Source organism: Massilia sp. CCM 8734, from assembly GCF_011682155.1.
Lineage (GTDB): Bacteria > Pseudomonadota > Gammaproteobacteria > Burkholderiales > Burkholderiaceae_D > Telluria_A > Telluria_A rubra.
The window spans coordinates 1-57,671 of sequence record NZ_WHJI01000007.1 but is presented as its reverse complement, the minus strand read 5'-3'; the positions used below and the strand labels follow the sequence as shown (position 1 = coordinate 57,671).

At 65.3% G+C, this 57,671-nt stretch carries 38 protein-coding genes, 1 tRNA gene and 1 other RNA gene (1 of these 40 running past the window's edge); 26 read left to right on the top strand and 14 right to left on the bottom strand.

All coding sequences use genetic code 11. The features are described 5' to 3' along the window. The 5 genes from F2P46_RS08840 to F2P46_RS08820 all read right to left on the bottom strand — a co-directional run. Positions 1-180: the start of a DUF2169 domain-containing protein gene (locus F2P46_RS08840; RefSeq protein WP_166887703.1), read on the bottom strand. It extends 936 nt beyond the left edge of the window; only the first 180 of its 1,116 coding nucleotides appear in the window; it begins with the start codon at positions 178-180; its stop codon lies beyond the left edge, outside the window. 11 nt (positions 181-191) lie between these two features. Further along, entirely contained in the window at positions 192-680 is a 489-nt protein-coding gene (locus F2P46_RS08835) for a DUF6484 domain-containing protein (protein WP_166887701.1), read from the bottom strand. Continuing rightward, positions 667-1,920: a hypothetical protein gene (locus tag F2P46_RS08830; RefSeq protein WP_166887699.1), complete on the bottom strand. Its 1,254-nt coding sequence runs from the start codon at positions 1,918-1,920 to the stop codon at positions 667-669. The genes F2P46_RS08835 and F2P46_RS08830 overlap by 14 nt, the downstream gene beginning before the upstream one ends. A gap of 277 nt (positions 1,921-2,197) precedes the next feature. After that, positions 2,198-5,023, bottom strand: coding sequence for a M16 family metallopeptidase (locus F2P46_RS08825; RefSeq protein WP_166887698.1), 2,826 nt, complete (start codon positions 5,021-5,023; stop codon positions 2,198-2,200). Positions 5,024-5,060: 37 nt separating this feature from the next. Next, positions 5,061-7,916: an EAL domain-containing protein gene (locus F2P46_RS08820; protein ID WP_229509176.1), complete on the bottom strand. Its 2,856-nt coding sequence runs from the start codon at positions 7,914-7,916 to the stop codon at positions 5,061-5,063. Between the two features lie 350 nt (positions 7,917-8,266). On the opposite strand from F2P46_RS08820, the gene ribBA reads away from it, so the two are divergent. The 3 genes from ribBA (at position 8,267) to nusB (ending at position 10,511) form a co-directional block, all read left to right on the top strand. After that, positions 8,267-9,436 (top strand): bifunctional 3,4-dihydroxy-2-butanone-4-phosphate synthase/GTP cyclohydrolase II, encoded by a 1,170-nt coding sequence (gene ribBA, locus F2P46_RS08815; RefSeq protein WP_166887696.1) that lies wholly within the window; start codon positions 8,267-8,269, stop codon positions 9,434-9,436. A gap of 51 nt (positions 9,437-9,487) precedes the next feature. Next, the gene (ribH, locus tag F2P46_RS08810) at positions 9,488-9,967 is read left to right on the top strand and encodes a 6,7-dimethyl-8-ribityllumazine synthase (RefSeq protein ID WP_166887694.1); all 480 of its coding nucleotides are present in this window, start codon (positions 9,488-9,490) and stop codon (positions 9,965-9,967) included. Positions 9,968-10,040: 73 nt separating this feature from the next. Further along, on the top strand, positions 10,041-10,511 hold the full coding sequence (nusB, locus tag F2P46_RS08805) for a transcription antitermination factor NusB (RefSeq protein WP_166887692.1): 471 nt from the start codon (positions 10,041-10,043) through the stop codon (positions 10,509-10,511). Between the two features lie 217 nt (positions 10,512-10,728). Here the strand turns inward: nusB and F2P46_RS08800 are convergent, their stop codons facing one another. Then, positions 10,729-11,505 (bottom strand): lytic transglycosylase domain-containing protein, encoded by a 777-nt coding sequence (locus F2P46_RS08800; protein WP_229477281.1) that lies wholly within the window; start codon positions 11,503-11,505, stop codon positions 10,729-10,731. A 578-nt stretch (positions 11,506-12,083) separates the two neighbouring features. Between F2P46_RS08800 and ubiD the strand changes: the two genes are divergently transcribed. From ubiD to F2P46_RS37565, 9 genes are all read left to right on the top strand, one after another. Continuing rightward, positions 12,084-13,568 carry a 4-hydroxy-3-polyprenylbenzoate decarboxylase gene (gene ubiD, locus F2P46_RS08795; RefSeq protein ID WP_166887688.1) on the top strand — a complete coding sequence of 495 codons (1,485 nt, stop codon included), beginning with the start codon at positions 12,084-12,086 and terminating at the stop codon, positions 13,566-13,568. 10 nt (positions 13,569-13,578) lie between these two features. Beyond that, on the top strand, positions 13,579-14,097 hold the full coding sequence (locus tag F2P46_RS08790) for a hypothetical protein (RefSeq protein WP_166887686.1): 519 nt from the start codon (positions 13,579-13,581) through the stop codon (positions 14,095-14,097). A 52-nt stretch (positions 14,098-14,149) separates the two neighbouring features. Further along, positions 14,150-14,248, top strand: an RNA gene (gene ffs, locus F2P46_RS08785) — signal recognition particle sRNA small type. Between the two features lie 161 nt (positions 14,249-14,409). Continuing rightward, complete coding sequence (locus tag F2P46_RS08780) at positions 14,410-16,563, top strand: DNA polymerase III subunit gamma/tau (RefSeq protein WP_166887683.1); 2,154 nt, start codon at positions 14,410-14,412, stop codon at positions 16,561-16,563. A 46-nt stretch (positions 16,564-16,609) separates the two neighbouring features. Beyond that, complete coding sequence (locus F2P46_RS08775) at positions 16,610-16,936, top strand: YbaB/EbfC family nucleoid-associated protein (RefSeq protein ID WP_166887680.1); 327 nt, start codon at positions 16,610-16,612, stop codon at positions 16,934-16,936. A gap of 16 nt (positions 16,937-16,952) precedes the next feature. After that, the gene (gene recR / locus F2P46_RS08770) at positions 16,953-17,543 is read left to right on the top strand and encodes a recombination mediator RecR (RefSeq protein ID WP_166887677.1); all 591 of its coding nucleotides are present in this window, start codon (positions 16,953-16,955) and stop codon (positions 17,541-17,543) included. Next, entirely contained in the window at positions 17,543-18,763 is a 1,221-nt protein-coding gene (locus tag F2P46_RS08765) for a CaiB/BaiF CoA-transferase family protein (RefSeq protein ID WP_166887675.1), read from the top strand. The genes recR and F2P46_RS08765 overlap by 1 nt, the downstream gene beginning before the upstream one ends. 109 nt (positions 18,764-18,872) lie before the next feature. Next, the gene (locus tag F2P46_RS08760) at positions 18,873-20,009 is read left to right on the top strand and encodes a glycosyltransferase (RefSeq protein ID WP_166887672.1); all 1,137 of its coding nucleotides are present in this window, start codon (positions 18,873-18,875) and stop codon (positions 20,007-20,009) included. Continuing rightward, positions 19,990-21,099 carry a DUF2334 domain-containing protein gene (locus F2P46_RS37565; protein WP_368737899.1) on the top strand — a complete coding sequence of 370 codons (1,110 nt, stop codon included), beginning with the start codon at positions 19,990-19,992 and terminating at the stop codon, positions 21,097-21,099. The genes F2P46_RS08760 and F2P46_RS37565 overlap by 20 nt, the downstream gene beginning before the upstream one ends. Here F2P46_RS37565 and F2P46_RS08745 read toward each other — a convergent pair. Further along, entirely contained in the window at positions 21,039-21,323 is a 285-nt protein-coding gene (locus F2P46_RS08745) for a hypothetical protein (RefSeq protein ID WP_166887669.1), read from the bottom strand. The two genes, F2P46_RS37565 and F2P46_RS08745, sit on opposite strands and share 61 nt — an antisense overlap. Before the next feature lie 215 nt (positions 21,324-21,538). On the opposite strand from F2P46_RS08745, the gene F2P46_RS08740 reads away from it, so the two are divergent. Then, positions 21,539-23,938, top strand: a complete 2,400-nt coding sequence (locus tag F2P46_RS08740) for a penicillin acylase family protein (RefSeq protein WP_166887666.1) — start codon at positions 21,539-21,541, stop codon at positions 23,936-23,938. Here F2P46_RS08740 and F2P46_RS08735 read toward each other — a convergent pair. Then, complete coding sequence (locus F2P46_RS08735) at positions 23,931-26,039, bottom strand: bifunctional diguanylate cyclase/phosphodiesterase (RefSeq protein ID WP_166887664.1); 2,109 nt, start codon at positions 26,037-26,039, stop codon at positions 23,931-23,933. The genes F2P46_RS08740 and F2P46_RS08735 overlap by 8 nt on opposite strands. Positions 26,040-26,041: 2 nt before the next feature. After that, positions 26,042-28,927 (bottom strand): response regulator, encoded by a 2,886-nt coding sequence (locus tag F2P46_RS08730; RefSeq protein WP_166887662.1) that lies wholly within the window; start codon positions 28,925-28,927, stop codon positions 26,042-26,044. A 328-nt stretch (positions 28,928-29,255) separates the two neighbouring features. On the opposite strand from F2P46_RS08730, the gene F2P46_RS08725 reads away from it, so the two are divergent. Genes F2P46_RS08725 through F2P46_RS08715 form a run of 3 tightly spaced genes read left to right on the top strand, consistent with a single transcriptional unit; the run spans position 29,256 to position 34,353 of the window. Further along, on the top strand, positions 29,256-31,451 hold the full coding sequence (locus F2P46_RS08725) for a PAS domain S-box protein (protein ID WP_208296553.1): 2,196 nt from the start codon (positions 29,256-29,258) through the stop codon (positions 31,449-31,451). Positions 31,452-31,453: 2 nt separating this feature from the next. After that, positions 31,454-31,831: a response regulator gene (locus F2P46_RS08720; RefSeq protein ID WP_166887660.1), complete on the top strand. Its 378-nt coding sequence runs from the start codon at positions 31,454-31,456 to the stop codon at positions 31,829-31,831. Continuing rightward, a complete protein-coding gene (locus F2P46_RS08715) occupies positions 31,828-34,353 on the top strand; it encodes an EAL domain-containing protein (protein WP_166887657.1) in 2,526 nt (841 codons plus the stop codon). Before F2P46_RS08720 ends, F2P46_RS08715 begins: the two co-directional genes overlap by 4 nt. 9 nt (positions 34,354-34,362) lie before the next feature. Here F2P46_RS08715 and F2P46_RS08710 read toward each other — a convergent pair whose 3' ends face one another. The 4 genes from F2P46_RS08710 to F2P46_RS08695 form a co-directional block, all read right to left on the bottom strand. After that, on the bottom strand, positions 34,363-35,115 hold the full coding sequence (locus F2P46_RS08710) for a hypothetical protein (protein WP_166887654.1): 753 nt from the start codon (positions 35,113-35,115) through the stop codon (positions 34,363-34,365). A gap of 146 nt (positions 35,116-35,261) precedes the next feature. Beyond that, positions 35,262-35,678 (bottom strand): hypothetical protein, encoded by a 417-nt coding sequence (locus F2P46_RS08705; RefSeq protein WP_166887651.1) that lies wholly within the window; start codon positions 35,676-35,678, stop codon positions 35,262-35,264. A gap of 126 nt (positions 35,679-35,804) precedes the next feature. Next, a complete protein-coding gene (locus tag F2P46_RS08700) occupies positions 35,805-36,032 on the bottom strand; it encodes a YbdD/YjiX family protein (protein ID WP_229509174.1) in 228 nt (75 codons plus the stop codon). Further along, complete coding sequence (locus tag F2P46_RS08695) at positions 36,029-38,092, bottom strand: carbon starvation CstA family protein (RefSeq protein WP_166887648.1); 2,064 nt, start codon at positions 38,090-38,092, stop codon at positions 36,029-36,031. Before F2P46_RS08695 ends, F2P46_RS08700 begins: the two co-directional genes overlap by 4 nt. A 216-nt stretch (positions 38,093-38,308) precedes the next feature. Here F2P46_RS08695 and F2P46_RS08690 point away from each other — a divergent pair, with 216 nt between their 5' ends. From F2P46_RS08690 to F2P46_RS08645, 10 genes are all read left to right on the top strand, one after another. Further along, positions 38,309-39,691 (top strand): cache domain-containing protein, encoded by a 1,383-nt coding sequence (locus F2P46_RS08690; protein WP_166887645.1) that lies wholly within the window; start codon positions 38,309-38,311, stop codon positions 39,689-39,691. Beyond that, a complete protein-coding gene (locus tag F2P46_RS08685) occupies positions 39,688-40,320 on the top strand; it encodes a response regulator transcription factor (RefSeq protein WP_166887643.1) in 633 nt (210 codons plus the stop codon). The genes F2P46_RS08690 and F2P46_RS08685 overlap by 4 nt, the downstream gene beginning before the upstream one ends. Positions 40,321-40,439: 119 nt before the next feature. Then, on the top strand, positions 40,440-41,630 hold the full coding sequence (locus F2P46_RS08680) for an HDOD domain-containing protein (protein ID WP_166887640.1): 1,191 nt from the start codon (positions 40,440-40,442) through the stop codon (positions 41,628-41,630). A 1-nt stretch (position 41,631) separates the two neighbouring features. Then, positions 41,632-43,665: a bifunctional diguanylate cyclase/phosphodiesterase gene (locus F2P46_RS08675; RefSeq protein WP_166887637.1), complete on the top strand. Its 2,034-nt coding sequence runs from the start codon at positions 41,632-41,634 to the stop codon at positions 43,663-43,665. A 126-nt stretch (positions 43,666-43,791) separates the two neighbouring features. Next, on the top strand, positions 43,792-45,399 hold the full coding sequence (locus tag F2P46_RS38545) for a calcium-binding protein (RefSeq protein ID WP_306667680.1): 1,608 nt from the start codon (positions 43,792-43,794) through the stop codon (positions 45,397-45,399). A gap of 164 nt (positions 45,400-45,563) precedes the next feature. Beyond that, the gene (locus F2P46_RS08665) at positions 45,564-48,317 is read left to right on the top strand and encodes a calcium-binding protein (RefSeq protein ID WP_166887632.1); all 2,754 of its coding nucleotides are present in this window, start codon (positions 45,564-45,566) and stop codon (positions 48,315-48,317) included. A 201-nt stretch (positions 48,318-48,518) separates the two neighbouring features. Then, positions 48,519-52,376, top strand: coding sequence for a calcium-binding protein (locus F2P46_RS08660; protein WP_166887630.1), 3,858 nt, complete (start codon positions 48,519-48,521; stop codon positions 52,374-52,376). A 154-nt stretch (positions 52,377-52,530) separates the two neighbouring features. After that, on the top strand, positions 52,531-54,468 hold the full coding sequence (locus tag F2P46_RS38210; RefSeq protein ID WP_166887627.1) for a calcium-binding protein: 1,938 nt from the start codon (positions 52,531-52,533) through the stop codon (positions 54,466-54,468). 85 nt (positions 54,469-54,553) lie between these two features. Continuing rightward, positions 54,554-56,548, top strand: a complete 1,995-nt coding sequence (locus F2P46_RS08650; RefSeq protein ID WP_166887624.1) for a calcium-binding protein — start codon at positions 54,554-54,556, stop codon at positions 56,546-56,548. A gap of 48 nt (positions 56,549-56,596) precedes the next feature. Further along, a tRNA-Ser gene (locus tag F2P46_RS08645) sits at positions 56,597-56,686 on the top strand. Positions 56,687-57,172: 486 nt separating this feature from the next. Here the strand turns inward: F2P46_RS08645 and F2P46_RS08640 are convergent. Next, positions 57,173-57,671: transposase (locus F2P46_RS08640; RefSeq protein ID WP_166887621.1), on the bottom strand; the 499-nt coding region annotated here is incomplete at its 5' end.

Sequence of the window (57,671 nt, the reverse complement as noted above, 5' to 3'; positions counted from 1 at the left end):
TTCGCCGGTCGCGGTATCGGCCAGGGTGATCGGAACCTGTTCTTCCATCGGCTCGGGCGACTCTCCAGCGCAGGGCAAGCGAAACGTCGCCTTGATCACCACCACCAGGCACTCGCTTCCCGCCTGATTGTGCATCGTCGTGTAGCCCGCGGCGAAACGGGTGTGATTGGTGAGATTCATGCCCGCGCCGTTCAGTTGAGAGAAACAGAGCCGCCCTTGATCCTGTTCTGGCCCGCTGCACGGGAGAGAATATGCTTGCCCCTGATTTCGATATTGCCCTGGGCATCGAGCGTGATGGAGGCGGCGCCGCACATCAGCGTAATTCGGCGCTGGGCGACCAGCACGAGTTCCTCGCCGTCGGCCACTGCCTGTAGCGGCAACGGCGCTACGCCGCCGTTCCGGCCTCCATCCGCACGGGGCGCGCGGACGATGCCCATGATGACAGGGGCTGCAGGGTCGCCGCCATCGAACTGCAGGGCGACTCGTGCGCCGATATGTTCGTGCCCCAGGTCGACCACGGTGAGGGCGGCCAGGGCGTCCCTGGTGCCGGCTTGGACCAGCGGGGCGCCATCGGCGTCGAATCCCGCCAGCACGCCCAGGACCATGCCGGACGCTTTGATGTCGTCCGGGCGTCTGGTGGTCGCGGCAGCGCTTGTTCTCGGTGGATTAGCTACGGTCATGGTCATCTCCTCGAAGTCGTTCCAGGCGCTGTTGTTGAATCCGCGCGGCGGCGTGCACGGGAAAGGTCGGCTCGCCCGGGTGCATCAGCGCCCGGTGAAGCGCAGCCAGTTCACGATGCGCTTGTTCGCCGGCAGACAAAACATGCAGAAGCCAGGGATCGGATACCGGCCTGCCCAACAGATAGCGCATATCGCCCGGATAACACTGTGCGTTAGCGTCCCACCATGTTTGCAGGCGGGCGCGATCCGGTAGCGGATACGCGGGCGCGTCCTTTGTCCGCAAGCGCGGCTCCGCGCGCACCATCCGGTTCGCATCCAGATCGAGGCCGGTGATCAGGCGCACCGATTCGCCGGCCAGCCGGGCTGCATTGCTGTCGTCGATCTGGGCAAGCAGCCAGGGAACATGCTGCCGGTCGCCGCTCCATCCGGCCGCCTGGATCGCCAGCGCGCGCTGTTGCGCGCACTGCATCAATGTCGCGATGTAGTTGTGTAGTTCGCTGCCCGACAGTGCCACGCAAAGCAGCTTCGCAACATCAGGAGTCGGCCTGGTTTGCGCGGCCGCATACGCATGCAGGGCTGGAATGGCCGCGTCGCGCCCGCCGAGAAGCAGCGCGCAGCGAGCAGCATTGAAAAGCGCCGGATGCCCGGGCGTGGCCTGGTCGAGAAAACCCGCTACACGTGGCAGGAGGGCGACTCTCCCACACTGTGCAATCGCATCGAATTCGGGCGCATCCGCTGAAGTGGCATGCGCCAGCAGGGCATCGTCGAGCCGACCGTCCGCAAGTGCGCGGTGAAGGTGGCAGTGGGCGAGGGCGGCAAGTCGGCAGGCGCCATCGCCGGACCTGATTTGTGCGTCAACCAGGCCGCTGACAGCGTGCGAATCGAACCATGCCAGCACGCCGTGCAGGGCATCGGCAAATCCGGGCTGGCCGGACAGGCGGGCAAGGGCATCATCCATCGCCTCGCGCGCCTCGCCCAGGAATGCGAGCGCCAACACGACAAAAGCATCGGCCCCGACGTCATGACAGCGGCGGCCGGCGGCCTTGTCGTACGCCGCCTCGGCCAGTTCCGTGGCGATCTCGCCCGCTTCATGCAGGCCGTCGAGATGCGCATCGATCGCGCCATCGATGTCGGCCAGCCGATCGAAGCGCAGGCGGACGTCGACGATCTCGCGGCGTCGGCGCCACCACGTGGTCGCCACATCGGTTACATGCTGCGCTACGATCGTTGGATTGGTCACTTGGGCACCGTGAAAGCATGTCCTAAGATAAGCTTTTCACAGTGTGGCGTAACTAACAGTAATACGAGTAAAGGCCGGTGTCAAAAGGCCGGTGTCAGGCCGGTGTCAGGTCTGACATTCGGACACGTCCTCGTCTGTAATTCCGCCTGCCGCGCGCCTAAGGATGAGCTCGTGTCCGAATGTCAGACCTGACACCCGGTGGTGGCCGTAATTCCGCCTGCCGCGCGCCTAAGGATGAGCTAGTGTCCGAATGTCAGACCTGACACCGGCTGGTGGCCTATTTGTTTTCCGGGTACAGCACCACCTGCACGTAATTGTTCATGTCGAAGTAGCGCTGGGCGGCCTGTTTCAGTTGCTCCGGCGTGATGGCATTGACCTTTTGCGGGTACGCCAGGATCTCGGCCGGATCGCTCCCCTGCAGGTGCGCCGTCTGCAGGCGGTTAAGCCAGTAGCCGTTCTCGCGCAGCGCCTTCTGGTGGTTCTGCAGCCAGTTTTGCTTGACCTTGTTCAGGTCAGCCAGGTCCGGTCCTTGCTCCTTCATGCGCGCCATCTCGGCCATTGCGGCGGCGATGACCTTGTCCACATTTTCCGGCCCGGTCGGCAGCGATGCGGTCACGGTGTAGTTCTCGTACGGGTATTTGCTCAAGCCCCCGCTCATGCCGCCGCCGTATATGAGCGCCAGCTTCTCGCGCAGGATGTCGGTGATGCGGATGTTGATCACTTCCAGCATCGCCTGCAAGCGCATCGCCTCGTCATCCGAATACGGCGCTTCGCCGCTGAAATTGATCGACACGTTGCTTTTCGCTTCGGTCCCGCTGCGCACTTCCTTCTTCACCACGCCGCGCACCGGACGCACGCCCACATCCTTGTAGCCCACCTCGATCTCGCCCACCGGCAGCGCGCCGAGGTAGGTCGCCAGCAGCGGTTTGACCTTGGCCAGGTCAAAACTGCCAACCAGGATGAACGTCATGTCCCGGGCGCTGAAAAAGCGCGCGCGGTACACCGCCAGCGCGCGCTCCAGATCGAGCTTGTCGAAGTCGGCGGGGCGCGCGGTGCGTGCCACGCGCGGATTGTCCTGGTACATGGTGCTGATCAGCGTATCGCGAAACACCGATTCCGGCTGCGCCATTGCGTTGCGCGCCGCTTCGACCTGCTTGCCCACGAAGGACTTGTACAGGTCCGCGTCGCGCCGCACGCCGGTCATGCGCAGGTACACCAGTTGCAGCATGGTCTCGATGTCGTCGTTGGCGGCGCTGCCGCTGATGCCGTCCACGTGGTTCCCCAGCGTCAGGCTGACCGTGGCCGCTTTCCCCGCCAGGATTTTTTGCAGGTCGAGCGGCGAGTAGTCTTTCAGTCCCATCGTGCCCACCACCGCATTCGCATAGCGCGCGTTGACGATGTCGGCGTCGCCGAACAGGCTCTGGCCGCCGAAGCGCACGGCGCTCATCATCACCTGGTCGTTGCGGAAGTCGGTCGGCTTGAGGATCACTTTCACGCCGTTCGACAAGGTCAGACGGGTCAGCCCCAGTGCCTTGTCTTCGCTCTGCGCGACGATGCCCCCGCCCGCCGGCGGCTTGTACATCAGCTCCGTGGCCAGCGTCTTTTGCTCCTGCGCGCGCACCGTCACTTTTTCGGCCTGCGCCACCGCCGCCAGCAACTGGGCGCTGGTTGGCGCCGGGCTGTCTTCCCTGGCGCTGCCCATGTACACGACCAGCTTGGCCGACGCGGATGCTGCGGGAATGGTGGCGCGCGCGTAGCGGTTCATGTCGTCGAGCGTTATCGCCGGCAGCAGTTCGCGCACGTAAGCGAATTCGTTGGCGATGCCGGGAATGCTTTCCTGCTCGAGGAAGTTGCGCACGTATTCGCCGACATAGCTGCCCGAGTCGGTCTTGTCACGTTCGTTGTAGGCCAGTTCGTACTGGCGCATCATGTTCTTGCGCGCCCGTTCGAATTCCTGGGCGCTGAAGCCGAACTGGCGGGTGCGCGCATTTTCCTGCACCAGCGCGTCGATGGCCGGCGTGGCGCCGCCTTTGCCCAGCGCCGCCGAGGCGTTGAACGAGGTGTAGCGCGGCGTCAGTTTACCGACCGAGCTGGCGCCGGCCATGAACGGCGGATTGGCCTGCTGCGCCAGTTCCTGCATGCGCTGGCCCAGCATGCCGGTAAACAGCGCCTCGACCAGTTTTTCGCGATAGGCGCCGAAGGTGCCCTTGTCGATCGATTCCTTCACCGGGTAGCGGATCAGCAGCGCGTTGGACGACGCTTCCTTGTCGGTCACCACAAGCGCCTCCGTGTGGGCGCGCGTGGGAATGGCGGCGTAGGTGCGCGCGCGTGGCTTGGCCGGGTTTTTCAACTGCCCGAAGTGCTGCTTGATGAGGCGCTCGGCGTCAAGCGGGTCGATGTCGCCCACCGCCACCACCGCCATCAGGTCGGGCCGGTACCAGTCCTTGTAGAAGCGCCGGATCGCTTCGTGCTTGAAACCCTTGATGATGTGTTCCTGCCCGATCGGCATGCGCTGCGCGTAGCGCGAACCGTTGTACAGCTTGGGCATGATCACCTTGTTCATGCGGTCGGCCGCGCCTTTGCCAAGCCGCAGTTCTTCCAGGATGATGCCGCGTTCCTTGTCGATGTCGGCCGCGTTCATGGTCAGCCCGCCCGCCCAGTCTTCCAGCACCAGGAAGCCCTTGTCGATGTTGTCGCGGTTATCGGTGGGGATCGGCAGGATGTACACCGTCTCGTCGAAGCTGGTGTAGGCATTCAGGTCGGCCCCGAACTTCACGCCGATCGACTGCAGGTACGACACCAGTTCGTGCTTCTTGAAGTTGGTCGAGCCGTTGAAGGCCATGTGTTCGGTGAAGTGGGCCAGGCCCTGCTGGTCGTCGTCTTCCAGGATCGAGCCGGCCTTGACGACCAGGCGCAGTTCGAGCTTTTTCTCGGGTTTGCCGTTTTTCTGGATGTAGTAAGTCAGTCCGTTGGCTAGCTTGCCCACCTTGACCTGCGGTCCTGCCGGTATCGCGTCGTCCAGCTTGATGGCGGCCTGGGCGCTTAGTGCGAACGCCATCAGGAGGGTGGCCGCACAAGCGGATCGAACGGAATACTTGGTCATTAGCGTCTCTGCAATGTTTTCTGGTAGAGCGCGGATTCTACTCCTTCGCCCGGTCTCCTACCGGAAGGGGCTGTGGCACGGGCAGCGCCAGGCGCGCGGCCGACGCGATCAGCGCCGCCATCGCGTCGGCCGCCAGCGGGCGGCTGAACAGGTAGCCCTGCACTTCGTCGCAGCCGATGCGCTGCAAGAAGGCCAACTGCTCCTGCGTCTCCACGCCCTCGGCCACCACCGACAGCGACAGCCCGTGCGCCAGGGCGATGGTGGCCTGGGCGATGGCGGCGCTGCGCGGGTCGGTGATGATATTGCGTACAAAACTCTGGTCGATCTTGAGCTTGTCGAGCATGAAACGCGACAGGTAGCCGAGCGACGAATAGCCGGTGCCGAAGTCGTCGAGCGAGATCGATACGCCCATGCCGGTCAGTTCGGCCAGCTGCACTTCGGCCGCTTCGCTGTCGCGCATCATGACGCTTTCGGTCAGTTCGATCTCCAGGTACTGCGGCGCCAGGCCGGACTCGCGCAGCGCCTCGCGCACCACGGCCGGCACGGTGCCGGCGGTGAACTGGTGCGCCGAGACATTCACCGCCACGCGCAGCGGCGCCAGGCCCGCGTCCTGCCAGGCCTTGTTCTGCATGCAGGCCTGGCGGATCACCCAGTTCCCGATCGGCAGGATCAGGCCCGTATCCTCGGCCAGCGCGATGAAGTCGCCCGGGCCGACCTGGCCCAGTTCCGGACTGCTCCAGCGCAGCAGCGCTTCCATGCTGCAGATGCGGCCATCGCCCAGCGAAACCTGCGGCTGGTAGTGCAGCGACAGTTCGTTGCGTTCGATGGCGCGGCGCAGGTGCGTTTCGAGCGCCATCCAGCGCAGCGCATGCGCGTTCATCTCGCCCTTGAAGAAGCGAAAACCATTGCGCCCCGCATCCTTCATGTGCGACAGCGCCACGTCGGCCGCTTTCAGCAATTCGCTCGGATTGGCGCCGTCGCGCGGGTAGATGCTGATGCCCACGCTGGTGGTGACGATCAGTTCATGGCCGTCGGCGTGGAACGGCTGGGCGATTTCGTCGATCAGGCGGCGCACCGCGACGATGATGGCGTCTGAGTCCAGGCATTCGGTCAGCAGCAGCACGAATTCGTCGCTGCCCAGGTGCGCCAGCGAGTCGGCCGGACCGGCCAGCAGGCCCGCGCGGCGCGCCACTTCGCGCAGCAGGGCGTCGCCGGCTTCGTGTCCCAGGCTGTCGTTGATGCGTTGCAGGCGGTCGATGTTAAACAGCAGCAGGGCGATCTGGCGGTCGCCGTGGCGCGCCGAGGCGATCGCCTGCTGCATCCGTTCGGTCAGCACCGAACGGTTCGGCAGCAGGGTCAATGGATCGTGGTTGCTCAGGAAGTCGACCTGGTGGTGCGCCGCCTTGAGCGCGCTGATGTCGCTCGACACCGACACGTAGGCGTCGATCTCGCCGCCGGCGCCGCGCACCGCGTTGATGCTGATCCGCTCCGGGTACACCTGGCCGTTCTTGCGGCGGTTCCATATCTCGCCGCGCCATTGGCCGGTGCTGGTCAGGCTGACCCAGATCGCGCGGTAGAAGGCCGTGTCGTGCCGCCCCGAGCGCAGCAGGCGCGGATTGCGGCCCAGGACGTCCGCTTCGCTGTAGCCGGTAATGTGTTCGAAGGCCGGATTGACGGCGATGATGTCGGCATGCGCGTCCGTCATCATGATGCTCTCTTGCGTGCTCTCGAGGATGCGGGCCGACAGGCGCAGCCGCTGTTCGCTCTCGCGCAGGGCGCGGTCGGCCTGCTGGCGCGCGGCCGCCTCCAGCTGCAATTGGGCGGCGTGGCGCTGCACCACTTCGTACAGGCACAGGTTTTCGTAGGCCACCGCCAGCTGCGCGCCGAGCGTGACGCCGATGCGTTCATCTTCGTGGCTGAACGGTTGCGCACCGGCCCCGCGCGTGCAGTACATCCAGCCATACAGCTGGTTGCGGTCGCGGATCGCCAGTCCCAAAAAGCCGTCCGCCGCCGGATGGCCGGCGGGCAGGGCGGCCTGGCCCTGCACGCGCAGCGCCAGCGGTTGTTCGAGCAGGGCGCCGGGCAGGCGCTGTGGGTCGAGCGCGGCGGCCATCAAGAGCTCGCGCCCGACGCCGAGGGTGCCCAGGTGGCGCACGCGCTGTTCGCCGCTGTCGAGCAGGCACACGGCCACGCAGTCGGCGTCCAGGATCGCGCTGGCCGCCTGCAAAAACACGCCGAGCATGGCGTCGGCATTACGTTCGCCGGTCAGGCGCAGGCTCATTTCTTCCAGCGCGGCCAGGCGCGCGGCCACGCTGCGCAAGCCGCTCATGCGCTCGCCGAGCAGGCTGGCCAGCTCGGACCCGAGTGCGGGATTGGCGACCGCGTGGCGATCGAGCAGGGCGCCGAGCGCATGGCGTGCCGACACCAGGGCGTCGTCGATGCTGCTGCCCAGGTTCGTGCCCACGGCCGCTGCCGCTGTCATTGCAGCGGCGCCGATGGTGCCGGCGCGCTCGCCCGCCTGATGCGCCAGTCCCAGCTCGCCGTGCACGGCGGCCAGGATGTCTTCCGGGTCGGCCGGCTTGGCCAGCACCCGCGAGACGCCGCAGCTGCGCGCCAGCGCCATCGTTTCGCTGACCGCGTAGATGGCCGAGTAAAAAATCACGCGGGTGGCGGCCAGTTCCGGGTCGGCGCGCAGCTGCTGCACGAATTCGTAGCCGTCCATGGCCGGCATCAGGATGTCGGTGATGATCAGGTCCGGACGCTCGGCGCGCACCTGGGCCAGCGCGTGCGCGCCATCGTAGGCTTCGAGCAGGCGGTGGCCGGTGTGGCCGAGCAGGGCGCTCAGGTAGCGCCGGTTCGACGGCCGGTCGTCGACAATCAGGATCGTGGACATAGACCATGCTCCGGTTGCCAGGATCGTGCGCGGGGGTGGTCGTGAAAGCGTGCTGGCATAGTGGCTCCGGGCCACGCTCCGGCAGGCGAAAGACGGAAGGCGAGGCCTGCAGTGATAATAATGCAGGTCGGCGCGCGCTCCGGAAATTTGTTTCGGATCGTTTTAAAAAGGGTAACATTCCCTTATCATTTCAAGCATATTGTTGTCCCAGTGCAACGAATTAGCAGGCCGACAAGTGCCGGCGGGATGGGGCGCCAATATCTTCCCAAGCTTAGGTCAGTTGAAGTCGGGTAAATCCTTTAAAATAGCGGATTACGCTCCAGCAGCTTTCCGTCTCCGAGGAACATGTCATGTCAATCTCCAGTACCCCCGAAATCGTCGAAGAATTGCGCGCAGGGCGCATGGTCATCCTGGTCGACGAAGAAGACCGCGAAAATGAGGGGGACCTGGTGCTGGCGGCCGATTTCGTGACGCCTGAAGCGATCAATTTCATGGTCAAGCACGCGCGCGGCCTGGTTTGCCTGACCCTGACCGAAGAACGCTGCAAGCAGCTGAATCTGTCGATGATGACGTCGAGCAACGGTACCTTTTACGGCACCAACTTCACGGTCTCGATCGAAGCGGCCGAAGGCGTCACCACCGGCATCTCGGCGGCCGACCGCGCCAAGACCATCCAGGTGGCGGTGGCCAAGAACGCCAGCCCGGCCGATATCGTCCAGCCGGGCCACATTTTCCCGCTCAAGGCCCAGCGCGGCGGCGTGCTGATGCGCGCCGGCCACACCGAAGCCGGCTGCGACCTGACCGAGATGGCCGGCCTGACCCCGGCGTCGGTCATCTGCGAAATCCTCAAGGATGACGGCACCATGGCGCGCCTGCCGGACTTGCTGGAATTTGCCAAAGAACACAATCTGAAAATCGGCACCATCGCCGACCTGATCCACTATCGCGGGCAGAACGAGTGCCTGGTCGAGCGCATCGCCGAGCGCACCATGCAGACCGCCTACGGTCAATTCCGCCTGATCGCCTTCCGCGACAAGCCGAGCGGCTCGGCCCACCTGGCCATGGTGCATGGCGATCTGGCGCCGAACCTCGATGCGCTGGTGCGCGTGCATCAGCCGGTCTCGATCCTCGACCTGCTCGACAGTGAAGCAACCACCCACTCGTGGACCATGGCGTCGTCGATGCAGGCGATCAAGCAAGCCGACCGTGGCGTGATGGTGCTGCTCAACTGCGGCGAGACGGCCGAGCAACTGTTTGCCCAGTTCGCCGCCCTCGACGCCAACAGCAAGCCGACCGGGCGCGCCGCCAGCATGGACTTGCGCACCTACGGTATCGGCGCCCAGATCCTCAAGGACCTGGGTGTGGGCAAGATGGAATTGCTGGCCAGCCCGCGCAAAATGCCTTCCATGACCGGTTTCGACCTGGAAGTGACCGGCTATCGCGCCAGGCCCGATGGCGCGTCGCATAGCGCGTCGCCTGGCGCGTCGCACGGCGAGCCGTCCGCCAAGGCAGCCGCCTGAAGCGGTACACTCCATATTCAATCACACACATATATATAGAAGGGGTCTGCCATGACCGTAGGAACTTATGAAAGCAATCTGACCGGTGCAGGCCTGCGCGTTGGGATTGTCCAGGCGCGTTTTAACGCCGATGTGGGCCACGGCCTGCTGTCGGCCTGCCTGGCCGAACTCAAGCACCTGGGCGTGACCGACGAAGACGTGCTGCACGTCACCGTGCCGGGCGCGCTCGAAATCCCGCTGGCGCTGCAGAAAATGGCTGAAACCCAGCAGTTCGACGCGCTGGTCGCGCTCGGCGCGGTCATTCGCGGCGAAACGTATCACTTCGAGCTGGTGTCGAACGAATCGGGCGCCGGCATCACCCGCATCGGCCTCGACTATGGCATCGCCATCGCGAATGCCGTGCTCACCACCGAAAACGACGAGCAGGCTGAAGTGCGCATGGCGGAAAAAGGCGCGGAAGCGGCGCGTTGTGCCGTCGAAATGGCCAACCTGCTGATCGCACTCGAAGAGCTGCAAGCCGACGAAGACTGATTCCGGGCTGTCAGCAACACATCGTCCAGAACACGTTTTAAGAACAAACGGTAATAAAGAAGGTAAGAAGACCATGACAGAGAAAATCTTGCACGCCAATCCCAGCAAGAACCGCACGCCGCGCCACCGGGCGCGCGAGTTCGCCTTGCAGGGCTTGTATCAATGGCTGCTGAACAATGAAGACGCCACCACGGTCGTGAACAACATCCGCGCGGCGCACGGCTTCGAAAAAGCCGACGCCGACCACTTTGCGGTGCTGTTGTATGGCGCGATCAAGGATTCGGTGGCCTTGCGCGAGGCGTTCGCGCCGCTGATCGACCGCGGCGTGGCCGAGTTGTCCCCGATCGAGCACGCGGTGCTGCTGATCGGCGCGTTCGAGCTGAAAAACAACCTGGATATTCCTTACCGCGTTGTCATCAACGAAGCGGTCGAGCTGACCAAGTCGTTCGGCGGTATCGACGGCCACAAGTACGTCAACGGCGTGCTCGACAAACTGGCGCCGAAGCTGCGCGCCGACGAAGTGGCGGGCGACACCCGCCGCTAAGGGGTCAGACCCCGGTTTTTCAGTTAGGGGTCTGACCCCGGTGTGAGCTCCCAGGGATCAGACCCCGGTGTCAGCTCCCAGGGGTCAGACCCCGGTTTTTCGGTTGGGGGTCTGACCCTGGTGTGAGCTCCGCCGCAGAACCCCGGTGCCCGCCCACAAAAAAGCCCGATGCAAGCATCGGGCTTTTTCACATCCCACTATATATATAGTGCAGCAATCACAAACCGGCGATCTGTTCCTGCGATGCCTTCTCCGCCATCACCGGTTTCGGTGCGGCCGGCGCGGTAAACGTCGGCACTTTCTTGCCGCTCGCCACCAGCTTGAGCTTCTGATACTCGTTCATCACGCGCGAGCCGTAGCCCTGGTCGGTTTCGAACGCCGCGGCGCCCACGTACGTCTTCAGGCCGGCTTCCACCGAACCGCCGCGTTTCACGTATTCCTTCAGGATCAGCGAACCGACGCGGATATTGGCCACGGGATTGAGCGCAGCCCGGGTCCCGCCCATGTCCTGGAACTTTTCGTGGTGAATCTTCGACATCACCTGCATCAGCCCCTGCGCGCCCACCGGGCTCTCGGCAAAGGGATTCAAGCCCGATTCGATCGCCATCACCGCCAGGATCAGCAGCGGATCGAGCTTGATTTCGCGCGCCGTCGAATAAGCGGTCGAGACCAGCATGTCGGCGGCGTCGCCGGCGACGCGGTAGCGCTTGGACAGCCAGGTTGTCACAAACTCCTGCTGCTTGCGGTTGGCCTTGATGGCCTTGTCGTCGAGCGCCAGGATAGCCGGCTGGTTGGCAATGAGCACGGCCGGAGCGGGTGCGGTCATCAAGGCCGACAGGCCGGGCGCCTGCACGGGCGCGCGCGCGACGACGGGCGCCGGCTTGACCGGCTGGGCCAGCATCTGCGAGGCTTCATGGGCCAGTTCGGGACGCAGGTACAGCAAAGCCATCATGGCCAGTGCGGAAACACCAAAGAACGTCAGTGTGTGTTGCATCGTGGTCAGGAGACCACGCGCCGTTTTGCTCACGGAAGACCACGTGACTGGCTGGCATGCCATTGTTTGGGCGAGCTTTGCTGTCGCCCCGTTGAAACGATGTATCATCGAATTCCCCTTTGTCGCGGAAAAAGCCGTCCCTACACCGCGCGTTGGCGCAGCGGGCTGACAAATGCCGTGCATCAGAAATATCGTCCATCGCCGCCGCTCGGGCACGCGATTAACGCCGTCATTGCTCGCTTGGGCTGGTCGTTCCCTGTGGTATTGGACCAGTAGCTAAACAACTTTTTCGGGGGAGAAGGCAGACGCCTATTGAAAACACTCCTTAAAATGTCATTGGGGCCCCGACCCCGTGAAGTTATGAGACAGGCTAGAATCGTGTCCGTGGACAGTGCCTGCTCATCAAGTAGGGCGAATTGTAGAAGCGGGTATATACTAAGTCAATACTAACACAAACCTTCTATATTACTTTTAGATCTAGCTTTTTCTGCTGCATTGCAGCAAAGCCCTATGAAATCAATAACTTGGCATGGCTAATTGAACAACCATGCTTACATGAAAAAAAGAATTAAAAACCGATGAACTATGTAGACTTGCGCGATTTCATGTCGAAAATGCAAGAAATGGGCGAATTGAAGCGCATTTCCTTGCCTGTTTCGCCCTATTTGGAGATGACGGAGGTGTGCGACCGCGCTTTGCGGGCCGCCGGACCAGCCATTTTGTTCGAAAAACCGACCGGTCATACGATTCCGGTGCTCGGCAATCTGTTCGGCACGCCGCGCCGGGTCGCGCTGGGCATGGGCGCCGACGACGTGAGCGAGCTGCGCAAGATTGGCCATGTATTGGCGCGCCTCAAGGAGCCGGAACCGCCCAAAGGCTTCAAGGACCTGATGGGCCTGGGGTCCCTGGTCAAGGCCGTGTGGGACATGTCGCCCAAGGAAGTGCGCGGCGCCGCCTGCCACGATATCGTCTGGGAAGGAGCCGACGTCGACCTGGCGCGCCTGCCGATCCAGCATTGCTGGCCGGGCGACATCGCCCCGCTGATTACCTGGGGCCTGGTCATTACCAAGGGCCCTAACAAGAAGCGCCAGAACCTGGGCATCTACCGCCAGCAGGTCATCGGCCCGAACAAGGTCATCATGCGCTGGCTTGCGCACCGTGGCGGTGCGCTCGACTTCCGCGAGCATGGCATTGCCACCAAGGGACAGCCGTATCCGGTGGCCGTCGCCCTCGGCGCCGATCCGGCCACCATTCTCGGGGCGGTCACCCCGGTGCCGGACAGCTTGTCCGAATACCAGTTCGCCGGCTTGCTGCGCGGCAGCCGCACAGTGTTGACCCGTGCCATCGGCAGCGACCTGCGCGTGCCGGCCTCGGCCGAGATTGTGCTCGAAGGCCATATTTACGCCGATCCGAGCCATCCGACCGGCTACGAACATGCGCTCGAAGGGCCGTTCGGCGACCATACTGGTTACTATAATGAGCAGGATAGTTTTCCGGTGTTTACCATCGACCGCATCACCATGCGGCGCGACCCGATTTATCACTCTACGTATACAGGCAAGCCGCCCGACGAGCCGGCCGTGCTCGGCGTGGCGCTGAATGAAGTGTTTATTCCGCTGCTGCAAAAGCAGTTCAGCGAAATCACCGACTTCTACCTGCCGCCCGAAGGCTGCAGCTACCGCATGGCGGTGGTGCAGATGAAAAAGCAGTACGCCGGCCACGCCAAGCGCGTCATGTTCGGCGTGTGGAGCTTCCTGCGCCAGTTCATGTATACCAAGTTCATCGTGGTGGTCGACGAGGACGTCAATATCCGCGACTGGAAAGAGGTCATCTGGGCCATCACCACGCGGGTCGATCCGATGCGCGACACCCTGATGGTCGACAGCACGCCGATCGACTACCTCGACTTTGCCTCGCCGGTCAGTGGGCTGGGCAGCAAGATGGGCATCGACGCCACCAACAAGTGGCCGGGCGAGACCAACCGCGAGTGGGGCACCACGATCAGCATGACGCCCGAGGTGAAGGCGAAGATCGATTCGATCTGGCAGGAACTCGGTATTTAAGGAGCGCCGCATGCAGGAGTTGGACGTGGTGGTCGACTTTGGCGGCATGGTCCTGTTCGACTGTGCCGGGCTGGCGGCGTTTTACGGCGGCGTCAAGGAAGGCGCGAACCTGTATGCGCGCTTGACCGGCACCGACGAGGGCGAGCGGGTGGTGGAGCAGGGCATCGTGCTGCCCATCATCGGCATTAACGACAGCAGCTACCGCGTGATCGTGCGCCTGGCCGGGGAAGCGTCCGCCATTCCTGATCAACTGATCGTTGTAAGAAACGCGTCGTTCCCGCTGCGCGTGACGGAGCGGCTCATCATTGCAGACCTGGCCGTGTTCCTGGAGTGGTATCCCGAGCAAGGGTGGCAGCGGGTCGATGTTGCGCCGGGATGCTACGCGGTGGCGGTCAACGGCTTTCGCAAGGTGGACAATAACGTGGTGGTCGACTTCGGCTTTGAAATCGTCCTCACCTCCGCCGCCACGCTCCCTGCCATGAGCGCTTCGTTGCAGCAAGACATGCAGGTGCTCGGGCTGCCAGCGTAGGGGCGTGCAAGCTGTTTCCCACAAATCGTTCCGGTCGGTTATAATTGTCGCTGGCGGGCCCCTGCGCATTGTGGCATGGCTAACCTGGTCAGGTCGGGAACGAAGCAGCCACGGCCGTTAACCATAAGTGCCGCAGATCAGGCTCGCCTCTTTCGATCTTCCAGACCGCCGTACCTCGGTTGCCACTCCCCAATTCCTTTGTAAATCAGCGCTTGCACAAGCGGCGGTTTCGCATTCGCGCGCGCTCTTGCTACAATTGCCTTTTCGGGCAGCGGGAAGCCCCCGCGTTCGCTATCTACGGTAAAATTCAGCATGTCCTATCAAGTCCTCGCCCGCAAATACCGTCCCAAGAATTTCGACACGCTCGTCGGCCAGGAGCACGTGGTGCGCGCCTTGACGCACGCGCTGCAAACCGGCCGCCTGCACCACGCTTATCTGTTCACCGGCACGCGCGGTGTCGGCAAGACGACCCTGTCGCGCATCCTGGCCAAGTCGCTCAACTGCATCGGCCCTGACGGCAACGGCGGCATCACCGCCAACCCCTGCGGCGTGTGCGATGCGTGCACCGCGATCGACGCCGGCCGCTTCGTCGACTATATAGAGATGGACGCCGCTTCCAACCGCGGCGTCGACGAAATGGCCCAGCTGTTGGAGCAGGCCGTCTACGCCCCGTCGAACGCGCGCTTCAAGGTCTACATGATCGACGAGGTGCACATGCTGACCAACCACGCCTTCAACTCCATGTTGAAGACGCTCGAAGAGCCGCCCGAGCACGTCAAGTTCATCCTGGCGACCACCGATCCGCAAAAAATTCCCGTCACCGTGCTCTCGCGCTGCCTGCAGTTCAACCTCAAGCAGATGCCGCCGGGGCATATCATCAGCCACCTCGATAACATCCTTGGCCAGGAAGGCATCAGCTTCGAGCAGCCCGCATTGCGCCTCCTGGCCCAGGGCGCGCACGGCTCGATGCGCGACGCGCTCTCGCTGACCGACCAGGCCATTGCCTACGCGGCCGGCGAAGTCACGCTCGACGCGGTGCAAGGCATGCTCGGCGCGCTCGACCAGACTTACCTGGTGCGCCTGCTCGACGCGCTGCTCGCGCAGGACGGCGCCGACCTGATGGCGGTGGCCGATGAAATGGCCAGCCGCAGCCTGTCGTACAACGGCGCCTTGCAGGACCTGGGCACCTTGCTGCACCGGATCGCGCTGGCGCAAAGCGTGCCGTCCGCCGTGCCCGAAGACCTGCCCGAACTGGCCGACATCCTGCGCCTGGCACAAGCCTTCGACGCCCAGGAAGTGCAGCTGTATTACCAGATCGTGGTCCACGGCCGCAACGAGATTGGCCTGGCGCCCGACGAATACGCGGGCTTTACCATGACCTTGCTGCGCATGCTCGCTTTCCGCCCCGGTAACGGTGGCGGCGAGGGCGCGCCGCCGGGCGGTTCGTCCGCCGCCCGTTCGCCGGCGCCCGCGCGGGCAGCTGCAGCAGCGGCTGCCGCCGCGCCTGCGCGAGCCGCGTCGGCTCCGGTCGCCAGCCATGCCGCCGTGAGCGCGCCGCCGCCGCGCATGCCGCCAGCGCCCGTACAACAAGCCGCGCCGCCCGCGCCTGTACAACAAGCGGCGCCGCCGGCCAGCGTACCGGCCATGAATTCGGCGCGCGCGGCGATTAATGCCGCCCTCGAAGCGGCGCGTTCGGCCAGCCGTGGGCAAAACTCGCCGCCGCGCCGTCCGACGGCGATGTCGAACCAGGCCGCCGCCAGCGCCGCCGCCTCCGCGCCGCCGGCTCCCGCAGCGGAGCCCGAGCCCGCACCCGCACCGAAGCCGCCGCCGTGGGAGCAGGGCGAACCCCAAGCCGCCGCGCCGCAGCCCATGCCGGCGCCACCGCCCGCGCCGCCGCTGCCCGAAGCGCACTATCCCGACATGCAGGATGACGGCGAGCCGCCGTCGTGGGTCACCGAATTTTCCGACGACACCGCCGTCGCGCAAGAAGCGCCGCCGGCAGCGGCCGCACGCGCTCCCGCGCGGCCGCGCCCCGCCTACGTCATCACCCCGGTTCCCGACCTCGACTGGGACGGCAACTGGCCCGCCCTGGCCGCCGGCCTGGTGCTGCGCGGCGTGTCGCAGCAACTGGCGCTGCAAACGGAACTGGTGTCGTGCGTGGTCGACGCTAAGGTCACCACCTTCAGCCTGCGCGTGCCGATCGACACCCTGCGCGCCAGCGGCAATACCGAAAAACTGTGCACGGCGCTGCAGGAGCGCTTTGCCAATACCAAGATCCACCTCGAGATCGACATCGGGCCGGTGTGGTACACCGCCAGCGCCGAAGCGATCGCGTACCGCGAAGAGTGCCAGCGCGTGGCCGAGGAAACCGTGGCCAACGATCCTTTCGTCAAGGACGTGATGCGCGACCTTGGCGCGTTCATCGTGCCCGGCTCGGTGCGTCCCGCCCCAAGCGCGCCGGCGTGAACCGAACCCCCTATTTTCTAATTCCTCAAATTTTCGGAGAACCACCATGATGAAGAACCAGCTCGCAGGCTTGATGAAACAGGCGCAAGCCATGCAGGACAACATGAAGAAGGCGCAGGAGCAGTTGGCGACCGTCGAAGTCGAAGGCCAGTCCGGCGCCGGCCTCGTGAAGATCGTCATGACGTGCAAGAATGACGTCAAGCGCGTCACCATCGACCCGTCGCTGCTGGCCGACGACAAGGACATGCTGGAAGACCTGGTCGCCGCCGCCTTCAACGACGCCGTGCGCAAGGCGGAAGCAACGTCCGCCGAAAAACTCGGTGGCCTGTCGGCCGGCATGCAGCTGCCGCCCGGCTTCAAGATGCCTTTCTGAGGCATAGTCCACCCACATGTCCAAATCGCTCGACTTCCTGACCGAAGCGCTGCGCCGCTTGCCCGGCGTCGGCCCGAAGTCGGCGCAACGCATGGCTTTCCACCTGCTGCAGCACGACCGCGAGGGCGCAGCCATGCTCTCGCGCGCGCTGTACCAGGCAGTCGACGCGGTGCATCACTGCGCGCTCTGTAACACCTTCTCCGAAACCGAGGTGTGCGACCTGTGCCTCGACGAGCAACGCGACAGCGCCTTGCTGTGCGTGGTCGAAACCCCGGCCGACCAGATGATGATCGAGCAGACCCTGACCTACAAGGGCCGCTACTTCATCCTCATGGGCCGCCTGTCGCCGCTCGACGGCATCGGCCCCAAGGACATCCATCTCGAAAAACTGCTGGTGCGCGCGGCCGACGGCGTGGTTGGCGAAGTGGTCCTGGCGACCAACTTCACCAACGAGGGCGAAGCGACCGCGCACTACATCAGCGAGATGCTCAAGGCGCGCGGCCTGAAGGTCAGCCGCCTCGCGCGCGGCGTGCCGGTCGGCGGCGAACTCGAATACGTCGATCCCGGCACCATCGCGCGCGCGATGCTGGACCGGCGCAGTACCTGATGACGGCGGCGGCTTCCAAAACCGGCGCGCTGGCCGGCGTCAAGGTGCTCGAACTGGGCACCTTGATCGCCGGTCCGTTCTGCGCGCGCATGCTGGCCGAATTCGGCGCCGACGTGATCAAGGTCGAAGCGCCCGACGGCGGCGACCCGATCCGCCAGTGGCGCATCCTCAAGGACGGCACCTCGCTGTGGTGGTCGGTCCAGTCGCGCAACAAGAAAAGCATCACCCTCAACATGAAAGATGAACGCGGCCGCGCCATCGCCCGCCAACTGGCGCTGGAAGCGGACATCATCATCGAAAACTACCGCCCCGGCGTGCTCGAAAAATGGGGCATCGGGTATGAAGCGATCAAGGCCCTCAACCCGGCCGCGATCATGGTGCGCCTGTCCGGCTTCGGCCAGACCGGGCCGATGAAAGACCAGCCGGGCTTCGGCGCCATCGGCGAGTCGATGGGCGGGCTGCGTTACGTGTCGGGCCACGCCGACCGCCCGCCGGTGCGGGTGGGCGTGTCGATCGGCGACTCGGTGGCCGCTTTGCACGGCGTGATCGGCGCCATGATGGCGCTGCGCCACCGCGACGCCACCGGCGGGCGCGTGGCCGGCGAAGGGCAGATGGTCGATGTGGCCCTGTACGAAGCCGTGTTCAACCTGATGGAGTCGCTGGTGCCCGAGTTCGACCACGCCGGCGTGGTGCGCGAGCGCACCGGCGGCGCGCTGCCGGGCATCGTGCCATCGAATACCTACACCACCGGCGACGGCGAGAACATCGTCATCGCCGGCAATGGCGACGCCATTTTCAAGCGCCTGATGCTGGCCATGGGCCGCATCGACATGGCGGGCGACGCGCAACTGGCGCGCAACGACGGGCGCGTGCCGCGCAGCGCCGAGATCGACGAGGCCATTCAAGCCTGGTGCGCCACGCAAAGCATCGACAGCGCGCTGGCGACCCTGAAGGCGGCCGATGTCCCGGCCGGCAAGATCTACTCGGTGCGCGACATGATGAGCGACCCGCAATTTCTCGCGCGCGAGATGTTCGAGCAGCACCATTTCAGCGATGGCACGCCGGTCAAGCTGCCGGCCATCACGCCCAAGCTGTCGGCCACGCCCGGCCAGACCCGCTGGCTCGGGCCGACGCTGGGCCAGCACACCGATGAAGTTCTTGCCAGCCTCGGCTACGATGCGGACGCGATTGCCGCCTTGAGGCAAGCTCAGGTGCTGTAAGGGCGCGTCCGCAAGCGCATCCCTACCTTGCGCACCGTCCGTTTGCGTGCGCTCAAACTTCCCGTCTTTTTCACTGCTATGGTGGGCTCTCCCAACTGAGCCCACCAGCATGCACCTCGTCGATATCACCATGTTTTATGCCGCGGAAGGCGGCGGCGTGAGCACCTATCTCAACGCCAAGGCCGCCTGGCTGGCGCGGCGCAGCCGCGTGCGCCACACCATCCTCAGCACCAACGTCGACAACCGCGCCGGCCCGCCCGCCTTGCGGCGCGTGCCGGCCCTGGCTGTTCCGGGCATGCACGGCTTTCGCGTGCCGCGCACGGTCGGGGCGCCTGCGCGCCTGATGCTCGGCCTGCAGCCCGACCTGATCGAAGCGGGCGACGCCTTCCACGCCGCATGGGCGGCCTTGCGCGTGCGGCGCCGGCTGGGCGTGCCGGCGGTGGCCTTTTATCACTCCGACCTGCAGCGCCTGGTGCTCGAACGCTTCGGCCCGGGCGCGCGGCGCGCCGCCGGCGCCTACCTGGCGCACCTGTACCGCCAGTTCGACCTGGTGCTCGCGCCAAGCCGGCTGATGGTGCACCAGCTGGCCGCCATCGGCGTGCAGGGCGCGGTGCACCAGCCGCTCGGGATCGACATCAACACGTTCACGCCGCAGCGTCGCACCGAATCGCTGCGCCAGGAACTGGGCGTCTCGCCCGACACCCGCCTGCTGGTCTACGCCGGCCGTTTCACCGCCGAGAAAAAGCTGGCGGTGCTGAGCGATGCGGTGGCCAGGCTCGGGCCGCCATACCACCTGCTGCTGATCGGCGGCGGAGGCGAGGCGCCGCGTTGCGCCCGCACCAGCGTGATCAGATTCCAGCGCGACCAGTGCGTGCTGGCGCGCCTGCTGGCCAGTTGCGATGTGCTGGTCCATCCGGGCGACTGCGAAACCTTCGGCCTGATCGTGCCCGAGGCGATGGCTTGCGGCTTGCCGGTGGTGGGAACGCGCGGCGGCAGCGTGGCCGAACTGATCGACGAGCGCACCGGCATCGTGGTTGAGCCGAACAGCGTCGATGGCCTGGCGGCCGGCATCGAAGCGATCTACGGCCAGGACCTGGCCGGCATGGCGCGCGCGGCGGCGCGCAAGGCGCGCGAGCAGTACGACTGGAACCGCATCATGCCGCAGCTGATGAACCGCTATGCCGGCTTGCTGGCGTCGCGCGCGCGCGCCGACCTGGAGGCCGAACGTGTCTGCGCCACCGAATGAGCATGATCGCGTGTGGACTGGCCCGGAGACGGTGCGCCGACCCGCGCCACCGGATCAGCGGGCCGCGCTGTGCGTCGTCATCCACGACGTGGCGCCGGCCACCTGGCCCGACTGCCTGCGCCTGTCGCAGGCTGTGCGCGAGGTCGCGGACGTGGCGTTGACGTGGCTGGTGGTGCCGCGCTGGCACGGCAGCGAGGCGCGTTCGCCGGTGTTCGAAGCGGCGCTCGACGGCTTGCTGGCCGACGGACACGAACTGGCCCTGCATGGCTACAGCCACCTCGATACCGCCGCGCGCTCAAGCGGCTGGCGTAGCCGTTTCCTGCGCGGGGTCTACACCGAAGGGGAGGGCGAGTTCGCCGCGCTGGACGTGGGCGAGGCGCGCCGCCGCATCGCGCTGGGGCGGGCGTGGTTCGACGCGCGCGGCTGGCCCGTGAGCGGCTTCGTCGCGCCCGCGTGGCTGCTTGGCGATGGCGCCTGGGAGGCGCTGCGCGCTTATCCGTTCATTTACACGACCACGTGGCGTCATTTTCATTGCTTGATGCCGAGGGAGGCGCAGTCAGGCCAGCCGCCATCGAGCCCGCAGCCCGCGCAGCCACAGCCACAGCCGTGCCCGGAGCCCGCGCAGCCGCAGTCCGTACCGCAGCAACGCGAACCGCAAGAGTCCGGTCTGCATCAATCCGCGCAGCTGCAACGCCAGCTTATGCCGCAGTCCTCAAAACCGTCGTTCCCGCGCAGGCGGGAACCCAAGTTCGCCGCGCCGATACCGCCTCGTCCCGAGGCCTTACTCTCCCCCTCCCTCGTGTACGCCGCGCGCAACCGCACCGGCCGCATCGTCTCCCCGCCCGCCGCTTGGATGCTCGCCTGGCTGCTGCGCGACGCGCCGCTGGTGCGCCTGGCCCTGCACCCGCGCGACGCCCGCCATCCCGCACTACTGCGCCACGCGCAAGCACTCATCGCGCACCTGCTGCAAACGCGCGTGGCGCTGACCAAGGCCGGCTTCGCCAGTCAATGGCCCAGCGTGGCCTGGCGTTACCAGTACGGCCCCCAATACCCGCCCAGCGACCAGTGCGAGCGCCCCAGCGCCCCATAGTAGTGCGGATAGCCATAGCGCTGCAGATCGTCGCGCGCGCTAAGCTGCAACACGCAATTGCGCCAGGTATCGGAGTTGGACGGATAGCCCAGCTTCGAGCACGCCGGCCCGTACACCACCATGGTGCGTTCCATCTCCGCCTGCGCCGCGGCGGCCCTTTGCTGTGGCGTGGCGCAGCCCGCCAGCAGCAGCGCGCCCATGCACACCGACATCAACTTATGCATCGAAATCTCCTTTGTGCGCGACCGTTTTGCGCGCGGTCGTGAATCTCCTTGATCTAGCTTAAGAGGGCGGCAGGGCAGGGGTGTGATCCATATCAAACCGCTCCGGGGAACCTCTTAGTTGTTCTAGTCTCGTATCGACGACGGGCGTCAACAATGTTTGCGCCGATCATGATTTTTCTGGCAAGATGCTTTGCGAAATCAATTCGGGGAGAGTTATGCGTACGCATGGAATCAAAGTCTGGTCGTTGCGGCTGCTGGTCGGCCCTCTTGTCCTGCTGGTGCTGGCCGCGCTCGCCGTGTGGCTGTACCTGCGCGCCAGCCTGGCCCGGCTCGATGGCGACGTCCAGGCGCCCGGGCTGTCGGCCCCGGTAACGGTCGCGCGCGACCAGCATGGCGTGCCGCTGATCAGCGGCGAGCGCCGCGCCGACGTGGCCTACGCCACCGGCTTCGTGCATGCGCAGGAACGCTTCTTCCAGATGGACCTGCTGCGCCGCGTGGGCGCCGGCGAGCTGGCCGAACTGTTCGGCGCGCGCGCCTTGCCGCGCGACCGCGCCAACCGCCTGCACCGCTTCCGCGCGCGCGTGGCCGCCTCGCTCAAGCTGCTCAATCCGGCCGACCGCCTGCTGCTCGATCGCTACGTGGCGGGCGTCAACGCCGGGCTCCATTCGCTCGGCGCCAACCCCTTCGAATACGCCCTGCTCGGGGTCAAGCCGCGTCCCTGGAGCGCCGACGACTCGCTGCTGGTGGTATGCGCCATGTACTTCGACCTGCAAGGCACGGTCGAACCGCGCGAACTGACGCGCGGCTGGCTGCGCGAGCACAGCGACGCCGCGCAACTGGCCTTCCTGCTGCCCGACGCCAGCAAATGGGACGCCCCGCTCGACGCCGCCGGCGTCGACTTCACGCCGGCGCCGATCCCGCCCACGCCGCCGGCATGGTGGGGCAGGGCGCGCAAGAACGATGCGCAGAAAATAGCCTCGGCCGACTTCATCGATTCGGTCGGCAGCAACAACTGGGCCGTGGCCGGCAGCCGCAGCAACGATGGCGCGGCCATTGTCTCCGACGACATGCACCTGGGCCTGTCGCTGCCCAACACCTGGTACCGCATGGCGATCCAGTACCCGGACGCCAAAGGCGCGCCAAGGCGCATCGTCGGCGTGACCCTGCCGGGCGCGCCGCCGGTCATCATCGCCGGCAGCAACGGGCGCGTGGCCTGGGGCTACACCAACAGCTACGCCGACCTGCTCGACCTGGTGATGCTGGGCCAGGACGCGCAGCGCCCGGGCCAGGTGCGCACCCCGGCCGGCTGGGAAAAACCGGCGGCCGTGGTCGAAACCATCCTGGTCAAGGGCGCGCCCGCCGAGCGCATGACGGTGCACGAAACCTCGCTCGGGCCGGTGCGCGAGACCGACGGCAAGCCGTACGCCATCCACTGGCTGGCGCATGCGCCGGCCTCGCTCAACCTCAATCCGATCCGGCTCGAGACGGCTGATACGCTCGATGAAGCGCTGGCGATTGCGGCCACCATCGGCATCCCGTCGCAGAATTTCGTGGGCGGCGACGACAAGGGCAATATCGGCTGGACCATCTCCGGCGCGCTGCCGCGCCGCAGCCAGGGCGGCAGCGGCGCCACCTTTCCGCTGCTGGTCGATGGCGGCCAGGCCAGCTTCGACGGCGCGCTGGCGCCGAGCGATTATCCGCGCGTGGTCAATCCGCCCGGCGGCCAGCTCTCGACCGCGAATGCGCGCCAGTTAAATGGCGTCGGTGCGCAGATCCTTGGCGACGGCGGCTTCGATATCGGCGCGCGCAACCGCCAGATCCGCGATGCGCTGGCCGCGCTCGGGCCAAAGACCGACGTGGCGGGCGTGTACGGCGTGGCGCTCGACGACCGCGCGCTGTTCGTGGCATCGTGGCGCGCGCGCGCCATCAAGGCGCTCGATGCGCCAGCGTTGCAGGGCAAGCCGCAGCGCGCGCAGTTCCTCGACCTGTTGAACAAGGGCTGGAGCGGGCGCGCCAGCGTGGAGTCGAGCGGCTACCGGCTGGCGCGCCATTTCATGTGGGCGCTGGGCGACGTGCTGTTCGACGGTGTCAATGGCGACCTGGCGGAGCTCCATCCCAAGTCGACCATGGCGCTGGCCACCTCGCGCTGGCCGGAGGTGCTCGCGCGCCTGTTGGACGAGCAGCCGGCGGCCTGGCTGCCGCCGGGGCATGCGAGCTGGCAGTCGGTGCAGCTGGCGGCGATCGACCGGGTGATTGCGGACCTGGCGGCCGATGGCGTGCCGTTGGAAAAAGCGACCTGGGGCGAGCGCAATACGGCCGCGATTGCGCATCCGATTGCCGCGGCGGCGCCGTTGCTGGCGCGCTGGCTGAGCGCACCGGCCGATATGCTGCCGGGCGACGCCAACATGCCGCGCGTGTCGGGGAAAAATTTCGGGCAGTCGCAGCGCCTGACGGTGTCGCCGGGGAAGGAAGAGCAGGGGGTGTTCAATATGCCGGGTGGGCAGAGCGGGCATCCGCTGTCGCCGTATTTCATGGATGGACACGCCGAGTGGGTGGCCGGGACACCGACGCCGTTGCTGCCGGGAGCGGCCAGGCACACGCTGACGTTCAAATGAGCCCCGCCGTCGTCCCCGCCCCCGCCTTGTTGAGCATCAGCGTAATCGATTCATGCGGCGACGGGTGCCCCAGGTAAAACCCCTGCACCAGGTCGCACCCGTATTCTTCGAGCAGCACCAGCTGTTCATCGGTCTCCACCCCCTCGGCCACCACCACCATCTTCAAGCCATGCGCCATGGCGATGATGGCGCGCGTGATGGCGGCGTTTTCCGAATCCTGCGGCAACCCGCAGATAAAACTCTTGTCGATCTTGAGCGCCCGCACATCGAAGCGCTTGAGGTAATTCATCGACGAGTATCCGGTCCCGAAATCGTCGATCGACAGATACACGCCAATGCCGCGCAGTTGTTCGAGCGTCGCCATGGTCGCCTTGGCGTCGTCCATCAGCGTGCCTTCGGTCAGTTCGAGTTCGAGCATCTTCGGATCGAGCCCCGAGTCGTGCAATGCCGACAGCACGATCTGGGTCAGGTTTTCATCCTTGAACTGCTTGGCCGATAAATTGACCGCCATCCGGATCGACTGCCCGGTCGCTTTTTGCCATGCCTTGGCCTGGTTGCAGGCGGTGCGCAGCACCCATTCGCCGATCGGCACGATCAAACCGGTTTCCTCGGCCAGCGGAATGAATTCGGTCGGCGAGATGATGCCGCGTTCCGGATGGCGCCAGCGCACCAGCGCTTCGACGCCCACGATCTCCGACGAACGCACGTCGATCTGCGGCTGGTACAGCAAGTACAGTTCTTCGTTGCGCAGCGCCTTGCGCAGGCCCACTTCCAGCTTCACGTGGCTCATGATCTGCATCGTCAGCGAGGAACTGTACAACTTGGCGTTGTTCTTGCCGCAGTTCTTGGCGTGGTACATGGCGGTGTCGGCGAACTTGAGCAGCGAATCGCAATCGTCGCCGTCTTCCGGGAACAGCGAAATGCCGATGCTGGCCGTGACAAATATCTCGTGCCCTTCGATCAGGAAGGGCCGCCGCATCGCCTCCTTGACCCGGTGCGCCACATTGAGCGCGTTCTCGACCCGTTCCAGGTCGGGAATGAGGATCGTGAATTCGTCGCCGCCCAGGCGCGCCAGGTTATGCGACTGGTCCCCGCGCGAGACCAGGTCGCTCGGGCGGATGGTTTCGCGCAGCCGCTCCGAGACGATCTTGAGCAGATGGTCGCCCACGTTGTGGCCCAGGGTGTCGTTGATGCGCTTGAAGGCGTCCAGGTCCATGAACAGCACCGCGAACTTCTTCTTGCCGACCTTGGAGCGGTGCAGTTCGCGCTCCAGCGTTTCGAGGAAAGCCTGGCGGTTCGGAATGCCGGTCAGGCTGTCGCAGTAGGCCAGGCGGCGGATCTGTTCTTCGGTGCGGCGCCGTTCGCTGATGTCGCGCACCAGGCCAAGCACTTCGTCCGGACCGGTGGCGACCAGGCGCGCTTCGAAGTGCTGCACCATGCCGAAGCTGACCAGTTCATATTCGACCGAGCGCACGTGCTGGGTATCGAGCACGCAGTGCATCTGTTCGAGCAGGCGCTCGGCGATGTCGCGCGGGAGCACTTCGGTGATGTGCTTGCCCACGCACAGCTCCGCCGGAATCGCCGCCGAGGCGTCGTGGCCTTGTTCGTAGTCGAGATAGACGCCGTCCTTGCCAAGCCGGAAAAAGGTATCCGGAATGGCCGCCAGCACCGCGCGGTTGTGGGCGTCGGCGATGCGCAGGCGCACGATGGCGTCGCTGGCGCGCAGCACGTACAGCACGCGGTGCCCGAGGATCGGCCAGTTGATCGGCTTCGATACGAAATCTGTGGCGCCGGCCTCGTAGGCGTTGGTCACCGCTTCGATGTCGTCGCCGCCGGTGACCATGATGATCGGCACCGGCGCGCCGGTCTCGATGCGGCGGATCTCGCGGCAGGCCGAAAAGCCGTCCATGTTCGGCATGTCGACGTCGAGCAGGATCAGGTCCGGCGCCATGCTCTGGTAGAGGGCCAGCGCTTGCAGGCCGTCCTCCGCTTCGATCGCGTCCAGCCCGACCTGGCCGAGCATTTCGAGCATCAGCAGGCGCATGACCGGATCGTCGTCCGCCACCAGGACGACGCCGCGTTTGATTGGGGTAGCAGCCATTTTCAGTGTTCCTTCTCTAGGAGGGCATGCAGCGAGTGGCACACGGCCTTGAATTCCCGCTCCATGTCGGTAAGAATGCCGGACGCGCCTTCGGTGGTATCGGTGCGGCCCAGCGTTTCCATGTCTTTGCACATCTGCGCCAGCGTCTCGGCGCCGACGTTGGCGCTGCTCGACTTGAGACTGTGCGCGATCTTGCGCAGGTTGCCGGGATCGACTCCGGCAATGGCCTGGCGCAGCGTGTTGAGGTGCTGCGGCGTGTCGCCGACGTAAGCGGCGATGACGCGCTGCACCAGCGCGTCGCCGCGCTCCTTGCTCAGCGCCCGGATGTTTTCGAGCGCGTGACGGTTGATGACGTCGCGCTGCACCGCGCCTTCGCGCAGCACGGCGCCGTGCGCGGGCGCCACCAGCGCCGCCGGCGCCGTCCGGGCCGGTGCGACCGGTGCGGCCGGTGGCGGCGCGGGACGCTCGTCGTGATGGGCGCTGCCGGGCAGCGGCAGGGTGATCCAGCGTCCGAGCACGGTGGCCAGTTCCTGCTGCGTGAACGGTTTGCTCAGGTAGTCGTCCATCCCGGCCGCCAGGCACGCTTCCTGGTCGCCCTGCAGCGCGTTGGCGGTAATCGCAATGATCGGCAAGGTGCGCGCGCGTCCGCATTCGCGTTCGTGGCGGCGGATTTCGGCGGTGGCCGCAAAGCCATCCATGACCGGCATCTGGCAATCCATCAGCACCACGTCGTAGCCGTCGGTGCGGGCGGCGGCCAGCGCTTCGGCGCCGTTGCGGGCGCAGTACACGCCCAGGCCGAGCGAGTCGAGCATGGCGGTCGCCACTTCGACGTTGACCGGATTGTCTTCGGCCAGCAGCACGCGCTGGCGGCGCAGCTTGCGCCCCGCCGGCGCGGCCGGGGCGCGCGCCACGGGGGGCGCCGCCAGCGCGCTGGCCGGCTTGCCGCGCGGGCGCGTCATGATGCATTCGAACAGATCGGCCGCGCGCGCCGGTTTGATCAACTGGTAGGCCACGCCGGCGTCGCGCCGCTGCACCGGATCGGCCGCCAGGCGGTTGTCGCTGATGAGCATGATGCGGGTGGCGCTGGTGGCCGGGTCGCCCTTGATGCCGGCCGCCAGCGACAGGCCGCTGGTGCGCTCGAGGTCCATGTCGATGATCGCCACTTCGTACGGCCGCCCGGCGCGCGCCGCCTCCAGCAGGCGGTCGACCGCGTCCGCCGCCGATACGGCGCTGTCGCTGGCCACCTGCCATTCGGCCAGCTGGCGTTCGAGGCTGGCGCGGCTGGCGGCCTGCTCGTCGACGATCAGCACGCGCATGCCTTCGGTCATGCGCAGGCTGGCGTCGAGCATGTTCGGGTCGACCCGGCGCTTGTCGAAGCTGACCGTGAACCAGAAGATCGAGCCATGCGGCGATGCATTGTCGACCCCGATCTTGCCGCCCATGAGTTCGACCAGCTGGCGCGAGATGGCCAGGCCCAGGCCGGTGCCGCCGTACTTGCGCGTGGTCGAACTGTCGGCTTGCGAAAAGGCGTCGAAGATCCGGCTGCGCGCCTCGCGCGAGACGCCGATGCCGGTGTCGTGCACCTCGAAGCGCAGGCCGACGCTGGCGCCGTCTTCGGTTTCGACATCGACCTTGGCCAGGATCTGGCCGCGCTCGGTAAACTTGAGCGCGTTGCCGATCAGGTTGGCCATGATCTGGCGCAGGCGGTTGGGGTCGCCGCAGATGGCGATCGGGATATCGTTGGCGATCGCAAAGTCGAGCGCGATGCCTTTCGCTTGCGCTTGCGGGGTGTAGATGGTGTTGATGTCATCGAGCAAGTCCCACAGGTTGAAATTGATGTACTCGATCGACAGCTTGCCGGCCTCGATCTTGGAAAAGTCGAGAATGTCGTTGATGATCACTAACAGGTGCTCGCCGGAACGCTTGACCAGCTTGGTGTAGTTGCGCTGGGTATCGTTCAGCGACGTGCTGAGCAGCATCTCGGTCATGCCGAGCACGCCATTCATGGGGGTGCGGATTTCGTGGCTCATGGTGGCCAGGAAGGCGCTCTTGGCGCGGCTGGCCGCTTCGGCCGCGTTCTTGGCCTTTTCCAGCTGTTCGGTGCGCACGCTGACCTGGCGTTCGAGCTCGTCGCGATGGTGGGTGAGGGCGGCGCCGCGTCCTTCGATCTGGGCCAGCATGGCGTTGAAACTGTCGATCAGCGAACCCATCTCGTCGGTGCGTTCGTGCGCGATGCGCAGGTTGTAGTTCTGGCTGGCCGAGACCTTTTGCGCGGCGTTGATGAGCTTGGCGACCGGGTCGGCGATGCTGGCCTTGAAGCGGCTCGCCAGCATCAGCGACATCAGCAGCGAGCCCCCCATGGCGCAGGCGATGATGCCCAGGCTTTTCAGGATGTCGAGCCACATCAGGGTCAGGTCGGCTTCGATCATCACGATGCCGACCTGGTAGTTGGCGTTGATCACGGGGCGGTACAGGCGCATGCGGCTGGACCAGAAGCGGCTGCCCTGGCGGCTCGCTTCGGCCAGCACGTCTTCGTCCAGGTTCATTTCGGGCGCGCTCGGTTCCGGCTCGGCCTGGCCGTTGCGCACGTAGCGGGCAAACAGCTTGCCTTTACGGTCGAACAAGACCGCGCTCGAGATTTCGACCTTGGCCTTGAGCGCCGACAAGGTGGCGCTGGCCTGGTCGCGGTCGTTGAACATGAGCGCGTCGACGCTGTTGGTGCCGATCACGCCGGCGAACGAGGACAGTTGCATGCCTTCATCCTTGCGGTGGCTGAGCACGGACGTGACGGCGAAGGCGATGAAGACGAAGAACAGGGCGGTGCCGGTCGACAGGAACGAGATGATCGTCAGTTTTTTGTTCAGGCTTGAGCGTTCGAAGTTCAGCATGATGGGACGACCCGGCAGAAAGAGTTCAATGTCCGGGAAATATGTCCCGCAGGAAAAATATACGGGGATTGATCCGGCCCGACCTTGATAAGGCACAAACGTGACAGGACGCTGTCAAAAAAAGCGACAGTGTCAAACAAACAGCTGTTCCTTTCCGTTTGCCGGGGTCGGGCAAACCCGCTGAACAAAAAACACGACTGTTGCTTTATCGCTTCATCTTTGTCGAATCCGGCGGCGTCCCTGTTATAGTTGGACCGACTTGTCTCCCGCCAGCCACCGGTCCGGTATCCATTGAACCCGGCGGCCAGCTGTTCCCCCGAAAGCGACCATGCATACGACTGGTTTTGGTATTGGCGTGGGTGCTGCCGAGCACTGTTCAGGCCCGGACGGGAATACCGAGTTCCGGCGCCAGGAAAGCTTGCTCAAGACCGGCGCCCTGCAGGACGCCATTTTTAACAGCGCCTATTTTTCCAGCATCGCCACCGACGAAAAAGGCGTGATCCAGATCTTCAATGTCGGCGCCGAGCGCATGCTCGGCTATACCGCGCTCGATGTCGTCAACCGGATCACGCCGGCCGACATTTCGGACCCGCTCGAAGTGATCGCGCGCGCCAAGGCGCTCAGCGTGGAGCTCGACACGGCGATCACCCCCGGCTTCGAGGCGCTGGTGTTCAAGGCTTCGCGCGGCATCGAAGACATTTACGAACTGACTTACTTCCGCAAGGATGGCAGCCGCTTTCCGGCCGTGGTGTCGGTAACGGCCTTGCGCGACGACCAGAACGCCATCATCGGCTACCTGCTGATCGGCACCGACAATACCGCGCGCAAGCGGGCCGAAGAAGCACTGCTCAAGGCGGGCGCGCTGCAAAGCGCCATTTTCAACAGCGCCAATTTCTCGAGCATCGCCACCGACGCCAAGGGCGTGATCCAGATCTTCAATGTCGGCGCCGAGCGCATGCTGGGGTACACGGCGCTGGAAGTGATGAACACGATCACCCCGGCCGACATTTCCGATCCCCAGGAAGTGATTGCGCGCGCCAAGGCGCTCAGCATGGAACTGGAAACGCCGATCACGCCCGGTTTCGAGGCGCTGGTGTTCAAGGCCTCGCGCGGCATCGAAGACATTTACGAGCTGACCTATGTGCGCAAGGACGGCAGCCGCTTTCCGGCGATCGTGTCGGTCACCGCGCTGCGCGACGCCCAGGACGAGATCATCGGTTACTTGCTGATCGGCACCGACAATACCGCCCGCAAGCAGGTCGAGGCGGCCCAGGCCCTGCTCGACCAGCGCCTGCGCGACCAGCAGTTCTATACCCGTTCGCTGATCGAGTCGAATCTCGACGCCCTGATGATGACTGATCCGCAAGGCATCATTTCAGACGTGAACCAGCAGATGGTTGCGCTCACCGGGCGCACCCGCGATGAATTGTTCGGTGCACCAAGCAAGAAGTTCTTTACCGACCAGAGCCAGGCCGACGCCGCCATCAAGCGCGTGCTCCAGGAAAACAAGGTGACCGATTACGAACTGACGGTGCGCGCCCTCAATGGCGTCGAAACGGTGGTGTCGTACAACGCCGCCACCTTCCACGACCGCGACCGCAAGTTGCAGGGCGTGTTCGCCGCCGCGCGCGACGTCACCGAACGCAAGCGCTTCGAGCATACGCTGGAAGTGAAAAACATCGAGCTCGAGCGCGCCAGCCGTATGAAGTCCGAATTCCTGGCCACCATGTCGCACGAGTTGCGTACGCCGCTCAACGCGATCATCGGCTTTTCCGAAGCGCTGAAAGATGGTTTGCTGGGCGAGACCAGCGCCCTGCAAAACGAATGCATCGGCGATATCTTCAGCAGCGGCCAACACTTGCTCTCGCTGATCAACGACATCCTCGACCTGTCGAAAGTCGAAGCGGGCATGATGGCGCTCGAACTGGAGCTGGTGGACTTGCAGGTTCTGCTGCCGAACAGCCTGACCATCGTGCGCGAAAAGGCCGCGGCGCAGGAAATCGCGCTGACCCTGGAAATCGGCGCCGACCTGGGCACGCCGCAACTGGACATCCGCAAGACCAAGCAGATTGTCTACAACCTGCTCTCGAACGCGGTCAAATTCAGCGGCCACGGGGGCGCGGTCACCTTGCACGCGCGCCGCGTGCCGCGCAGCGCCGTCGGTCATTTGGCCGGCAACTGGCCGGTGCACGGGTTTGCGCTTGCCCAAAACGAGTTCAACGACTTTCTGGAGTTGTGCGTGAGCGATGGCGGCATCGGCATCTCGGAGCCGGACATGGCCAAGCTGTTCCAGGCCTTCAGCCAGATCGACAGCAGCCTGGCGCGTAAATTCGAAGGAACCGGCCTGGGCCTGGCGATGGTCAAACAGTTGGCCGAGCTCCAGGGCGGCACGGTGGCCGTGGCCAGCGCCGCCGGCGAGGGCTCGCGCTTCGCCGTCTGGCTGCCGCTGCGCACGGCGCTGCCGGGAGCGCGCGCCGCCCTGCATGGCGCCACCCTGCGCCCGTCGGCCACGGGGGAGGGCTGAGCATGGCAACCATCCTTGTCATTGAAGACAACGCCGCCAACATGAAGCTGGCCTCGCTGCTGCTGCGCCATGCCGGGCACGCCGTGCTGTGCGCGCTCGACGCCGAAAGCGGCCTGACGATGGCGCGTACCGACCGCCCGGACCTGATCCTGATGGATATCCAGTTGCCGGGCATGGACGGGCTGGCGGCGACCGCACTGCTGAAACAGGATCCCGCCACCAGCGCCATCCCCGTGATCGCCCTGACCGCCATGGCGATGAAGGAAGACCGCGAGAAAAGCGAGAGCGCCGGCTGCGACGCCTACATCGCCAAGCCGCTGCGCTACCAGGAATTGTACGCCGCCATCGATGCCTTGCTGCCCCAGGGAGCGGCGGCATGAACCTGCGCGCTCCCACCATCCTGATCGTCGACGACGAAGCCCAGAACCGGCGCCTGCTGGCGGTCCTGTTGCGTCCGGAAGGATACAGCACCACGAGCGCGGCCAGCGGCGAGGAGGCGCTGGCCGCCATCGGCGAGGAGGCGCCGGACCTGATCCTGCTCGACATTACCATGCCGGGCATGGATGGTTATCAAGTGGCCAGCATCCTCAAGGCGAACCCGGCCACGGCGAATATTCCCATCATCATGGTCACCGCGCACCTGGAACGCACCGCGCGCCTGGCCGGGCTCGACGCCGGCGCCGAAGACTTCCTGACCAAGCCGGTCGACCGCGCCGAACTGTGGCTCAGGGTGCGCAACCTGCTGCGCCTGAAGGCCTATGGCGACCTGCAGGACCATAGCGCCAACCTGGAGCGCCAGGTGCAGGCGCGCACGGCGGACCTGCAGCGCTTTCGCACCGCCATGGACGCCACCGCCGACGCCATCATGCTGCTCAGCCGCGCCAGCATGCGCTTTACCGAGGTGAACGAAACCGCCTGCACCTTGCTCGCTTACACGCGCGAGGAGCTGCTGGGCACGGGCATGGCCGACCTGATCGACGCCAGCGATACCAAGCTGGAACATCAATACGATGCCCTCATCGCTGGCGGCCTCAAACGCGACCAGCAGGAAATGCAGATGAAGCGCAGCGATGGCGTGACCGTGCAAGTGGAAGTGAACAGCCAGGCCATGCGCTCCGGAAATGATTGGACCATCGTGATCGTGGTGCGCGACATCACCGAGCGCAAGCAAGCGCAGCAGCGCCTGACCCATCTGGCGCACCACGATCCGCTGACGGGCCTGCCCAACCGCACCCTGTTTTACGAATCGCTGCAGCGCACCGTGGCGCTGGCGCGCGACATCGGCTCGCTGGTGGCGGTCATGTTCATCGACCTCGACAATTTCAAGACGGTCAACGACACGCTCGGGCATGCGGTCGGCGATGAGCTGCTGGTACAGTTCAGCAACAGGCTGGTCGAATGCGTGCGCGTGCGCGACACTGTCGGCCGCCTGGGCGGGGATGAATTTGCGCTGATCCTGATCATGCAGGAAAGCCAGCAGGACGCGGTCGTGATCGCCGACAAGATTCGCGACGCATTGCGCGCGCCCTTCGTGCTGCACGGGCACGAACTGAGCATGACGGCCAGCATCGGCATCACGCTCCATCCGGTCGATTCGTCCGATCCGGCCACCTTGATCAAGTATGCCGATACGGCGATGTACGAGGCCAAGCATGCCGGGCGCGACACCTACCGCTTTTTCACGGCCCAGATGAATGCCGACGTGCTGGCCCGCCTCAAGCTCGAGAAGGCGCTGCGGCAGGCGATCGAGCACGAGCAATTCGTGTTGTACTACCAGCCCAAGGTGCACGTCAACAGCGGCCGCGTGGCGGGCCTGGAAGCGCTGCTGCGCTGGGACCGTCCCGGGTACGGCATGGTTCCGCCCAATGAATTCATCTCGGTCCTGGAAGAGACGGGCATGATCGTGCAGGTGGGCAGCTGGGTGCTGGCGCAGGCATGCAAACAGATCGGCGTGTGGTTGCATTCGCCGGCAGGCCCGGTCCAGGTCTCGGTCAACGTCTCCGGACGACAATTTCTCGAAGGCGACCTGGACGCGGACGTCATCGCCGGGCTGGCCAGGTACGCCATTCCACCGCACTTGCTGGAGCTGGAGCTGACCGAAACGTCCCTGATGGCCAATACGGAGCGCACTGCCGACATCTTGTGCCGGCTGAAACAACATGGGGTGCAGATTTCCATCGACGATTTCGGCACCGGCTACTCCAGCCTGGCTTACCTGCGCCGCTTCCCCATCGATAAACTCAAGATCGATATCGCCTTCATCCGCGAGGTCACCAACAATCCCGATGACGCGGCCATCGTACTGGCCATCATCAGCATGGCCAGCAGTCTCAAGCTCGAGGTGATCGCCGAAGGCGTCGAGACGGCCGCCCAGCTCAACTACCTGCGCCGCCATCGCTGCGACCAGATCCAGGGCTACTATGTCAGCCGTCCCCTGCCAACCGAGCAGGTCAGCGCATTTTTGTTGCAAAGTAACGTGCTCGGCCCGCCGACGGACGCCGTCCAGGCCGGCAAGACGCTGTTAATCATCGACGACGATCCCTTCATGCTCGAAGTGCTCAGCAACCTGTTCGGCTGCGACGGCTACCGCATCCTGTGCGCAGGCTCGGCCGCCGAAGGCTTCGACATGCTCGCCTTGAACGAGGTGCAGGTGATCCTGTGCGACCAGTGCATGCCGTTGATGAGCGGCACGGATTTCCTCGACAAGGTCAAGGAGCTCTATCCGAAGACGTTCCGCATCGTGTTGTCGGGGCAAAGCGATCTGGCGTCGATCATCGAAGCGGTCAATTGCGGCGCCGTCCTGCGCTACTATACGAAGCCTTGGGATAAGCAGTTGCTGCGCGATCATGTGCGCGATGCATTTCGCCAATTTGCGGCGAGCGACGCCGACGCGCCGGCATAGGCGCGATGGCTACTTCAGCAGTGCCTGCAATTCCGGCAGCTTGAGCTTGGTTCCCATCATGTAGCCGGCGTCGCGCACTGCGGCGAAAGCGGCTTGCAGTTCGCTGTCGCTCGGCGCCAGCGGACGCAGGCTCTTGGCAATGGCCGGGACCACCTCGCGCGTCACACGGCGGGTTTTTGCCGCCAGGATTTGCCAGAGCGACAGCGCATAGCCGATCACGAAGATGCCGAGCCCAACCTTGTAACCGGATCCCGGAAACAGTGCGGCGGTGGCGGCCCAGCCGGCCACGGTGGCAAGCACGCTGCCCAGGAGGGTGTAGCTGGCTTGCTTGTCCATCACGACCGAGTTGTAGCATCGTTCCACCGTCGGCGCCAGCAACAGGAAGGGCTTCAGGATCAATTCACTTCTTTCGGTGGGGGGGAAGTACGCGAGCGCGTTGCTGATCCGCGCTTCCAGCGCCAGTTGTTCCTGCCACACCTGTTCGAGGTTGGGAAACGTGCTGGCCTGCAGTTCAGGCAGGGGAGCGGTTTCTTTCAAGATCTGTTTGTACGTTGTCGACTCCGTCTTCAGCGGCGTCAGGCACGATTGGCAGATCCGCTCGAAGCCGGCCAGCTCGCCCTTGCCGACCGAGATGAAATACACATGGCTGGCGCGGCCGATCCGCCTGACCAGGAACGCTTGCGCCGACCTGCAGATGGGACAGAAGTCGGCAACATAGCCGAGCTTGCGATACACGTTTTTTCTACCCGAGATAATGACCATCAGTGCGTTCCAGATCCATGTTGTATTAGCTGCGTTGTATTTTACGCAATTCTGCAGGTAAATTATGGGTGAACGGAAAGGTAATGACAAGGAATGCGGCTGCGGCTTCTATCCTGAACCGATCAGGTAGCGCCATGCGTGACGAATCAGTAGGATGCGTAGCAGGACGCATCCCCGTTAGCTAAACTATTTAACATCAGTTCAAATTCGGTGCGCAGCGCGTCTTTCACGAGCGTCTCGGTATCGAACCCGATGTCCAGCCTCATTCTGACGTGCGCCAAAAAATCAGCCGGTAGACGCGCACGGTATTTTTTCACATGATGAATGTGGGACGAATCCCAGACATAGACCCCATCGGACCATGTTCTGGAAGGGATCGACATCTCATTCGTCATAGGGTCTTTGACATTGCTCAGCCATTCACCGATGACCGTACAGGACTCCATGTAGGCAGCGACCGTTTTCGCTTCCTCTTTGCTCAACACGCCCATGTTATCTCTTAAACTAATTGAGTGGGAGCACTTGGCACCCTCGTCTTCTTTGTAATGGGGCAATATCTTCATGTTTATACTGTCCTGTATCCAGATGGGAGCGTACTGGCGACCGCCATGATAGTCCAGTCCGAATGCAGTATGAACAAGGACGATAGAAAAAGGGACGCCGCAGCGTTCCCCTTTTCCGTAAACCGCTCAGCAACACCCGCCGCGCTTGCCCGCGCCGCCGTAGCGCGCTTCCTGGCGCTCCCGGAAAAACGCCTCGTAGCTCATCATCGGCTGGCCCGGATGGGTCGCCTCCATGTGCGCCACGTAGGTGTCGTACTCGGGCAAGCCCACCATCAGGCGCATGCTTTGCCCGAGATAGCGGCCGGCCTGGGCCAGCCCGCGCCCGGCGTCCGCCAGGTTGCCGAACATGCTCATGCCGGACTGGCCGCGCTGGCGACGAACGGGGTTTCCATCGAACTCGGCGCGGCTTCGGCGCGCGCCTTGAACACCGTGCGCGCCCCGAACACCAGCACCGACAGCACCACGAACATGAAAAAGCCCGCCAGCGACGCATCGAGGTAATCGTTGAACACGATCTGGTGCATCTGCGCCATCGACTTGGCGGGCGCCAGCACCACGCCCTGGTCGATCGCGGCCTGGAATTTCTGTGCGTGCGCCACGAAACCGATGCGCACGTTGTCGTGGAAAATCTTTTGCCAGCCAGCGGTCAGGGTGCAGGCCAGCAGCCAGGCGGTCGGCACCATGGTCACCCACGCGTATTTGGCGCGCTTCATCTTGAACAGCACGCAGGTGGCGAGGATCAGGGCAATGCCGGCCAGCATCTGGTTGGCGATGCCGAACAGCGGCCACAAGGTGTTGATGCCGCCCAGCGGATCGACCACGCCCTGGTACAGGAAGTAGCCCCAGGCCGCCACGCACAGGGACGTGGCAATCAGGTTGGCCGGAATCGATTCGGTGCGCTTGAGCGAGGGGGCGAAGGTGCCCAGCAAGTCCTGCAGCATGAAGCGCCCGGCGCGGGTGCCGGCGTCCACCGCCGTGAGGATGAACAGCGCTTCGAACAGGATCGCGAAGTGGTACCAGAAGGCCATCATGGTCTTGCCGCCGATGACGTTCGACAAGATGTTGGCCATGCCCACCGCCAGGGTCGGCGCTCCGCCGGCGCGCGAGATGATGCTGCTCTCGCCGACGTCTTGCGCGGTCTGGGTCAGCATCTCGGGCGTGATATAAAAGCCCATCTGCGTCACCGCCGCCGCCGCCGATTCGGCTGTCGTGCCCAGGAGGGCGGCCGGGCTGTTCATGGCGAAGTAGATGCCCGGCTCGATGGTCGAGGCGGCCACCAGCGCCATGATGGCGACGAACGATTCCATCAGCATCGCGCCATAGCCGATGAAGCGCGCGTGCTGTTCGTTTTCGATCATCTTCGGCGTGGTGCCCGAGGAAATGAGCGCATGGAAGCCCGACACCGCGCCGCAGGCGATGGTAATGAACAGGAAGGGGAACAGGCTGCCCGACCAGACCGGGCCGCTGCCGTCGATGAATTTGGTCACGGCCGGCATTTTGAGGTCGGGTGCGACGATCAGGATGCCGATCGCCAGGCCGACGATGGTGCCGATCTTCAGGAAGGTCGACAGGTAGTCGCGCGGCGCCAGCAGCAGCCACACGGGAATCACGGAAGCGACAAAACCGTAGCCGATCAGCATCCAGGTCAGTTCGGTGCCGGTGAAGGTGAACATCGGCCCGAGCACGGCGTGTTCCTGCACGTATTGGCCGCCGATAATGGCCAGCATCAGCAGCACGAAGCCGATCAGCGACACTTCACCGATCCGTCCCACCCGCACGAAGCGCGAATACACGCCCATGAACAGGGCGATCGGAATGGTGGCCATGACGGTGAAGCTGCCCCACGGCGAGCCGGTCAGGGCCTTGACCACGATCAGCGCCAGCACCGCGAGAATGATGACCATGATCATGAAGGTGCCGAGCAGGGCGATGACGCCCGGAATGTCGCCCAGTTCCGATTTGATCAGGTCGCCCAGCGAGCGGCCGTCGCGGCGCGTCGAGATGAACAGGATGATGAAGTCCTGCACCGCGCCGGTTAGCACCACGCCGGCCAGGATCCACATCATGCCGGGCAGGTAGCCCATCTGCGCGGCCAGCACCGGGCCGACCAGGGGGCCGGCCCCGGCAATCGCCGCGAAATGGTGGCCGAACAGCACATATTTATTGGTGGGAACGTAGTCGAGGCCATCGTTGAACTTCTCGGCCGGGGTCTGGCGCCGCGGATCGAGCCCGAGCACCTTGTCGGCGATGAACTGACTGTAGAAGCGGTAGGCGATCAGGTACACGCAGACGGCCGCGGCGACGATCCAGATTGCATTGATGGCTTCGCCGCGCTTGAGCGCGATGTAGCCGAGCGCGCAGGCGCCGAAAATCGATAGCGCAGCCCAGCCGAGCTGGCTTGACAGACGTTTCATGGTGACTCCTCCAAGGTGTTGTTATCTTCCGTGCTGGTTGGACCGGTCAATGCCGGTGCAATTCCGCACAGCGTGATTCAGTATCGAATGGGCTTGCCCGCGCAGCAAGCGCAGCACTACGCAGCGCTTTACGTGTTACTACGTAGCCGCCACGGCCCCCGGCGTCGTAGAATCGTGGCTTGTTCACAAAGCCGTCAACGGCAGGCCGGGCGTTGTATGAAGTTAAGGCAAAAGGTCATCTTTCTCGCGATCACGCCGCTGATCCTGGCGCTGTGCACGATCGCGCTGTTCGTGCGCCACCAGGCCATCACCCTGGCCCAGCAGCAGCGCGACACCATCCAGCAAGCCTGGCTGGCCAGCAAGGAAGCCGAACTCAAGCATTACGTGGACCTGGCCACGCGCTCGGTCGCGCATCTGGTCGACTCCGGCAAGCGCGACCAGGCCACCCTGGACGAAGCCAAGCGCATCCTGTCGACCCTGAGCTACGGCGACGACGGCTATTTTTTCGTCTACGATTTCCAGGGCAACAGCCTGATGCATCCGCGCCAGCCGGAACTGGTGGGGCGCAACCTGTGGGAGATGCGCGACGTCAACGGCGAGCCGACCATCCAGCGCCTGCTCGAACGCGCCAAAGCCGGCGGCGGGCTGCAACGCTACATCTGGGCCAAGCCGTCGATCAACAAGTCGGCGCCCAAGCTCGGCTATGTGGTCCCGATCGGCAACTGGGGCTGGATGCTGGGCACCGGCATTTACCTCGACGACGTGGACGCCGCGCTGGCCAAGATCGACGCCCAGCAGTCGCGCAATATCCAGGGCACCATGCTGTGGATCGCGCTGCTGGCGATCGTCAGCGCGCTGGTGGTGGCCAGTTCCGGGCTGGCCCTCAATATCAGCGAGCTGCGCGTGGCCGACGCAAAGCTCAAGGTGCTGGCCCAGCGCGTGGTCGAGTCGCAGGAGCAGGAGCGGGCGCGCCTGTCGCGCGACCTGCACGACGGCATCAGCCAGTGGCTGGTGTCGATCAAGCTGCAGATCGAGGCGGGCGTGATCCGCCTGGGCGGCGACGCGGCCCAGCAGCAAAAGGCGCGCGCCAGTTTCGAGCACACCGCCGGCCAGCTCAACGATGTGCTGGGCGAGGTGCGGCGCATCTCGCACAACCTGCGCCCGGCCATCCTCGACGACCTGGGACTGGCCGCCGCGCTCGACCACCTGGCGCACGAAGCGACCCAGAACAGTGCGCTGCCGGTGCGCTTCATCGCGCGCGGGGTCACCGATGGCTTGCCGGACGTGGCCAACACGGTGCTGTTTCGCATCGCCCAGGAAGCGCTGACCAATATCGAGCGCCACGCCGGCGCGCGCCAGGTCGACATCACGCTGGCGCGCGAACACAACAATGTGACGCTGACGATTGCCGACGACGGCGCCGGGTTCGACGCCGCCAGCGTGGCGATCCACCCCAAGCGCGGCATCGGCCTGCGCAACATGATGGAACGGATGGACGCCATCGGCGGCCAGCTGGCCATCACCTCGTCCGCGGCAGGCACCTCGGTGCAGGCGGCCGCTCCGCTTCCCACCAAGCCAAGCAAGGGCGCGCGCTCATGACCGACAAACTCATCCACATCCTGCTGGTCGACGACCACCCCCTGGTGCGCGACGGCTTGCGCGCGCGCCTCGAAGCGGTGCCGCATTTGCGCGTGGTGGCCGAGGCCGACGGCGCCGAAGAGGCGCTGCGCCAGGCCTTTGATCACGCCATCGACCTGGTGCTGATGGACATCAATATGCGCGGCATCAGCGGCATCGAAGCGAGCGCCCGTTTCCGCCAGCAATTCCCGGCCATCGCCGTGCTGATCCTGTCGATGCACGACAAGGTCGAATACGTCAGCCAGGCGATGCAGGCCGGCGCGCGCGGCTACGTGCTCAAGGATGCGCCGGGCAAGGATATCGTGCTCGCCATCGAGACCGTGATGGCGGGCGGTATTTACTACAGCGCCGCGCTGGCGCGCCAGCTGGCCCGTCCCAATGTGCAAGAGAACCAGTTGTCGGCGCGCGAGCAGGAAGTGTTGCAGCAACTGGCCGGCGGGCATTCCAACAAGCAAATCGCGCGCACGCTCGACCTCTCGGTACGCACGGTGGAAACGCATCGCCTCAATATCAAGCGCAAACTCGGCATCGAAGGGCAGGCCGAACTGATCAGATATGCCGTGCAGCACGCACGTTTCGAAGGAAGCTAGTATCCTTCTGCTTTCTCGCGAAATAATGATAACGAACTGTTATCGCGTGGACCACGAAGTGATTGCTTCCTATCATTATCTCAACTAAGATTACTTAACCCACTAACGCAAAGATGCCGATGGCCGCCTTCGATACAACACCGTTCCCGTTGGTAGAGATGCACGCGGCGGCCAACGCGCAAAACGAGTGGCTGGCGCTGATCGTGCGCGTCGGCGGCGCTCCCGGCGCCGCTCACGCGGCCGCCTTGCAACAGGTGTTCGGCGCGCCCGGCCTGCTCACCGCCATCGCGCCGCTCGACTGCATCGTGCCGCTCGCCTCGCCCGCCGTATTGACCCCGTCGCTGCTGGCCTTGACGCCGCCCAACCGCGTGATCTTTGCGATCAGCGCCGCCGTGCTGGCCGACCAGGCGCTGGTCAAGCAAACGCTGGCGCTGCACGACCAGGGCTACCGCGTGCTGCTCGACGGCCAGGCCGACGACGGCGTCAAGCTGGCGCCGGCCTTGCGCGCGGTCGCGCTCGATTGCGGCGCGGGCCTGCCCGTTGCGCGCGGCGGTAAATACCAGGTCCTGTCCCTGTTCGGCCCGCACCTGGCGTACCGGGTCGACAGCGCGATGCGCTTTGCCGACTGCGTCGAGGCCGGCTTCGAATGGTTGGCCGGCGACTGGCCGCTGCATCCGTCGCCGCAGGCCAAGGCGCATGACGGCACCTCGCGCAAGCGCCTGCTGGCCTTGCTGGGCCTGCTGGCGCGCGATGCCGAATCGCGCGAGCTCGAGCAATTGCTCAAGCAGGATCCGGCGCTGTCCTACCATTTGCTCAAGCTGGTCAACTCGGCCGCGTTCGCGCTCAGCACCCAGATCACCAGCTTCGGCCAGGCCATCAACCTGCTGGGCCGGCGCCAGTTGCAGCGCTGGCTGCAACTCCTGCTGTACGCGCGCCAGCAGCCCGACGGCATGGCCAATCCGCTGCTGCCGCTGGCCGCCTTGCGCGCCGCCCAGCTCGAATGCCTGTGCAAGCTGCAGGGCGGCGAGCGCGACCAACAGGATGTGGCGTTCATGACCGGCGTGTTCTCGCTGCTCGACGTGCTGTTCGGCATGCCGATGGAAGACATCGTCGGCGCCCTCGGCCTGGCGCCGGCCGCGGCCGAAGCGCTGCTGCTGCGCGAAGGGCGCCTCGGCGAACAGCTGCGCCTGATTGAACAAGGCTTGCCGGCGCCAGCGCAACTGGCCGCGCTCGGCATCGACAACACACAATGGTGGCAAAGCCAGTTGCACGCCTATCACTGGGCGATCCAGGTCGGCAGGAACCTGTAGGATGCATGTCAGCCCCGCGACCGATTTCCTGACCAGTAGTGCCGCCCTGTGCGCCGCCGTGCTCAACCTGCGCGGCGAGCAGCTTGCGGCCGAACTCGGGCGCATTGCGCGCGACCTGCTGGCCAGCCCGCACGGCAGCTTCGTCCTGTCCGGACAAGCCTGCGGGCCGGCGCCCGATGGCGCGGGCGCCCGGCTGGCGTGCGCGGTCGCCAGCGGCGCCGTCGAGTATGGCCTCCTGGTGGTCGGCGGGCGCGCCGCCTACGACGAGCACGATGCGCGCCTGCTGGCCGGCCTGGCCGCGCTGGCCGCCAGCCTGCTCAAGGTCAACGACTTCGCGCTGCGCTCGACCCAGGCTTACCTCGACCTCGAAGCGGAGCTGTCGCACCAGGCCCAGATTCTCGACCAGATCCACGAGTCGGTGCTGACGATGGACCAGACCGGCTACATCACCAGCTGGAACAAGGGCGCCGAGCGCCTGTTCGGCTACAGCGCCCAGGAAGCGGTGGGGCGCAACATCCTGTTCCTGTACGCCGATGAAGACACGGCCTTCCACGACGCCTTCGTGGAGCAGGGCGGGCGCATGATGGAAGTGCGGCGCCGCAAAAAATCGGGCGAGGTGTTCTGGGCCAGCCTGTCGCTCTCGCCGCTGCGCGACCGCGAGCAGCGCCCGGTCGGCCTGATCGCCTACCTGACCGATATCACCGAGCGCAAGCACGCCGAAGAGCGCCTGCACCACCTGGCTTACTACGACGCCCTGACCGGCCTGCCCAACCGCAGCCTGATGGCCAAGCTGGTCGACCAGGCCTTGACGTCGGCCCAGCGCAAGGGCGCCACCGCCTGCATCCTGTTCGTCGACCTGAACCGCTTCAAGATGTTCAACGACACGCTCGGGCGCGCCACCGGCGACGAATTGCTCAAGCAGGTGGCGCAGCGCTTCAAGCAAGTGCTGCGCGAGCAGGACGTGGTGGCGCGCCTGTCGGGCGACGAATTCGCGGTCGGCCTGTTCGACATCCGCGAGCATTTCGAAGCGACCACGGTGGCGCACAAGCTGCAGGCGGCGCTGGTCGAGCCATTCCTGATCGAAGGGCACGACCTGCGCGTGGGCGCCAGCATCGGCATCAGCGTCTATCCGCAGGACGGGGTCGACGCCGAAGCCCTGCTGCGCGTGGCCGACATCGCCATGGCGCGCGCCAAGCTCGGCAGCGACGGCGACAGCGTCACCTTCTACAGCCACGACATGAACCAGGGCATGCAGGAACGCATGCGCCTCGAATCGGGCTTGCGCCAGGCGCTGGCCGATGGCGAACTGCTGCTGCACTACCAGCCCAAGTTCGACATCCGCACGCGCGCCGTGGTCGGCGCCGAGGCGCTGGTGCGCTGGCTGCATCCGCAGCGCGGGCTGGTGCCGCCGGCCGAATTCATTCCGCTGGCCGAAGCGACCGGCCTCATCGTCCAGCTGGGCGAATGGGTGTTAGAGGCGGCCTGCGCCCAGGCGGCGCAATGGCAGGCGGCCGGGCTGCCGCCGTTCCGGCTGGCGGTGAACGTGTCGGCGCGCGAGTTTTCGGCCACCTTGCCGGCGCGCGTGAGCGAGACGCTGGCGCGCTACCAGCTCGATCCGTCCTGGCTGGAACTGGAAATCACCGAAAGCACCCTGATGCACGACATCGAGCGCGTGATCACCATCATGGACCGCATCACCGCGCTCGGCGTGAGCCTGTCGCTGGACGACTTCGGCACGGGTTACTCGAGCCTGTCGTACCTGAAGCGCTTCCCGATCGACACCCTGAAAATCGACCGCTCGTTCACCACCGGCCTGCCGTTCGACGGCAACGACTGCGCCATCGCCAGCACCATCATCAGCATCGGGCGCCAGCTGCGCCACAAGGTCATTGCCGAAGGCGTGGAAACGCCGCAGCAGCTGGCATTCTTGCGTGACGCCGGCTGCGATGAAGTGCAGGGCTACCTGTTCTCGCGCCCGCTGCCGGCGCCCGACTTCGAGGCCGCGCTACGCGCCGGCTGGGTCGAACCCGGCTGAGATTTTAGTCTAATGTAAGATTTCTTTCTGGACATGATTATCCCGTGAGGGCATGATATCAAGCTGTAAATATTGCCACCATACACACGCTGGCGCTTCAGCTTCTTATCACTTCCAAGGATGACCATGACGACTTTTACTTTTGCCTCCAGTGTGCCAGGGCTGACGCTGACCGGTACCGCAGGCAACGATACACTTTCCGGTGGCGAGGGTGACGACTTGCTCAGCGGCGGCGATGGCAATGACGTCCTGTACGCACAACAAGGCAACGACACGCTCGACGGCGGGGCCGGCGACGACGAGATTCTCGTGATGACGGGATCTGCCGACGCGCCGCGCAGGACCACCGTGCTGGGCGGCGCCGGCAACGATACGATCATGATTGCGGACCATCTTACGGGTTCGACTGTGGACGTTCTCGGCGGCAGCGGCATCGATACGTTTTACTTCCTCAATCACCAGCACCGCGAAAGCACGGTGATCCGCGACTTCCAGGTTGGCATCGGCGGCGACCAGTTGAAGCTCGATGCCTTGTTCCCGCTCACCTCCAATCCATTCGGCAGCGCCGGCTACCTGCGCCTGGTCCAGAGTGGCAACGATACCTTGTTCCAGCGCGATGAAGATGGCGCGGCTGGCAGCGCTGCCAGCTTCCACACCCTGGCCACGCTCTCCGGCGTACTGGCCAGCAGCCTGCAGGCGGCCAATATCGGGAGCGGATACCGTCCCGACGGCGCCGAAGGCGGTCGCTACTTCCTGGGATCGCATCGCGACGACTACCTCCACGGCGGCGTCGGCGCCGACACCTTGGCGGGCTTGGCCGGCGACGACGGGCTCAATGGCAACGCCGGCGACGACGTGCTGTATGGCGACGAGGGCAACGACCGCCTGCACGGGGATGACGGCAACGATCTGGCCGAAGGGGGCGGCGGGGCCGACCTGCTCGAAGGCGACGCCGGCAACGATACCCTCAACGGCGGCGCCGGCAACGATACGCTCGATGGCGGCAGCGGCGATGACCTGCTTGCCGGCGGCGATGGCAACGATCTCCTGATGGGCGACCAGGGCAGCGATACGCTGTTCGGCGGCAACGGCGACGATGAACTGGTGCTGACTCACGGCCAAGGCGTGCTCGACGGTGGGGCTGGTAACGATACCCTCGATGGCGGGCGCGGCGGGGCGCAGCTGAACGGCGGCAGCGGCAACGATTATCTGAAAGTGCGCGGGCAGGGCGACAGCGGCCTGTTCGGCGGCAGCGGCCGCGATGTGTTCGAGATCACCCTCACCGACCAGGGACGCGTGGTGGTCGGGGGCGGAGCGGACGACGATACCGTCATCGTGCACCTCGGGTACGCCGGGAGCGGCAGCGTGACCGCCATTGGCGGACCCGGTATCGACACCTACCGGCTGGACCGCTTGCCGGACATGGAAAGCGTCGTCGTCAAGGACTTCAGCGCCGGCCCGGGCGGCGACCGTATCGACTTGCCGGAATCGCTCGCGCGCGTCATGGGCGCCGGCGACCCCTTGCGGCTCGGCTATGTGCGCCTGGTGCAAAGCGGCACCTCGACCCTGGTGCAGCTCGACTTCGATGGCGAGGGGGGCAGCAGCCATGTCAACAGCTTCATGACCCTGCAGAATGTGCAAGCCAGTGCGCTGACCGTGGATAACTTCATCAATACGTCGGCAGCGCTGGTGCAGCTGGTGGGCGTGCCGGACAACATTCCGCTGCTCGGCTAAGCCAGCGCTCAGGCGCGCGCGAAATGGGGGCGGCAAGGTGCAAGACGCCTTGCCCTTGTCGTCCAATGTTGCGTATCCTTCAATTTTAACTTCTGTACATTTCCGGTGCGCACAGGCATGATTGATGGTGAATTTTATCAACTAACCATCATTTCCAGGACCACATGAGCACTTTCAACGCTGTCACCGAGCACCACGCCGACCTGAACAGCAACGCCGCCCTCCAGCCCGGCCCCATCACCGCCCCGGCCGGCGTCGGCCGCGATCTGCAGGGTTCCAACGCCGACGACACGCTGTTTGGGGCGGAATTCAACGACACCATCTCGGGCAATGGCGGCGAGGACGTCATGTTTGGCTACGGCGGCGACGACTACATCGTCAGCAACGACCCGGATGACGGCGCGCGCGCCAAGGGCGACGTCTTGTTCGGCAACGACGGCAATGACACCCTTCTCGGCGGGCGCGGCCAGGACGTCCTGAACGGCAACGTCGGCGACGACTTTGCCGATGGCGGCGCCGGCAATGACCAGCTCAACGGCGAACAGGGCAACGATACTCTGCAGGGCGGCGCGGGCCACGACACGCTCAGCGATCACCAGGGGCGCGACTCGCTGCTGGGAGGGGGCGGCGTCGACTTCCTTGACTCCGAGCGCGGCGGCAGCAGCGTGCTCGATGGCGGCATCGATAACGACATGTTGCTGGGCGACGGCCAGGACACCTTGATCGGCGGCGGCGGCAACGACCGCATTACGATCCGCACCCGTGCCAATGAAGCGGTCGCCACCACCCTGGCCGACGGCGGCGATGGCAACGATCTGTTCAGCGTGGCCTTGCTCAACCAGGGCAGTGCGCGCGTGACCGGCGGCGGCGGGCGCGACGTCTACCTACTGGAACGCGAGAGCGGCCCCGCCGGCTACGTGGTTACCGATTTCGCCGCCGGCCCCGGGGGCGACCGGATCGACGTGAGCCGGCTGCTGGCGGGCGTCAACCTGTCGCTGGGCGACCCGTTTTCCAGCGCGCGCGGCTATCTGAAACTGGTGCAGGATGGCGCCGACACGGTGCTGCAGTTCGACGCCGACGGCGCCAGGGGCACCGCGTCCGTCTTTACCACCGTGCTGCGGCTCGAAGGCGTGGCCGCCCAGTCGGTCGCGGCGAACATATCCACTAGCCAGATTAGTCCGGCTGGCATTGACGACGGCGAGATTTTCATCGGTGACGAGCGCGACGACACCATCTTCGGCTCCAGCCTGAACGACCGCTACGAAGGCAACGGCGGCGCCGACATCATGTTATCCGGTGAAGGCCACGACACCCTGCTCGGCGGCGCCGGTGCCGATGGGTTGTTTGGCATGCAGGGCGACGACCTGCTCGATGGCGGCGAGGGCGACGACAATCTAAAGGGCGGCGAAGGCTCGAATACCCTCCTCGGCGGCGCAGGCAACGACTGGCTGACGGTTGACTACGCCGGCGACAGTCTGCTCGACGGCGGCGATGGCAACGACAACCTGAAGGCGGGCGGTTCCCAGCTTACCGGGTTCGGCACAGTGCGCCTGTCGGGCGGTGCCGGCGACGACTACATCCAGATCTCCAGCGCCGCATCGGCGGTGACAGTAACTTCGAGCGGCGGCAGCGGACACGACACCTTTGTCCTTTCTCTGTCCGGCACGCCCGGGAACATCCCGAAAACGACGCTGACCGATTTTTCCGTGGGCGCGGACAGCGACTCGCTCGACCTTTATCTGCCGGGCATCGAGTCGAGTTACCCCGGCAATCCGTTCGGCGCCGACGGCTACCTGCGCTTGGAACAGCGTGGTGCCGACACCGTACTGCGCTACGACGAGGACGGCGCGGCCGGCAAGACCTACACCATGATCGACGTGCTGACCTTGCGCAACGTCGCCGCGACCAGCCTGGCCAGGGCCCATTTCATCGATGGGTACGATCCTGCCGGCAGCTTGTTCGGTCGGCTGCTGACGGGCACCGCCGGCGCCGACAGCATTGAGGGCGATACGCGCGCCGAACACCTCATCGGCATGGGCGGCAGCGACACCCTGCTCGGTGGCGCCGGCAGCGACCTGCTCGACGGCGGCATCGGGGACGACCTGCTCGATGGCGGCGACGGCGCCGACACGCTCGTCGGCGGCGACGGCGCCGACATCCTCACGGCCGGCGATGGCGATGATAGCCTCGACGGTGATGCGGGCAACGACGACCTGAGCGGCGGTGTGGGCAACGACGTGCTGCACGGCGGTGCCGGGACCGACACCATCAACGGCGGCAGCGGCGACGATGCGCTGTTCGCCGATGCGGGCGACGACGTGCTCGACGGCGCCGCCGGCAACGACACCCTGGATGGTGGCAGCGGCAGCGTGCAGCTCAACGGCGGCAACGGCAACGACGTGCTGAAAGTCGCCGGCAATGGCAACAGCGGCCTGTTCGGCGGGCGCGGCGCCGACCTGATCGAGATCACCGCAACCGAGCAGCCGCTGGCCGGACGCGTGGTGGCCTCGGGTGGCGAGGACGCCGACACCATCGTCTTCACGCGCGGCGCCCTCGACAACACGGCGCTCACCGCCAGCGGCGGGGCCGGCATCGACACCTACCTGCTGCGCGGCGAAGGGCGGCTGGGCAGCCTGACGGTGAAGGATTTTGCCCCCGGCGCCGGGGGCGACCGGATCGACCTCACCGGCTCGGCCGCGCCCGCCGGGGTGCTCGAATTCGTGCAGAGCGGCAGCGCCACCCTGGTGCGCTTCGACGCCGACGGCGCGGCCGGCCCGCTGTTCGCGGCCACCCTGATGAGCTTGCAAAACGTGCTCGCCAGCAGCATGACGAACGACAACGTGGTCGGGGCCGCAGGCGCGCCGGTGCAACTGGTGGGCGTGGCCGATGCGGCATCGGCCGTGTTCATCATCGGCTGATCGAGGCAGGTCGCATCCCGGCACCGGCGAGGGAGCGGCGCATCGAAGAATTTCCATAGCCACATTGGACATCCTGCGCAGCGGCGCGCCGGATAAACAAATTGTTACATTTTCTTTAATTTTATCTCCTGTACATTCCTATCGGGCACGGGCATGATTGACGTTGATCGCCATCAACCAACCATCATTCCCGGGACCCACATGACCACTTCCACCACAGTCACCGCGCAGCACGCCGACCTTGCCAGCAGCGACGCCCTCCAGGCCAGCGCCAGTGCCACCCTGGCCGGCCTCGGCCGCGATCTGCAGGGTTGGAGCGGGGATGACATCCTGTATGGCACGGAGTTCAACGACACCATTTCGGGCAACGGTGGCTCGGACCGGATGTGGGGCTATGCGGGTGACGACTACATTATCAGCAACGATCCGGACGACGTCTTTGCCGGCAGCGACACCCTGTTCGGCTTCGATGGCAACGACACCCTGCTCGGCGCGCGCGGCGATGACGTGCTGGTCGGCCACGCCGGCAACGACTTCCTCGACGGCGGCGCCGGCAACGACGACCTCAGGGGCGAACTGGGTGACGACACCATGCAGGGCGGCGCGGGCCACGACACGCTCAACGATTACGAAGGCAAGGTTGCGCTGTCCGGCGGCGCCGGCGTCGACTTCCTGTACTCCGAACGGGGCGGCAGCGGCTTGCTCGACGGCGGCATGGATAACGACGTCTTGCTCGGCGACGGGCAAGATACCTATCTCGGCGGCGGCGGCGCCGACCGCATCACGATCCGCGCCCGGGCCAATGAGGCCATCGCCACCACCCTGGCCGACGGCGGCGACGGCGGCGACCTGTTCAGCGTGGCATTCCTGAACAAGGGCACGGCGCGCGTGACCGGCGGTGGCGGGAGCGACGTGTACCTGCTGGAACGCGAGAGCGGTCCCGCCGGCTACACGGTCACCGATTTCACCGTCGGCCCCGAGGGCGACCGGATCGACCTCAGCAAGCTGCTGGCCGGCATCGACCTGTCGCTGGGCGACCCGTTTTCCAGCCAGCGCGGCTACCTGAAACTGGTGCAGGAAGGCGCGGACACCTTGCTGCAATTCGACGCCGACGGCGCCAAGGGTACGGCGGCCGCCTTCAAGACCGTGCTGCGGCTCGAAGGCGTGGCCGCCGCATCGGTGGCGCCGAACATCTCCACCAGCGAGATCCTGCCGGCCGGCATCGAAGTCGGCGAGACCTTCATCGGCGACGAACGCAACGACAACATCTCCGGCTCCCACCTGAATGACCGCTACGAAGGCAACGGCGGCGCCGACGTGGTCTGGTCGGGCGCTGGCCGCGACACCCTGCTTGGCGGCGCCGGCAACGACAGGCTGTTCGGACAGGACGGCGACGACCAGCTCGACGGTGGCGAGGGCGACGACCGTCTGGACGGCGGTACCGGATCGAATACCGTGCTCGGCGGCGCCGGCAATGACCAGCTGTCGGTGGACTACGCGGGCGACAGCCTGCTCGATGGGGGCGATGGCAACGATACCCTGCAAGCGGGCGGTTACGGGTCCCCCAAGTTCGGCACGGTGCAACTGATCGGCGGCGCCGGCAACGACCGCGTCGAGATCTCCGACGCGCCGTCGGCGGTGACCGTGAACGCGAGCGGCGGCAGCGGACAAGACAGCTACCGCCTGACGGTGTACAGCGCGCAAACCATCGCGAAGGTGACCGTGAGCGATTTTTCGGTGGGCGCGGAAAACGATGTGATCGACCTGTACCTGTCCAGCCTGCCGTGGAGCTATACCGGCAATCCGTTCGGCGCCGACGGCTACCTGCGCCTGGAACAGCGCGGCGCCGACACGGTACTGCGCTACGACCCGGACGGCGCGACCGCAGCCCAATACGCCATGTTCGACATCCTGACCCTGCGCAACGTGAGCGCCGCCAGCCTCAGCGTTGCCAATTTCAAGCAGGCTTACGACCCCTCGGCCGGCTTCTTCGGCCGGGTGCTCACCGGCACGGCGGGCGCCGACAGCATCGAAGGCGACGAACGCGCCGAACACCTCATCGGCCTGGGCGGCAGCGACACCCTGCTGGGCAGCGCGGGCAACGACTTGGTCGAAGGCGGCGACGATGGCGACCTGTTGCAAGGCGGCGCCGGCATCGACAGCATCTTCGGCGGCAACGGCGACGACACGCTGGCCGGCGAAGCAGGCAACGACAGCCTGGTGGGCGGGGACGGCAACGATACCATGGGTGGCGGCGCGGGTGACGACTACCTCAACGGCGACTATGGCGACGACATTCTCACCGAGGTCGAAGGCAACAACGTCGTGCTCGGCGGCTACGGACGCGACGTCATCGTCACGACCGGCGCCGGCAGCGACAAGGTCGACGGCGGCGACAGCGATGACACCATCACCGGCGGCGTTGGCGATACGCTCGTCGGCGGCTATGGCGACAACCACCTGATCGCCGATTTCACGGGCGGCGCCAAAGGCTCGGTCAAGCTGGTCGGCGCCAGCGGCGACGACGTGCTCACCTTCGGCCCCTCGCTGGCATTCCAGGACATCGTCGCCAGCGGCGGCGAGTACGGCGGCGACATCTTCGCGTTCGCGGCCGGCGCCCACGCCGGGCAGGTGAGCATCACCGACTTGCATCTCGGCTACCGCAACGATGTGATCGACCTGGACGCCCTGATTCCGCAGGTGGCGGCCAATTACGTCAGCAACCCGTTCGGCGCGCTCGGCTACTTCCGCGTGCAGCAGCACGGCAACAGCACACAGCTGCAGTTCGACGCGGACGGCGCCGCCGGCAGCGCGGCGAGCTTTCGCACCATCCTCACCATCGACGCCGTGGTGCCCTCGCAGCTCACCGCCAGCCAGATTGTTGGCGGCATGAATCCGAACGGCACCGAGAACGGCATCGAGCTGTTCGGCCTGCACTACGACGAGATTCTCAACGGCGGGCGCAGCAACGATACGCTCGACGGCGGCTGGGGCAATGACGAGCTGTTCGGTTTCCAGGGTAACGATCTGCTCAAGGGCAACGAAGAAAACGACACGCTGCATGGCGGCGCGGGCAATGACAGCCTTGAAGGCAATACCGGTGGCGACACGCTGTTCGGCGAGGATGGCGCCGACAGCCTGCTGGGCGCGGCGGGCAACGACAAGCTCGACGGCGGCGCAGGCAATGACGTGCTCGACGGCGGCAGCGCGAGCGATACGCTGCAGGGCGGACTGGGCGACGATGTGCTCGACGGCGGCTTCGACAACGATACGCTGGACGGCGGCGACGGCGCCGACATCCTCAAGGCGGGCGATGGCGACGACCGCTACGACGGCGGCGCCGGCAACGATGAACTGAGCGGTGGCGAAGGCAACGACGTGTTGCGCGGCGGCGCCGGCGATGACACCCTGAACGGCGGCAATGGCGACGATGCGCTGTTCGCCGACAAGGGCGACGACGTGCTCGACGGCGGCGCCGGCAACGACACCCTCGACGGCGGCAGCGGCAGCGTGCAACTGAACGGCGGCAACGGCAACGACCTGCTGAAAGTCACGGGCAGCGGCAGCAGCGGCTTGTTCGGCGGGCGCGGAGCCGACCTGATCGAGATCGCTGCAACGCAGCAAGCGGTGGCGGGGCGCGTGCTCGCGTCCGGCGGCGAGGACGCCGACACCATCGTCTTCACGCGCGGCGCGCTTGACAACACGGCGCTGACCGCCAGCGGCGGGGCCGGCCTCGACACCTACGCGCTGCGCGGCGAAGGACGCCTGGGCAGCCTGACGGTGAAGGATTTCGCGGCCGGCGCCGGGGGCGACCGGATCGACCTGACGGGCCTGGCCTCGCCTGCCGGGGTGCTCGAATTCGTGCAAAGCGGCAGCGCCACCCTGGTGCGCTTCGACGCCGACGGCGCCGCCGGCCCGCTGCTCGCGGCCACCCTGATGACCTTGCAAAACGTGCTCGCCAGCAGCATGACGAGCGACAACGTGGTCGGGGCTGGCGGCGCGCCGGTGCAACTGGTGGGCGTGGCCGATGCCCCCGCAGCCGCGTTCCTGCTCGGCTGACCGAAGCGAGCCAGGCGCGATGGCCACGCACTTGCCCCGCGCAATGGCGTGGCAATGCGCGTCTCGACACTGGCGAGGGAACGGCGCATCATAGCTGTCCGCGCAGTGCGGAACGCCCTTCTTGCCTCGACTCAACCTTCTGTTAGGAATTGCCATGTCCACATTTTTCATGCTGTCCGCAGCCGACGACGAGCTGTTGCGTCCAGCGAATTTTCTGGTGACCGGCCTGATTCTGACCGGCACCGCCAACAATGACATCCTGCGCGGCGGCGCGCTCGACGACCGTATCTTCGGCCTGGGTGGCGCCGACCTGATTCGGGGTGCGGGTGGCAACGACTACATCGAAGGTGGCGACGAGGACGGCTCGGGCGACCGCCTGTACGGCGGCGACGGCGCCGACAGCGTGTTCGGCGGCGCAGGCGACGACGTCATGTTCGGCGACGCCGGCAACGACGCACTCGACGGCGAAGGCGGCACCGACCAGATCGACGGCGGGGCCGGGGACGACCTGGTGCGCGGCGGCGATGGACGCGACTTCCTGGCCGACAATCTCGGCAGCAACGTTCTCCTCGGCGACGCAGGCGATGACAGCCTGAGCGCCACCGGCGCCGGGGCGGACCGCCTCGACGGCGGCACCGGCAACGACGCGCTGACGGTCAGGGCGGCGCCGGGCAGCACTGCGCCCGGCGAGTGGCTGCTGTCCGGTGGCGATGGCAACGACACGCTCGGCTTTCATGCAACGGCGGCGCCGATCGTGGTGCACGCCAGCGGCGGCGCCGGCAGCGATGCGTTTGCGTTTTCCCAGGGTGTGCACGGCGAGACGATCATCATCGACGATTTCGTGGCCGGCCCCGGTGGCGACAAGCTCGCCATTGGCTCCCTGCAGCCCTACTACAACAGCAATCCCTTCGGCGCTCCCGGCTACGCGCGCCTGCTGCAGCAAGGGGGCGACACCCTGGTGCAGATCGACGCCGATGGCGCCGCCGGCAGCGCCGCCACCTTCCGCACGGTGGCCACCCTGCTTGGCGTGCGCGCGCAGGATGTCTTGCCGAACAATTTTGTCGAAGGCTATAACCAGGACGGCTCGATTAACGGCATGCAGGTGCAGGCCGGCAGCGGCAACGACTTTATCCTTGGCGGCGTGCTCAACGACACCATTCACGGCGGGGCCGGCAACGATAGCCTGCTCGGCTATTTTGGCGACGACGTGCTGCGCGGCGACGATGGCGTCGACGACCTGGACGGCTCTTACGGGAACGACCTGCTCGACGGCGGCGCCGGCGGCGACTACCTGACTGGCGCAGAAGGAAACGACACCTTGTACGGCGGCGCTGGCGACGACCTGCTGTCGGGCAAGGAGGGCAACGACATGCTGTATGGCGGCGATGGCGACGACCAGCTGTTCGCCGAGGGCAGCAACGACACCCTCAACGGCGGCAACGGCAACGACAGCGTCTCCGCCTACTACGGCAGCTACGTGATCGATGGCGGGGCGGGGGACGACCTGATCAACACTGCCGCCATCGATGGCTTGCTCAATGGCGGGGGCGGCAACGACACCATCAAGGTGCAGACCGACGCCGACGTGGGCGCCTTCGGGGGCGCTGGCAACGACCGGATCGAGATCAACGCCAACGATTACCTGGCGCAAGGGCGGGTGGTGGCCAGTGGCGGCGAGGGCGACGACGCCATCATCCTGACGCGCCAGACACAGAATTCGAACCTGGTGACGGCCATCGGCGGGGGCGGCAGCGACCGCTTTGGCGTGGTGGGAAGCGTGGGGACGAGCATCTTCAGCGTGCGCGATTTTGCGGTCGGCGCGGGCGGCGACCGGATCGACGTGTCGGCCCTGCTGGGCGGCGCGGTGCCGGCGGGCGACCCGTTCGCCAGCGGCGTGCTGCGTTACCTGCAAAGCGGAAACGACACGCTGGTGCAGTTCGACGCCGATGGCGCGGCCGGTGCGCAGGCTGGTTTTGTCACGATGATGAAGCTGCAGGGGGTGCTGGCGACGAGCTTGACGCCGGAGAACCTGATGACCGTGGTGGAACCGGCGCTGGTCGGGGTTGCGGCCGTCGGGTGGGCGATGGGCTGAGTGCATGCCCGGCTGATCAAGCTGCGAGGCACGAACGATCGCCACGCACCTTTTGCCTCGATTCAACCTTTCTCAAGGAATTGCCATGTCTACACTTTTCATGCTGTCCGACGCAGGCGACGAGCTGTTTCGTCCGGCAAATTTCCTGGTGACTGGCCTGAACCTGACCGGCACCGCGAACAATGACGTCCTGCGCGGCGGCGCGCTGGACGACCGGATCTTCGGCTTGGGCGGCGCCGACCTGATCTTCGGTTCGGGCGGCAACGACTACATTGACGGCGGCAACGAGGACGGCGCGGGCGACCGCCTGTATGGCGGCGAGGGCGCCGACAGCGTGCTCGGCGGTGCGGGAGACGACTTCCTGTTCGGCGACGCTGGCAACGACCTGCTTGACGGCGAGGCCGGCAGCGACCAGATCAACGGCGGCGCGGGCGACGACCTGCTGCGCGGCGGCGACGGTAGCGACTACCTGCGCGACGATATCGGCAGCAATATCCTCGTTGGCGGTGCGGGCAACGACAACCTGCTCGCCATTGGGCCTGGCGCCGACCGCCTGGAAGGCGGCGCCGACAACGACATGCTGGAAGGCGGCACCGGCCACGACAGCCTGTACGGCGGCGCGGGCATGGATGCTTTCAACATCGGTGCGGCATCCGGCAGCATGATTCCCAGCAATGTGCTGGTGTCCGGCGGCGATGGCGACGACCGCATCGTCATCTTCCCCGGTACCACGGCAACAACCGTGCATGCCAGCGGCGGCGCGGGCAGCGACCTGTTTGTTTTCGCCTCCGGCACGCACGACGAAGCCATCTATATCGACGACTTCAGCGCCGGTGCCGGCGGCGACCAGCTCACCTTCGGGAGCATGCTGCCATTCCCCCATCTCAATCCCTTCGGCGCGCCTGGCTATGCGCGCCTGCTGCAACAGGGCAGCGACACGCTGGTGCAGATCGATGTCGATGGCGCGGCGGGCACTGCCGGCAGTTTCCGTACAGTGGGAATCCTGACTGGCGTGCAGGCGCAGGACCTCATCCCAAACAATTTCGCAGAGGGTTACAACCAGGATGGCTCGCAGCACGGCAAGACAATCCAGGCGGGCAGCGGCAACGACTATCTCTACGGCGGCGTCCTCGACGACACCATCGACGGCGGTGTCGGCAACGACCAGGTGTGGGCCAACGACGGCAACGATGTCGTCCACGGTGGCGATGGCAACGACGACCTGAGCGGGGCGTCTGGCAACGACCTGCTCGACGGCGGCGCGGGCAACGATTACCTGCACGGCCAGGACGGCAACGACACGCTCAACGGCGGGGGTGGCGACGATATGCTCGATGGCCACATTGGCGACGACGTGGTCAATGGCGGCGACGGTAACGACCAGCTGTATGGCAGCGGTGGCGGCAACGACGTGTTCAACGGCGGCAACGGCAACGACAGGATCGGGGCCTACGGTGGAGAGGTCGTGGCCGACGGCGGGGCGGGGGACGACACGATTAGCATCGAAGGTGCCGCGGGCCTGCTCAATGGCGGCAGCGGCAACGACATCATCAAGGTACAGACCGACGCCGATGTCGGCGCGTTCGGCGGCGCTGGCCGCGACCGGATCGAGATCACCGCCAACGATTACCTGGCGCAAGGGCGGGTGGTGGCCAGTGGCGGCGAGGGCGACGACGCCATCATCTTGACGCGCGAGACGCAGAATTCGAACCTGGTGACGGCCATCGGCGGGGGCGGCAGCGACCGCTTCGGCGTGGTGGGGAGCGTGGGGACGAGCACGTTCAGCGTGCGCGATTTTGCGGTGGGGGCGGGCGGCGACCGGATCGACGTGTCGGCCCTCCTGGGCGGCGCGGTGCCGCCGGGCGACCCGTTCGCCAGCGGCGTGCTGCGTTACCTGCAAAGCGGGAATGATACGCTGGTGCAGTTCGATGCGGACGGGGCGGCGAGTGCGCAGGCGGATTTTGTCACGATGATGAAGTTACAGGGGGTGCTGGCGACGACCTTGACGGCGGAGAACCTGATAACCGTCATGGAACCGGTTGTGGTCGGGGTTGCTGCTGCGGAGTGGGGCATGGGCTGAGGGCAAATTGCCCAAGGCCGGGGGTTTTCTGTATAATCGCGTTCTGCAGGAAGCGTGGCCGAGCGGTTGAAGGCACCAGTCTTGAAAACTGGCGACGGTGTGAGCCGTTCGTGAGTTCGAATCTCACCGCTTCCGCCACCGTATTTTGAAAGCCCCTGACGGGGCTTTTTGTTTTTGCGGTGGGCATGCGCAACCACGTTGCTGTTACGCGAGCGACCCTTTCAGTTTCTTCCCCAGCACTTTAGCCGCCGCTTCCACGAATTCGATTTTCGACGAGTGCAAATGATGAGCTGGCCTGTGAATGTCGGCACTGTCCCTCTCACCTGCTCAAAACTCGATGCATGAGAACCAGGATTCACGATTCGGTGCTCGAAGAAATCCTCATTTTTTCGTGGCGGACAAGGATGAATCAATTTCGTATTGTTTCCAAGTGAGCCAATTGCAAAACGATTTTTCTGAACTGGCCGACATCAGGAGAGCACAATTTTTCATCGCTTTTTCGTGATATCGGAGGAAATCTGATCGTTTACGGCGGCGGAATCATGGCTAGTCTCATTTTTAAGGCGTGGGGATGCCGTACCTGAAACATTCGGAGCGGAATCGAGAGAAAGTTGAGCGGTACGGTCATCGTCGAAGTCGCATCAACTGGTCGGCGCCGAGGGCGAGCAGCCCAAACATCAAATGGCTCATGACTTTGGCATGTCCCTTGACCATGATGTTGCGGCCACCAAACTCGTCCTTGAGGCGTGCGTTGGTCCGTTCGGCCACAGTGCGCTCACGGTAGCGAACCTCATCGGCAGGCTCGAAGTGTTCCTTCTCGCCGCCACGCGGATTATGGTCGATCAGGGGGACGTGTCCCAGTTCGCGGCAGTGGTCGTGCAACTCTTTGCTGCAGTAGGCAGCATCCATCACATCGTACAAATTGGTGACCCGTTGCTTCGTAATGTGCGACAGCGGCACGGCGGCGCGGCTGTCATGCATCGACGCGGAACACAGCAAGGCGGCGATGGGAACGCCACAATCGGCAGTGTCGATGTGCAGCTTGTACCCGTTCCAGCTGGTCTTGTAACCCTGCGCGTTGCACTTGGTGCCGCGGTCGCAGATCGTTGGCAATTCGGCGAGC

What these genes read in the sequence shown, in the direction of transcription:
- F2P46_RS08835 (WP_166887701.1), bottom strand. Translation starts at nt 680, where the DNA reads ATGACCGTAGCTAATCCACCGAGAACAAGCGCTGCCGCGACCACCAGA.
- F2P46_RS08825 (WP_166887698.1), bottom strand. Translation starts at nt 5,023, where the DNA reads ATGACCAAGTATTCCGTTCGATCCGCTTGTGCGGCCACCCTCCTGATG.
- F2P46_RS08820 (WP_229509176.1), bottom strand. Translation starts at nt 7,916, where the DNA reads ATGTCCACGATCCTGATTGTCGACGACCGGCCGTCGAACCGGCGCTAC.
- ribBA (WP_166887696.1), top strand. Translation starts at nt 8,267, where the DNA reads ATGTCAATCTCCAGTACCCCCGAAATCGTCGAAGAATTGCGCGCAGGG.
- ribH (WP_166887694.1), top strand. Translation starts at nt 9,488, where the DNA reads ATGACCGTAGGAACTTATGAAAGCAATCTGACCGGTGCAGGCCTGCGC.
- nusB (WP_166887692.1), top strand. Translation starts at nt 10,041, where the DNA reads ATGACAGAGAAAATCTTGCACGCCAATCCCAGCAAGAACCGCACGCCG.
- F2P46_RS08800 (WP_229477281.1), bottom strand. Translation starts at nt 11,505, where the DNA reads ATGCAACACACACTGACGTTCTTTGGTGTTTCCGCACTGGCCATGATG.
- ubiD (WP_166887688.1), top strand. Translation starts at nt 12,084, where the DNA reads ATGAACTATGTAGACTTGCGCGATTTCATGTCGAAAATGCAAGAAATG.
- F2P46_RS08790 (WP_166887686.1), top strand. Translation starts at nt 13,579, where the DNA reads ATGCAGGAGTTGGACGTGGTGGTCGACTTTGGCGGCATGGTCCTGTTC.
- F2P46_RS08780 (WP_166887683.1), top strand. Translation starts at nt 14,410, where the DNA reads ATGTCCTATCAAGTCCTCGCCCGCAAATACCGTCCCAAGAATTTCGAC.
- F2P46_RS08775 (WP_166887680.1), top strand. Translation starts at nt 16,610, where the DNA reads ATGATGAAGAACCAGCTCGCAGGCTTGATGAAACAGGCGCAAGCCATG.
- recR (WP_166887677.1), top strand. Translation starts at nt 16,953, where the DNA reads ATGTCCAAATCGCTCGACTTCCTGACCGAAGCGCTGCGCCGCTTGCCC.
- F2P46_RS08765 (WP_166887675.1), top strand. Translation starts at nt 17,543, where the DNA reads ATGACGGCGGCGGCTTCCAAAACCGGCGCGCTGGCCGGCGTCAAGGTG.
- F2P46_RS08760 (WP_166887672.1), top strand. Translation starts at nt 18,873, where the DNA reads ATGCACCTCGTCGATATCACCATGTTTTATGCCGCGGAAGGCGGCGGC.
- F2P46_RS08745 (WP_166887669.1), bottom strand. Translation starts at nt 21,323, where the DNA reads ATGCATAAGTTGATGTCGGTGTGCATGGGCGCGCTGCTGCTGGCGGGC.
- F2P46_RS08740 (WP_166887666.1), top strand. Translation starts at nt 21,539, where the DNA reads ATGCGTACGCATGGAATCAAAGTCTGGTCGTTGCGGCTGCTGGTCGGC.
- F2P46_RS08735 (WP_166887664.1), bottom strand. Translation starts at nt 26,039, where the DNA reads ATGGCTGCTACCCCAATCAAACGCGGCGTCGTCCTGGTGGCGGACGAC.
- F2P46_RS08730 (WP_166887662.1), bottom strand. Translation starts at nt 28,927, where the DNA reads ATGCTGAACTTCGAACGCTCAAGCCTGAACAAAAAACTGACGATCATC.
- F2P46_RS08725 (WP_208296553.1), top strand. Translation starts at nt 29,256, where the DNA reads ATGCATACGACTGGTTTTGGTATTGGCGTGGGTGCTGCCGAGCACTGT.
- F2P46_RS08720 (WP_166887660.1), top strand. Translation starts at nt 31,454, where the DNA reads ATGGCAACCATCCTTGTCATTGAAGACAACGCCGCCAACATGAAGCTG.
- F2P46_RS08715 (WP_166887657.1), top strand. Translation starts at nt 31,828, where the DNA reads ATGAACCTGCGCGCTCCCACCATCCTGATCGTCGACGACGAAGCCCAG.
- F2P46_RS08710 (WP_166887654.1), bottom strand. Translation starts at nt 35,115, where the DNA reads ATGGTCATTATCTCGGGTAGAAAAAACGTGTATCGCAAGCTCGGCTAT.
- F2P46_RS08705 (WP_166887651.1), bottom strand. Translation starts at nt 35,678, where the DNA reads ATGAAGATATTGCCCCATTACAAAGAAGACGAGGGTGCCAAGTGCTCC.
- F2P46_RS08700 (WP_229509174.1), bottom strand. Translation starts at nt 36,032, where the DNA reads ATGAGCATGTTCGGCAACCTGGCGGACGCCGGGCGCGGGCTGGCCCAG.
- F2P46_RS08695 (WP_166887648.1), bottom strand. Translation starts at nt 38,092, where the DNA reads ATGAAACGTCTGTCAAGCCAGCTCGGCTGGGCTGCGCTATCGATTTTC.
- F2P46_RS08690 (WP_166887645.1), top strand. Translation starts at nt 38,309, where the DNA reads ATGAAGTTAAGGCAAAAGGTCATCTTTCTCGCGATCACGCCGCTGATC.
- F2P46_RS08685 (WP_166887643.1), top strand. Translation starts at nt 39,688, where the DNA reads ATGACCGACAAACTCATCCACATCCTGCTGGTCGACGACCACCCCCTG.
- F2P46_RS08680 (WP_166887640.1), top strand. Translation starts at nt 40,440, where the DNA reads ATGGCCGCCTTCGATACAACACCGTTCCCGTTGGTAGAGATGCACGCG.
- F2P46_RS08675 (WP_166887637.1), top strand. Translation starts at nt 41,632, where the DNA reads ATGCATGTCAGCCCCGCGACCGATTTCCTGACCAGTAGTGCCGCCCTG.
- F2P46_RS38545 (WP_306667680.1), top strand. Translation starts at nt 43,792, where the DNA reads ATGACGACTTTTACTTTTGCCTCCAGTGTGCCAGGGCTGACGCTGACC.
- F2P46_RS08665 (WP_166887632.1), top strand. Translation starts at nt 45,564, where the DNA reads ATGAGCACTTTCAACGCTGTCACCGAGCACCACGCCGACCTGAACAGC.
- F2P46_RS08660 (WP_166887630.1), top strand. Translation starts at nt 48,519, where the DNA reads ATGACCACTTCCACCACAGTCACCGCGCAGCACGCCGACCTTGCCAGC.
- F2P46_RS38210 (WP_166887627.1), top strand. Translation starts at nt 52,531, where the DNA reads ATGTCCACATTTTTCATGCTGTCCGCAGCCGACGACGAGCTGTTGCGT.
- F2P46_RS08650 (WP_166887624.1), top strand. Translation starts at nt 54,554, where the DNA reads ATGTCTACACTTTTCATGCTGTCCGACGCAGGCGACGAGCTGTTTCGT.